Here is a 53036-nt window from a genome sequence, read left to right on the forward strand (position 1 = left end):
TGTTTATCACCTCCGCTAACATTATAAATCGTATTCACGCTTTATAAACATGACGCACAAATAAATTTGTCCTGCTCGCTTATATCCCCCACTTAAAAGACGTATGAAGCACAAAACTTATTGGTTTTGTGCTTCATACTTGGGGGCTTTACGCTTCACGACTCGTAAGCTGAGAATATCCGGGTCACGTAAGGTAACTATCATATTGGTTCTCCTATAACAATTCGTTGCATTTTTGGTCAAGTACGGTAAACCGTATTTACACTTATATTCACATATATTAATTTAATTGTTAAGTTTAGTTACATAGATGAGACAAAGCTGCCATCTTGGCAACCAAAAGCATGAGAAACAGAAAAATCATTGACATCAAGACAAATTTCCCAAACTAAGAGTGAAGACTGAAGACCTTGACTAGTTATTGGTCATAAAAAAATAAAATTTTTGTAATCTTATTTAACATTCCTATGAAAGCTACCAAGCAATTAATTAATTTTCTACAACAAGAGTTAGGTGTTTCTGATGGTGCAATTTCCTTCGCCTTACGACGTTGTGAACAAACCCCCAACTTCATCGCCATGACACTCTGGCAGTATGGGCTGGTAACGCTAGATCAGTTAGCTCAAATTTTTGATTGGCTAGAAGCGATATAGCACACTGCTCAGTGCTGCTTAATGAGCGAAGTTTTCTACAGTTTTAACTCCAAGGATTGGTAACACACATGACAATAAAAGAACAGCCTAAACCACCCCGTTCTCGGCTGATTGCTAACATATTGCTAGCGGTATCAGGATTATTCCTGCTCTTAAATCTGTTTTTGCCTAGCTTATTTGCTTCGGGGCCTGCTGGGGTTCCTTATAGCTTGTTTATTCATCAGGTGCAGGAAGGGGAAGTTAGCCGCGTTTCTGTTGGTCAAAACCAGATCCGTTATCAATTAAAAACCGAGAGTGGTGATCCTGGCCCAATATTTATAACTACGCCAATCTTTGATTTAGAGTTGCCTAAACTGCTGGAGTCAAAAGGAGTAGAGTTTGCTGCTACGCCTCCACCCAAAAATAGTTGGTTTACAACTGTGCTGGGTTGGATTGTCCCACCACTGATTTTTATCGCTATCTGGCAATTCTTTATCGCTCGTGGCGGTGGTCAACAAGGTGTTCTCTCGATTGGCAAGAGTAAAGCTAAAGTTTATGTTGAAGGCGAATCAGCAAAAATTACCTTTGCAGATGTGGCTGGGGTAGAAGAGGCTAAGACCGAGTTAGTAGAAATCGTAGATTTTCTTAAGACTCCATCACGCTTTACGCAAATTGGAGCGAGGATTCCTAAAGGTGTGCTATTGGTGGGCCCTCCAGGTACGGGTAAAACACTTTTGGCTAAAGCCGTAGCTGGGGAAGCTGGAGTGCCATTCTTTAGTATCTCTGGTTCTGAATTTGTAGAACTGTTTGTTGGTGTGGGTTCTTCGAGAGTGCGCGACTTGTTTGAGCAGGCGAAAAAGCAGGCTCCCTGTATTGTGTTCATCGATGAATTGGATGCGATTGGTAAATCTCGTAGTAGCAATGGCTTCTACGGTGGTAATGATGAACGCGAACAAACTCTCAATCAGTTATTGACCGAGATGGATGGTTTTGCGGCTGGAGATGCGACGGTGATTGTCTTAGCAGCCACCAACCGGCCGGAAACCCTTGACCCTGCCTTGTTGCGTCCAGGTCGCTTTGACCGTCAAGTGTTGGTAGATCGTCCCGATTTATCTGGTCGTGAAGCAATTCTCAAGATTCACTCTCAAAAGGTCAAACTAGGCGAAGATGTAAACTTAAAAGCGATCGCCACTCGTACTCCCGGTTTTGCTGGTGCAGATTTAGCCAACTTGGTGAATGAAGCTGCATTATTAGCAGCTCGTAATCAACGTCAAACCATCGCCCAAGCTGACTTTGCCGAAGCTATTGAGCGGATAGTCGCAGGTTTAGAGAAAAAGAGCAGAGTATTAAGCGATACTGAGAAAAAGATTGTTGCTTATCATGAAGTTGGTCATGCAATGGTTGGGGCATCGATGCCAGGTAGCGATCGCGTGGAAAAAATCTCCATAATTCCCCGTGGTATGGCAGCATTAGGTTATACTTTGCAGTTACCAACCGAAGACCGCTTTTTGATGAATGAGGCAGAATTGCGGGGTCAAATTGCTACCTTGTTGGGAGGACGTTCGGCTGAAGAAATCGTCTTTGGCAGTATTACTACTGGGGCCTCTAATGATTTGCAACGAGCAACCGATTTAGCTGAGAGAATGGTAACAACCTATGGGATGAGCAAAGTTTTGGGGCCATTGGCTTATCAGCAAGGTCAGCAAGCAATGTTTTTAGGCAACGGTGCGCCCAATCCCCGCCGGATGGTGAGTGAAGACACAGCCAAAGCCATTGATAGCGAAGTCAAGGAAATTGTGGAAACAGCCCACGCCCAAGCTTTAGAGATTCTCAAACAGAATCGAGAATTGCTAGAAGCGATCGCCACTCAACTTTTGGAAACAGAAGTGATTGAAGGCGAAAAACTGCACAGTTTTCTCAAGCAGATGCAATCTGTGACTGAGTAGGGATTGGGGAACTCGGGGCCCCCGCTCCCGGTGGGACTGGGGACTGGAGATTGGGAGTGATGAGTGAGTGTTTGTTATTTCTCCCCTGTTTCCTGTTCCCTTTTACTCGCACTCTTGCGGTTTCTGTCTCAGGCATGGTATCAGAGAAGGAACATAAACGCTACTTTAAAAAAGCGTGTTATTCCCATCGAAAAAATTAATAATATAATGCTCTTAACTATGAGCATCTATCAATCTCTGAAAAAATCTTACACTCAACACCGTCGGCGTGACAATGACTGGCGGTTATTTTTGCGTCTAGTACCTTACGGTCGTCGTAGTGGCAAACTGTTGGCGCTGTCAATGGTTTTATTAGTGCCAATCGCTATAGCTAATGCTTTACCACCACTGTTGATTGGACAGGTTATATCATTAATCCGTAATGAATCCAGTACCTATGAGTTTCTAAGGAATCGTCCTTTGTGGCAAGGGTTACAAATCCTAGAAATATTATTATTGATCACAATTACGGTACGTTTGATACTAGTAGGGTTTCAGGGTTATTTAGTGCAAAAGCTAGGCCAACAAGTCACCGCAGCAATTCGCCAAGATTTGTTTGGTCATGTGACATCTCTAGCAGTACGTTTTTTTGACAGAACGCCTGTAGGTAAATTAATTACCAGACTCACTAGCGATGTGGAAGTCTTAGGAGATGTGTTTTCCACTGGCGCAATTGGCATTGTATCCGATTTGTTTTACATGCTGGTGATTATCGGTTTGATGTTTTCTATCCAGTGGCAACTTGCCTGTTTATTGCTGGTGATGCTTTTACCAGTTACATGGGTAATAATTTACTTCCAACAAGAGTATCGCAAAGCAAATTACAAAGCACGGGAAGAACTTTCTGCCTTAAACTCCCAGATCCAAGAAAACATTGTTGGTATCAATGTTGTACAATTATTCCGGCGAGAAAAATTTAATGCAGAATTGTTTCGTAATACCAATAACCGCTATATCAAAGAGGTAGATAGGACAATTTTTTATGATTCAGCTGTTTCAGCAACCTTAGAATGGATTGGCTTGATTGCGATCGCAGCGGTTTTGGGAATGGGTGGATGGTTGCTGTTAGGTAAAAATCTGACTTTTGGAATTTTATCAGCATTTATTTTGTATGCTCAGCGATTATTCGACCCCTTGCGGGAGTTTGCCGAAAAATTTACCGTCATTCAAGCTGGGTTTACTGCTATTGAACGAGTTAGCGATATTTTAGATGAACCGATAGAAATACGCGATCGCGCCAATACTCGTTTTTCGATATTTGATGCTAAATTCGGCTACATAGATGAGATCCTGGCAGAGTTAGAATCTCCAGATTTAAATGCGGCCCCGGAATTAGGAGAAATCCGCTTTGATCACGTTTGGTTTGCCTACAAAGACGATGATTATGTCATTAAAGACCTAGATTTCATCATTCGTCCTGGTGAAAAAGTCGCATTAGTCGGGCCGACAGGTGCGGGTAAAAGTTCCATCATTCGTCTTTTGTGTCGCCTCTACGAACCCACCCAAGGGCGCATTCTTGTAGATGGTGTGGATATCCGCGAACTACCACAAGCAGAACTGCGACGTTATTTAGCTGTAATTTTACAAGAAGGCTTTTTGTTTGCTGGCGATGTTAAAAGTAACATTACTTTAGGGGATAGCTATACTTTTGAAGAAATTCAAGAAGCCGCAGAGAAAACTAATGTTGCTCAGTTTATTGAAGAATTACCCCAAGGTTACAACACTCAACTCAGACAACGGGGTACAAATATTTCGAGTGGTCAAAAGCAACTTTTAGCCTTTGCCCGTGCTGCTATTCGCGATCCTCAAGTTTTGGTTTTAGATGAGGCCACCGCTAGCCTAGATGTGGGAACAGAGGCATTAGTTCAACAGGCATTAGGTCAGCTTTTAGCTAGACGTACCGCTATTATTATCGCTCACCGTCTGTCTACAATTCGCAACGTAGACAGAATTTTTGTTCTCAAGCGGGGAGAATTAATCGAACAAGGAAGCCACGAAGAACTACTACAACAAGGTGGACTTTATGCTACCTTGCATAATTTGCAAATGTTAGAAACTTAGTAGAGGCAGGGGGATGAGGGGGACGCGGGGACGCGGAGAATAACCAATGAAAATTCCCCATTCCCAATTCTTCTTTCCCTACTCCCTACTCCCTACTCCCTACTCCCTACTTTCAAAGATTTGAGTAACTCAGTATTCACGCCTGATTCACGGGTTAAGGCGATTTTGCCAGTGCGGGCAATTTCCCTTAAACCAAATTTTTGCAGCACTTGCACGATCGCTACCATTTTACCTGGATCTCCTACAACTTCTAAAGTGAGAGAATCTTCCGCGACATCAACGACTCGCGCCCGAAAAATTTGAGACAATTCGATTACTTCTGAGCGATTACTACTAGTAGCATTCACCTTCAAAAGCATTAATTCTCTCTCTACACAAGGAGTCTCGGTAATATCTTGTACTTTGAGAACGTTAACTAACTTATATAATTGCTTGGTGAGTTGCTCAATAATGCGATCGTCACCAGGTACAACCATCGTAATTCGAGAAACTCCTCCCTGCTCGGCTGGCCCAACAGCGAGGCTCTCAATATTAAAACCACGACGGGCAAATAAACTAGAAATACGGGAGAGAACACCCGCTTCATCTTCTACTAGAACTGATAATGTGTGTTTCATCTTGCCAATAGAGGCGTTAAGCAGTATTCGAGGAACGCAAACTCAACTAACGGCTGCGCTAGACTTACTGCCGCACTAATTTTAAGTCAGATTTTCTATTTTAAACTCAATGGTTGCACTCGTTGCAATCCTAAAGAAAAATTGTCCAGAAATCATCCTGTAAGCATTAATCTATCAAAGTACATATCTTTTCATAGGCAGATGCTGCATTGTCACTAAGCTTTTATACTCAAAGGAATAAGCCCTTTTATTTTGGAGAAAAATTTTTATGAGTTGGTTAAAAAGACTCTTTGGGATGGAAAAACCCCAAAACGCAGAAGTAAATCCTACTCCACAGGACGTTCCACAAGCTGTTAGCACTAGTGCAGCCACCACTACTCAATCCATACCTCCAGAGCGTGTAGGATTAAACGGAGAATATGATCAAAGTGGATTGGCAAAGCGGGTAGCATTGGCATTTGATCAAGATTCCCAACTTACTGATGTTGAAACTCTGTGGGTTGCTCAAACTAGCAGCACTGTGGTATTAAAAGGCAAGGTTCCTAGCCAAGAAATTCTCGATAGAATGGTTTCTGTGGCACGTTCGGTGAACGGCACTACAGATGTTGATACTAGCCAAGCTTCGATTGGCTAGTAGTAAAGCGATTGGAAATCGCGCGCCAGTTGCTACCCTGTGGGAAGCCGCCCTCCGGGCGTCTACAAGTCGGCAAAGCCGACAACACTTGCTTCAACGCAACGGCACTTCCTTCAAGTCGGCAAAGCCGCCCAACGGAGTGCCTTGGGAACCCGCGCAACGCAGTGTTTCCCCAACGCACTGGCTTGGCTACACAGACAAAACCCACCTCCGTGGGTTTGAAAGACCTAATTTTTGGTTAGTCCGCGCAGGCGGACTTCGCTTGTGTAGTAGCGAATTCTATTCGCCCAAAACTGATAACTGATTTAATTTTCGGTGATGCGATCGCCAATCCATTTCTCAATTCGTTCTAAAATGGCTTGGTTAACTTTTTCTGGACATTCGTCATGAGGACAATGCCCCACATCATCTAAATTGAGTAGTTCTAGTTTCTCGTTGTATTGAATAAATTGACTAGCAAGCACTGGGGGAACAAACCGATCTTTTTGCCCCCAAATCAAAAGCATGGGAATTGTTAAGGTTGGTAACATTAACTTGACACTAGGGCTAAAGCTCATGCCAATTGCGGCTTTAAATAAAGCACTGAAAGCCCTAGCAGAACCCCGGTCTTGGGGAGGGCCAGCTAAAATTTCGATTAGTTCATCGGTAATAGCCTCTGGGTTGGCGTAAGCAAGACTTGCCCAACGGCGTACTACACCTGGACGGCGGACTAGATGAAACACAGGTTTCAATATCAACGGAGAGGCAACAATATTTTTAATCGCTCTAACGACTGGTCGCAGAATTGGCGGAATTGCTTCTTGCTCTAATGACGGGTCTGGTAAACTCATCATCACTATACCTTGTACCATGTCGGGATGAGCAGCAGCAGCAGCCAGAGAAATCAATGAACCATTGGAATTACCCACTAAAACTACTGGTTTACGGATAAATGTTCTCCAAAAGTCGTAAACCTGTTCTACCCAAAGTTCGATGCTGTAATTAGCTGGGGCTTTTTCAGAGGCACCAAAACCCAACATATCTAGAGCATAGACTGTGTGATACTCACCTAAAACCTCTAAGTTATGCCGCCAATGACCAATAGAAGCGCCAAAGCCATGTAGCAAAATTAGGGGTGTTGTCTTGTCGTAATTTTGAGCAGGACGGATATAGGTGTAGCGAATTTGCCAGCCACGCCAAACCCAATCTCGTTGATTACCAACTCGCTCCCGCCAGTGTATTGTAGTGGTCACAGTCCGCTTTTGATTAATCAGCCTAATACTAATATAGTAGAAATGCGATCGCCACTTTTTAGCTACGTTCGTAGTCAGCACTTCAGTCTACCAATCGAAAAGGCTTTTTCTGCACTCCCTACTCCCAACCCACGCAAGCAATTTCAAAAATCACAGCGGATTACTGAGTAATATTGAGGTTTTTGCAGATTAGTGCAGAGAATCAATTATTACTCTGCGTTATTTTGCGTTAAAAAACAGTACAAGCCCTGTACGCTGGGAATTTCGGCTTTGTGATGAGAGAGTTAGCAATAATTGCAGTTTGCTTTCAAAGGCTAGCATGACAAAGGCATCCCCAAACATAGTACAACGCTTGCAGAATGCAGTAACTTATTTGTTTAGGATGGGAAGTTTATTCATATCCCGTCTTACAGCATACCTGAAAGGCTACTTCCAGGACAATACCGTCATTGTCCGCCCTGCTTTAGGCGGGCCGGTTCTCAGCTTAGGTGGGGGTGGCCCCGATATAGATGACGCTATTCAGTGGATGATTAATCAAGTTAGAGGATGCACTGACTGTGCCACCAAAATAGATGTTGTGGTCATTCGCGCTTATGGAGATGACGAGTACAATCGGCTAATTTCCAGGATGAGAGGCGTCAATTCAGTCCAAACTCTTGTCATTAGCAATAGACAAGACGCAAACAGAGCAGCGATCATTGAAAAAGTGAAAAACGCTGAGGTAATTTTCTTTGCTGGCGGCGACCAATGTCAATATATCCGTAATTGGAAAAACACTGCTCTAGAGGCTGCTGTCAAATCAGTTTACGCCAGAGGTGGTGGTGTTGGTGGCACTAGTGCAGGTGCAATGATTCAAAGTGAGTTCATTTATGATTCTTGCGCTTGTGAAGAGAGTATTGAGACAAAAGACGCGCTTGAAGATCCTTATCAGAATATTACCTTTACCTACAACTTTTTTCACTGGAGCTATTTGAAAGGAACCATAGTTGATACACACTTCGACAGACGCAAAAGAATGGGTCGAATTATGGCTTTTATTGCTCGTCAAATTCAGGATGGTGTATCGCGCAGTGCTTTAGGAATAGCCGTTAGTGAGGAGACATCTGTTGTTATCGATAAAAATGGTCTGGCAAAAGTCATCGGCAGAGGTGCAGCATATTTTGTACTAGGAGATCATCCACCAGAAGAATGCAAACCCCGAACACCTTTGAGCTTTTATGACTACAAAATTTGGAGAGTTCCCAGAGGCGATACATTTAACCTCAGAAACATCCCAACATCAGGATATTACCTCAGAAGCGTGAAAAGGGGACGATTTAGCTCAGATCCTTATTGAGGGATGAGGGGGATGAGGGGGACGCAAACAAGCAAACAGAGATATACACCAGTCCCCAATTCCCATTACCCCTAATCCCCGCTCCCGGAGGGAGTGGGGCCCTGAGTTCTCGATTCCCTACACCAAAGTCGCTTGTTTACGTAGACTTTGAATAGTTGCGATCGCATGTTGTGCTACAGTATCGATCTCTGCTTGGGTGTTAAACCGTCCTATGCCAAATCGCACTGAGGCGTAGGCTAGTTGTTCGGTGTGTCCCAATGCTGTGAGAACATGAGAGGGTGCAGTAGTTGTTGACGAACAGGCAGACCCAGAAGATACTGCCATTACTGGTTGCAATCCTAGCAACAGTGCAGCCCCATCTACCGCCTCAACACTAATATTTAAGTTTCCTGCTAGGCGTTGGGTGGGATGTCCGTTGAGATGTATCCCCGGTAGTTGTGAAAGCTTTTGCCACAAACTATGCCGTAATTCGGTGAGGCGTTGGGTTTCTGTGGCTTGTTCTGCTAGAGCGATTTCTGTGGCTTTGCCAAAGCCGACAATTTGCGGTGTATACAATGTACCAGAACGCATCCCCCGCTCGTGTCCACCACCATGTTGCTGAGGTGCGAGTTGTACTCTGGGGTTGCGCCGGCGGACGTATAGCGCACCGATGCCTTTCGGGCCATATAATTTGTGTGCAGTTAATGACATCAAATCAATTTTCATTGCTTGGACATCAAGGGGGATTTTACCAAGCGCTTGAGCTGCATCTGTATGAAAAATGATATTGCGATCGCGGCACATTTGGCCAATTTCTGTCAACGGCTGTAACACACCAATTTCATTATTTGCCGCCATTACCGACACCAAAATCGTTTCGGGACGAAAGGCTGTTGCTAATTTTGCTAAATCAATTAGTCCATCTTGATTGACTGGGAGAAAAGTAACTTCAAAACCGAGTGTTTGGAGATATTTACAAGGGTCAATAACTGCGCTATGTTCAGTAGCCACAGTCATAATATGCTGACCTTTTTGAAAGTAAGCCTCTGCGACACCTTTAATAGCTAAATTATTAGCTTCAGTTGCACCGCTGGTAAATACAATCTCTTCAGGAGTAGCATTAATTGCTGCTGCTAATATTTCTCGCGTCTGTTTAACAGCAGCTTCTGCCTCCCAACCATAAATATGATTAATGCTAGATGGATTGCCAAAGTATTCTGTAAAATAAGGCATCATAGCGGCCATTACCCGTTCATCCACAGGTGTAGTGGCGTGACAATCGAGATAAATAGGACGAGTAGACATAATTATTTCGGCGTTGCATAATTGCGGGATGATTTATTTCACGCAGAGGCGCAGAGGCGCAGAGAGAATAAAGAGTTTGAGATTTCTGGTTACTTTAATCATAGCGTTGGCAATTTTGCATCTCATAGACTGCTAAACCATCCAGGCAGCTTGAAAAAAATCTTGCTCACACAGCATTGCATAACGGTAAGTAGAGTAAATCAAAGCGTTGGCAGCAGCATAATTATCAACCAAATTTTCTAATTGTTGTGCTAATGGTTGAAAATCTGCGCTACTGTAAGTACGAATCCAATCGGTATACTGATGATTGGGAATTCCCCCATCAGCCAACTGTTTTCCTAAAAAAGCATAAAGACGCATACAAGGAGACATGGCCGCAGCAGTTATACCAACATCGCCACTCCAAGCAGTAGCCAACAAAAAGTCAGTATAGCGACGGGTAGCTGCACCAGGTTCTACAGAGTGTAAGTTAACTCCCCATTGGGCAGCATAGCTTTCATGTAGTCGCAGTTCTTCTACAACACCACCAACTAGATTGTGAAATATAGTAAATCCTATCCAGTCTGGTGCTTTTGCCGCAGCAAGACTATAAGCACGAGCAAAAGCTTGCAAGAAAAAAGCATCTTGCCCTACATAGTAAGCAAATTTCCACCGCTCAAGGCTACCATTAGCAATTCCTTGCACAAAAGGATGCTCTAAGCAAGCTTGTGCTAAATCTTGATTTGCTGTCCATAATTGGTTTGAGAGGTCATTGGTCATTGGTCATTAGTCATTGGGAATGAGCAGTGGGTTTCGACTTCTCCTGTCGGAGACGCTGCGCGAACGCTCAACCCACAGGGAATGGGGAATGGGGTGGTATATCTCTGTTTGCTTCTTTGCGTCCCCGCGTCCCCAGCAGGATTGCTTTTTTAGCAAAAAAATAGTCCTGTACTAGACAGAACTACTGAAGTTTTTGTAAAAACTATAACCCTCTAGCGAGCTGTGCCTTGTGCAACAGCAGCATCTATCGGTTTCATCAAGTACAGGCGCAAGCACTGCCAACCGTTAGAGATGTAAAGTGGCAACTTCTGGAAGAATTGCAGGAATTTGGGAGTGTTAGAGTTAGCGATCGCTGTTAGCTTTTCGTTGTTTTTTATACAAAGGTCTAACCGCTCATAAAACTCTGGATTCTCTACATCCAGCATCACAGGGAAGACTCTACCTGCGGTTTCGTTAGTCTTCTTAATTACATAGATGTCATATTCTCGCGCATCCAACCCAATTGATGCATAAAAGTCTTTGCGTTGGATGTCATTGAGATACATTGTGACAAACACCGACAACAGGAAAAACCGACTCCACAGTCTAGCTTTCCAGTCGTTCAGGATTTGTGGTTGAGATTTCATCACTGCATCAAAGAAGTCGCCATGACGGTTTTCGTCTTGACACCAGTTTTCAAAGAATCGGAAAATTGGATAAATCCGGTCTTCGGGATGTGCTTCTAAATGGCGATAAATGGTGATGTAGCGCCAATACCCGATTTTTTCCGAAAGGTAAGTAGCGTAAAAGATGAATTTCGGTTTAAAGAAGGTATACTGACGGCTCTTAGTGAGAAACCCTAAGTCTAGAGAAAGGTTAAAGTCCGACATGGCTTTATTCAAAAAGCCTGCGTGACGGGCTTCATCTCGTGACATCAGGTTAAAGCACTCAGCCAAGACTGGGCTTTTGTCTTTCAAACGACGGCCCAATTCTTTATACAGCAAAAAGCCCGAAAACTCTGCTGTACATGAACGTTCTAGAAATTCCACGAATAACCGCCGAGTTTCCCCGTCAATATGATCCCAGGATTGTTCAAACTCGGTGTCCCGAACAAAGTGATGACGATTGTAGTCGGCGCGAAACTCCTCTAGAATGGCTTTTAACTCGTCTTCGTTGACGGAAATATCCATCCGCGCCATCTCATCAAAATCGGTAGTGTAAAACCGAGGTGTTAACAAGGTTTCTTTTGCCGGGATTTTAATCCCTGGCCGCATTTCTTCAAAGCCTGGTTTTTTTAGGGAATCTACCATGTCTTGATTGCAATGAGTATCTTTTATGATCATGAGTACACCCGAAAGCCAAAGGTAATGCTTTGACAAGGCGTAACAGCCGACAATAATCAATTTGTATAGAAATTAGTCTACCAAGGTACGGGTGAGAAACTCGTCAGAAAAACGTTAAGAGTTGCAACAATAGCCAAATCGTTGCGGAATCGTAAATCATAAATTGGTAGTCGCTAAACTAGGGGTGTAAGGGATGTGATTTGTGGGGTTTCCACCACTCGTTAAAGATTTAGCTAGTGTGGAAAAACCATCTTAGATAACAAGAGCGAATCCAAAGGGCTAAAAGCAAGATGAATCTTGAAAACAATCAGAATAAAGACCGTCTTCTTGTCTCTTATATCTTCTGTGCAGTCGGTTTTTTTGGTGTGGGAGGGCTGCACCGTTTATATAATGGCAAGGTATTTACAGGTTTGTTGTGGCTATGTACTTTGGGTTTTTTATATGTAGGGCAGTTGGTGGATATATTTTTGATCCCTAGTATGGTTGATGAATATGAACTGAAACTAAGGTTAAAAGCTGGTTTATCTCCTTTGGGTGTACCTCTCAATCAATCTGCTGTTGCTTCTCAAGTTCATCACCCAACTGGTAACCAACTCATGGTTAAACTGCTCGAAGCAGCAGAAAGTAAGGGTGGTTTTTTGACTGTGACTCAAGGTGTGAAGGCAACGGGTGCTAGCTTTGCGGAAGTAGAGGCTGTTCTTAAGGAGATACTGAAATCAGGTTATGTGAAAATAGACAACGACCCCATTTCTGGAGCCGTCACCTATCATTTCCACGAACTTAGTTAATTTCTACCTAGCCACTTTTGACCATTCAAGCGTTGTACCAAGCCAAACACCAATAGGTCTAATGTGATTTTGCGCTCATCAATGAGGAATGACTCAAGGGTGCTAGGTTTTTTACCTTCATTACAGGAAAATCCCTTTTTCCCTTGGATGTCTTCTTCAGGGAAATACAAGTTAAACTGGCGTAACCCGTTTTGCCAACTGCCAATGACTTGCCAATACTCTTCGGTTGAATTAAAGCCTGTAATCGGAACTTTTTGCTTAGCAAAAGACACCTGTAAATCTTGTACTCCTTGCTGAGCGATCGCCTTTTGTAACGCAGGCAAGTAATCTTGTTGTATAAACTCTACAAATGGCTTGTCTTCAACAGCTGGAGCTTTTTCTTTTTTCGCTGCTTTAGCGGCGGCGGGTTTTTCTCGCTTGGGTGGTGCAGCTTCTTTGGCAGCGTTGGGGTTAGTTTCTGGGTTCGCGGCTTTGGGATCTGGCGCGTTGGCAGTAGGTATATCCGTCGCTACTGGTTCGTTGGTGCTAGGAGCATTGTCTTCAGCGACACTGGGAGCTACTTCGCCAGCTTCATTATGATTTGTTGGGTCTGCCATTGCTCAGGTCAATCCTTTGTCTAGCTTTAGGAGCGATCGCTCACCTTGAGGTTTCGGTCATCTTCATTTTGACATACTAGAGTCTGGCGAAAGCCAGCATAACTATAATTTCTCATTTTCTTGTCCCAACTCCAAAAACTAAAATCGCATCATGCAGCTTTCTATCTACGCGTAGCATCTTTGACATGAGAACGTACCCCTTCGCTTAAGCAAGCTACACATAGCGTCTCGCACAGAAGTCCATTCCCCGTTTCAAAAACAGAAACGACAACAAGTTTCACTCAAAAGACTCGTAATATAACAATAAATCCCTAGTAATGTCTCCTTTGACAACTTGTAACTTACTCAGAAAAGGATGTTGTCAGCATGATGATTGTTATAAATTATGATTTGCAGAGGCTAAAGAATGAATATAGGAAAATCATCTTTTATTTACTGCTCTCCACTAAACTTTATTTGTCAAAATTTAACTTGCTGATTCAGCAAAGCTAATATTCAAAAGTACAAACTAACAGACATACAAAAATAATTTACAACGTCATAAATAAAACTGTGTAGATGTTTAATCATCAAACATAGAAGAGTTATTATATTTATTTTTTGAGTAGCTTGACCTTTTCAATTAATATTTAAAAATCCCAATATACGGCTGAAGTTTTAGCAATCAGCATCAGATATTCTGGTGCTGATTTTTCTTTTTTATCTCAATTTTTAATATTAGGGACATTATTGTTTTATTTTTATTCTTAATATCTAACCTCTTAAAACTTATCAAACTGGCGAATAAGTTAAAAACTGCTTTTCGTTAGAGTTTTGAGTTGTTTTACCTATCTTGTTTTGAAAAAACTGTAACTGTTTTGTCCTTTTTACATGTCGATTTTCATGGACATTATTCTTTTTTTTGAATTAGAGTTTAAACATGAAACAAACACAAGTTTCTTACTCAAATAAAAACAGTTAGTCCTGTAATGATATCTTGCTTTTATGCATGAATTATGCAGTAAATAAAAAAAATAAAACTGACTAACTACCCAAATCTAAAACTCAACATTAATCAAATTTAATCGAGGTAAAAATCATGTCTGACTTCAACAAAACATCTGAATTATTAGTTGATTTATCTGCTGCTCAAGAAGAAACGATCGCTGGTGGTTTAAGCATCGGTTCAGTTGGCGGCGGTATCGACCTCAAAAACATTGTTGGTACTGGTTTCTCTCAGCAACAACTAGCTTCTGTTTCTAGCGTTAAGTCTGGTAAAGATGGTAGTGAAGTAACCCGTGTGATCGGTGCTTCTAACACCCATACCTTTGCTAACGAATTTTTCAGCATCAATCTGTAATTTCAATCCATCTGTTTCATTAATTCAGTCACATCAACTAGAGGTAAAAATCATGTCTGACTTCAACAAATCTGATTTATTAGTCGATTTATCTGCTGCTCAAGAAGAAATGATCGCTGGTGGTTTAAGTCTAGGTTCAGTTGGTGGTATCGACCTCAACAACGTTGTTGGTACTGGTTTCTCTCAGCAACAACTAGCTTCTGTTTCTAGCGTGAAATCTAATGGCAATGGTAGTGAAGTAACCCGCGTAATCGGTGCTGCTAACACCAACACCTTTGCTCATGAATTGTTCAGCATTAAGCTGTAATTTTAATCCATCTGTTTCATTAGTTCAGTCACATCACAATAAAGGTAAAAATCATGTCTGATTTCAATAAATCTGAATTACTAGTTGATTTATCTGTTGATCAAGAAGAAGCGATCGCTGGTGGTTTAAGTCTAGGTTCAGTTGGTGGTATCGACCTCAACAACGTTGTTGGTACTGGTTTCTCTCAGCAACAACTAGCTTCTGTTTCTAGCGTGAAATCTAATGGCAATGGTAGTGAAGTAACCCGCGTAATCGGTGCTGCTAACACCAACACCTTTGCTCATGAATTGTTCAGCATTAAGCTGTAATTTTAATCCATCTGTTTCATTAGTTCAGTCACATCACAATAAAGGTAAAAATCATGTCTGATTTCAATAAATCTGAATTACTAGTTGATTTATCTGTTGATCAAGAAGAAGCGATCGCTGGTGGTTTAAGTCTAGGTTCAGTTGGTGGTATCGACCTCAACAACGTTGTTGGTACTGGTTTCTCTCAGCAACAACTAGCTTCTGTTTCTAGCGTGAAATCTAATGGCAATGGTAGTGAAGTAACCCGCGTAATCGGTGCTGCTAACACCAACACCTTTGCTCATGAATTGTTCAGCATTAAGCTGTAATTTTAATCCATCTGTTTCATTAGTTCAGTCACATCACAATAAAGGTAAAAATCATGTCTGATTTCAATAAATCTGAATTACTAGTTGATTTATCTGTTGATCAAGAAGAAGCGATCGCTGGTGGTTTAAGCATCGGTTCTCTTGAAGGTATCGACCTCAAGAACATTGTTGGTACTGGTTTCTCTCAACAAAAGCTAGCATCTGTTTCTAGCGTGAAATCTGGTAAAGATGGTAGTGAAGTAACCCGCGTAATCGGTGCTTCTAACACCAATACCTTTGCTAAAGAATTGTTCAGCATCAATCTGTAGTTTCTATTAACCTATCCCATTAGTTCAATCACATCACAATAGAGGTAAAAATCATGTCTGACTTCAACAAATCTGATTTACTAGTTGATTTATCTGCTGCTCAAGAAGAAACGATCGCTGGTGGTTTGAGTATTGGTTCTGTTGGCGGTATCGACCTCAATAACGTTGTTGGTACTGGTTTCTCTCAGCAACAACTAGCTTCCATTTCTAGCGTGAAATCTAATGGCAATGGTGGCGAAGTAACCCGTGTGATCGGTGCTGCTAACACCAATACCTTTGCTCATGAATTATTCAGCATCAATCTGTAAATGAATGAATTAGTGCGATTAGTTCTCGTGAATTAATCGCATCTTCAAAGGTAGATATCTAGGGTAAATTATCAAGTTTATATTTTACCCTTTCTCTTTTTTAACATTTATAAAATTATCTTTATTTACTGATATGACTATGCTAGAAACTCCGACTCCTGAACAATTACCAGCAATTCAAGGAAATGAGTTTCTCCCCAGGATTAGTCCTTGGGTAATTATTGGGAGTGCTTTTATATTGACTATTTTTGGTGGGGCAGTTGCTTTATCTACAGTTCTTAAATACAGTACTGCTGTGAAGGTTGCAGCTACAGTTCGCCCAGCCGGAGATTTACGATTAGTTCAAGCAGCGGTAGAAGGCACAGTTACCAAAATTTTGGTGAGTGAAAATCAAAAAGTCAAACAAGGAGATGCGATCGCCCAGATAGATGACTCGCGTCTGCAAACTCAGAAAAGCCAACTGCAAAGCAGCATTCAACAAAGCGAATTGCAAATCCAGCAAATTAACGCCCAAATCAAAAATCTCGAATCGCAAATAGCCGCAGAAACCAGCTTAGTTAATCGCAACGTCGCCGCCGCTGAAGCTGAGTTGACAGGAACGGAACGCAACTATCAAGACGAACAAGTTAAAGCCCAGGCGGATAAAAATCAAGCAGAAGCTGCTGTACAATTAGCAAAAGCTCAACTGGAAAGATTACAGAAAGAACAAGTAATATCTGTAACTGTCAAAGAAGCCGAAGAAGAACTGAAACTAGCAAAAACCCAACGCGACAGGTTGCGAAAAGTTTCTGCTTCTGGGGCGATTCCTCGCACCTTGATAGAAGAGAAAGAACAAGCCGTCAATACTGCCCAAGCCAAGCTAGAACAAGCGAAACTTTCAACCAAAAATCTTATAGATGAGAAGCAACAAGCCTTGACAGTTGCTCAACTTAACTTAAAACGTGCTGAAACCGCCCTCAACCCCAGCAACTCAACTGTTACTGTAGCGATGCAACGCATTCGCCAAGAAACAGCCAAAGGTAAAGCTACCCTAGCAGCGTTGAGTAAAGAAAACCAGACATTGCTGCAACAAAAATTAGAACAGCAAAAACAACGCGATCGCAATCAAAAAGAACTACAACAATTAAATAACGATCTTCAGCAAACCATTATCCGTGCTTCTACTACTGGTACTCTCCTCCAACTCCAACTGCGTAACGCCCAACAAATCGTCCGCCCAGGAGAAGCCATTGCCTATATTGCCCCTCAAGATGCGCCTTTAATCCTCAAAACTCAAGTCTCTCCTAGTGATATTGACAAAGTTAAAGCAGGGCAAGACGTACAAGTGCAAGTTTCTGCGTGTCCTTTCCCGGATTACGGTACTCTGAAGGGCAAAGTTAAAACTGTACCTAGAGATATTGTCCAAAATTCCGAAAAACAGGTTTCTGCTTATGAAGTAATTATAGAACCCAAGCAAATGTACGTAGGTGACAGTAAACATCAATGTCAACTTCTACCAGGTATGGAGGGCAAAGCAGATATCATCTCTCGTCAAGAGACAGTTATGACGTTTGTCTTACGCAAAATGCGTTTGATATCGAATATTTAGTTATTTGATATTTTTGCGTTTGGTGTAATTGGTTTTTTAATCTCACGCAGAGACGCTCCAGACGCAGAGATACAGAGAGAGGATATTTATCTTCTCTATTTTTCCATAGTGTTTGTTTCTCTGTATCTTAATTACGAATTACGAATTACGAATTATTCCTATGCGCCGCAATAATTATCAATGTGTTCTCCAACTTAGTGAGGAGGATTGTGGTGCTGCTTGTCTTGCTTCCATTTGTAAGTATTATGGACGCATGATTAGTATTACCCGCAGTCGTGAAGCTGTCGGAACTGGGCAGTTGGGAACAACTTTATTGGGTTTAAAGAGAGGATTTGAAAATCTCGGATTTAAAACTCGTTCTGTTAAGGCTTCTCCAGAAATTTTAAATAGTCTGCAAGAAGTTCCTTTACCAGGGGTTATTCATTGGAAAGGCTATCATTGGGTAGTTTTATATGGTAAGCGTGGTAATAAATATGTTGTAGCTGACCCGGCTTTGGGTATTCGTCATCTTAGTCATGCGGAGTTGGCAGGATCATGGAATGGCATTATGTTGCTGTTGGAGTTAGATCCAGAATCTCCTTCTGTGCAATTGCCATCGGAAGTTACAACTGGTTTTGGACGATTTGTTAAACGCATCTTACCGTATCGCGGTTTAATTTTTGGGGTTTTACTCATCAATATTGTTTTGGGTCTTTTGTCTTTAGCTAGTCCATTTCTTCTGCAAGTTCTTACAGATGATGTTTTAGTTAGACAAGATACGCAATTACTCACGGTGGTGATTGTTGCTGTGGTGGTGATGAGTTTATTTAATGGCGTACTGCAATTATTACAATCAACTTTAATAGCTCATTTTAGCCAAAGATTACAGTTAGGATTTGTCCTCGAATTTGGACGTAAAATTTTACATTTACCTCTGAGTTATTACGAAACTAGGCGTAGTGGTGAAATTGTTAGCCGTCTTCGAGATATTAATGAGATTAATCAATTAGTTTCGCAAGTCGTGGCTTTACTGCCTAGCCAGTTTTTCGTAGCTACGATTTCTTTTAGCTTCATGGTATTCTATAGCTGGAAGTTAACGCTTGCTGTGACGATGATTGGTGTGTTGATGACTGGTTTAACACTACCTTTCATGCCAGTTTTACAACAAGCAACCCGCAACTTATTAGTCTTATCCTCAGAAAATCAAGGGGTATTAGTAGAAACTTTTAAAGGTGCGTTGGTGATTAAAGCAACTAATGCTGCACCGCAATTTTGGGAAGAATTTCAAACCCGGTTTGGACGTTTAGCAAATATTACTTTTAACACTGTTCAAATTGGTATTATCAATAGTGTTTTTTCTCAAATGGTCAGTAGTATTGGGGGTATTGCGTTACTAGGTTTTGGTAGTTTATTGGTAATTAATAAAGAGTTGAGTATTGGACAACTCTTAGCTTTTAACAGTCTGCAAGGAAATGTCCTGGCTTTAATGGGTTCTTTAATTGGCTTAGTCGATGAATATTACCGCACACAAACGGCAGTGAGTCGATTGGGTGAAGTTATAGATGCAACGCCAGAAACAACGGGAAACACGCAGAAACCATATGCTCAAATTCCAGGTGGTGCAGATATTATCTGTAACCGTCTCAACTTCCACCACGCCGGAAGACTAGAGTTAATGGAGAATTTCTCCCTCACATTACCGGGAGGACGGGCGATCGCACTCATCGGTAAATCAGGTTGTGGAAAAAGCACCCTCGCCAAAATGATTGCTGGATTATACCAACCAAATTCCGGTAATATCCGTGTAGATTGCTTCAACCTACAAGACTTATCCCTAGAATGTCTACGTCAACAAGTCATCTACGTGCCGCAAGACGCGCATTTTTGGAGTCGTAGTATTGTAGAAAACTTCCGCTTAGGCACACCCTACATCTCATTTGAGCAAATAGTTAGAGCCTGTCAAATTGCTGATGCTGACGATTTTATCAGTCAATTGCCTAACAAATACCAAACAGTTTTAGGCGAATTCGGTGCCAATTTATCAGGAGGACAAAGACAAAGATTAGCAATAGCAAGAGGCATCCTGACAGATCCACCTATCCTCATTTTAGATGAATCTACAGCCGGATTAGATCCAGTCAGCGAGGCCAACGTTTTAGATAGATTACTAAAACATCGTCAGGGTAAAACCACCATCATGATTACTCATCGCCCCAGCGTAATTGAACGTTCCGATTGGGTTGTTTTACTAGATAAAGGTGAAGTTCAAATCCAAGGAGAATTGCAACAATTACGTTCCATACCTGGAGACCACCTCAAATTTTTATCCTACTAGACCCACTCAAAACTATGACTAACTCCAACTCAGACAAAATCAAAAAATCAGATTACTTAACCGACCTTTCAACCGCAGAAGAAGAGAAAATCAACGGTGGATTTGAAGGATTTTTCCTGCAACAAACCGCGATAGATTCCTTTGCAGAAGACCAGACTCGCCTCTCCAACGGCAACGGCTTAAATTTATCATCCAACTCCAGAACAGGCTATAGCTTCCGCCAATTCACCCTAGCCTTTACCTCCTCCTCTTCCCGTCGTCGCGGTCGTCGTGGTGGCAGTAACCCCATGGCCTTCCTCTTCCAATTCCTCCGTGGATTTGGCTTCTAATAATCACACCCCAAAAATCCTTTAAACCCTCTTACCTTGGCGGTTATTTTCCCCCCTCCTAAATAAACACCTCTATGACAAAAAATCCTAAAACCTTTAGCCTATTAAGCATCGGTCAACGCGGCGTTGGCAAAACAGTTTTTTTAGCAGGAAGCTACGCCGAATTAAACGCCGATAAACCCCATGATTTTTGGTTTGATTGCCAAGACACCGAAGTGCAAACAAACATGGAAAAAATTCTCAGCCATGTTGCCCGCACAAACTTATATCCACCCGCGACAATTAAAATTACCAGCTTTAACTTCAGCTTAAAACGCGATAACCTCTTCGGTAAAAAAACCCTGTGTGACTTTCGTTGGTGGGATATACCAGGTGAATCATGCGATATTCGTAACCCAGACTTTCAAGAAATGATCCTCGCATCTCATGGATGCTGCGTATTTATTAACGCCCATTCTTTATTGCACGATGCTGAGTATAATAAATCCTTGGATGAAGTCTTTCATCAAGTAGTTGCGATCGCATCCCTCGTATCTCAACATCGCATCAAATACGCCTTTGCCATTATTCTCACAAAATGTGACCTTTTAGAACAGAGTACCGTCACTCAATTAAAAATTGAACAGAGTCTCCAACCCCTAATTTCTCGCCTTGATGCAGTCAAAGCTAACTATCAAAAATTCTACTCAGCCATTCCCATCGTCTCTATGGAAGGCGTCGCCGCTCTCAGGGCTAGAGGCGCTGCTGAACCATTACTTTGGTTATTAGCAGAATTAAATAAACATCACCATTTTCTTGCCCAACAAAACCTAGCAAACGGACTTTCCCAAAGTTTATTTATCGGACAAGTGCTATCACCACAAATCCGAAGATACATTTTAGTATTATCTCTAGTAAGTGTTAGCTTATTAGGAATCTTCAGTTCTCTATTATTCGCATTTGGATTTTTCAATCTCTCACCAGAACAACTCCCTCTCAAAGAACAATCACAAAGTCAAATTCACAAAAGCGGAATTGCACATTAACAAGTAATAACTCTAGTTTTTCAGCTATTATATATGTATAAAAAATGAATAACCCCTTTTAATGTCGTCATTGTTAATTTGTATTTACAAATGACATTCCTAACCAAATAATGTGCCACCAGCACATTAGCGTATTACTTAGTTCCCCGATTCGCCATGTCTCAGCTTTTTGGTCAAATTATTTATACTAGCTTTGCTGGCGTGGGCTTTAAAATCTTCAAAAGTGAAGAAATCCCCCCAGAAGTCCAGCAATTTTTTTTACAACAATTAGTTTACAAAAATTGGGACGCTTATGACCCACCAAGCGCAGAATATAAAGCTGTATACTTATATCAAATCTCAGCTGAACAAACTTTATTTGGCTGGCTTTATAACGATGGATTTGACGATTTTGGTCGCGCTCACATCCCATACTTTATTTGTTATTACTTTGCTGGCAAACTCCAACCTCTGTTATTAGAAAATATTTTTACTTGCTTGCAAACCGGAATTGTCTCACAGGTAGACAGAGAGATTACGCCAGATTTTATCGAAGGCGTTTTCATCCAAGATTTTAATAAATACATCCCTGCGCGTCAAGGCATAGCAATCTCTACAAAAATGCGTGAGGAAAGTCACATTGCCTTACAACAAGGAATGTTACTGAATTTATTTATCTCTAATAATGCAGAAGTCAGATTTTCCCAAATTTCAGCAGCACAGAAAAAACTGGTATATCAGCAAGAAGCAGTCAGTATCGCCAGTGGAAATATTCTATTAAATCAGCAAGAAAACAAACAATATCAAGTAGAAGATTATCGTCAAATACTAATTAATAAAACACTTGTTGAAACAACAGGAAAAGGAACTTTAGAACTTCCTTTTCCTTGGAACAAGAGTTTAAAAATGGGTTATGCAATGGGGATTGCTTCACTAGCCATTCTCATTTTCTGGCTTTTTTCTGTGTTTAATTTCATGACTTTTTCTATGGTGAAAAAGCCTATCCAAACAACAGAAACCCCGACTCCAACAGAAACCTTAACTAAAAAAGTAGCAGATATTAAACTACCTCAAACAATAACTGCTCATACTGACGCTATTTGGTCTGCTGCCATCAGCAAAGATGGTAAAACTTTAGCCAGTGGCAGTAAAGATAGAACTATAAAAATTTTGAATTTAGAGACAAGCAAAGTTAAAGCTACTTTAAGAGGACATACTGGTACTATCAAATCTCTAGCACTAACTAATAACGATCAGATCCTTGTGAGTTCTAGTAGTGATGGAACTATCAAAATCTGGAACTTACAAACAAATCAATTAATGAGAACTGTATCTGAATGTTTTACTCCGATTGATTCTGTTGCTGTTAGTCCAGATGGAAATACTATTATCAGTGGTGATCAAGAAGGTAAATTGAGATTTTGGAATTTACACACTGGTAAATTAACGCATACTGTTATGGGACACAGAGGACAAATTTTTTCTGTGGCTATCAATCCCAATGGTAAGGTATTTGCTAGTGGGGGAATCGATAAAAAAATCAAAATCTGGAATTTACAAACAGGTAAATTAATTAGTACGATTCCAGCTCATACTGATACAGTACGTTCTCTTGCTTTTAATCCCGATGGTACAAGTCTAGCTAGTGGTAGTTGGGATAAAACTGTTAAAGTATGGAATTGGCAAACAGGAGAACTATTACAAAGTTTTGATAAAAATACAGCAAAAATTACATCTGTAAATTTTAGTAATAATGGCAGATATTTAGTTACTGGAGGTATGGATAATAATGTGAAGATATGGAATTTGCAAAATGGTAAATTATTACAAACTTTGGCTGGTCATACTGATTGGGTATTAGGAGTGGTGACAAACTCTGATAAGATAGTGAGCGTTAGTAAAGATAAGACTGTCAGAACTTGGGATTTTTACCATTAAGAGGTATAGCAATAAAAGATAAAAGTAGCGATCGCCTATTGAATTATCACTATTTTTGATGTTCAGCACTAACTAATCCTTGCTGCAAAACCTCTAAAACCTTTGCTAAATTCCCTGCTATTAGAGCAGATTTATCCAACCATAATCCCGGAAATATTTGAGAGCATATAATACCGTTAGCATCACATTCAAGCTGAATATACTCTCCATCTTTTAATTTTAACCAATCAAATTCACCCTCATAAACTCGCCACACTAAATACTCTTGTACTTGATTGCGGCGGTACACTTTTAGCTTGTCATGCAAATCAATAGAAACACTACTTGCGGCAATTTCTACAATTAACTCTGGCGCACCTGCGATATAATCATCTTCAGTTATCCGCGACTGTCCACCATTGGCAATTCTTAAACATGCATCTGGTTGAGGTTCGTTATCTGCATCAAGGCGTACAGTTGTATTATCACCTAATTCCACCCCAGCGGTATTAGCTTCGTAAAAACCCAACCAAGTTATCACATAGGCATGTGGTTTTCCATGGCTTCTAAATCTTAAAGGTGATGCCATATATACAGTTCCTTCTATTAATTCAGCTTTCTTGACTTGAGGCATCGCATCATAACGCCGTTCAAATTCAATGCGAGTCAGCTTGTCTCCATTTTCCAAAGGTGGAATAGTTGAAATAGGAGTAATCATCGCACTAATAGGTGTCATTGTTTATTACCAAACTATTCAACTGAATATACTTTTAATTTTCTACTGGATGTTGACCGTAATATGGTAAAGCTTCCGACCAATTAGGACGCCTACCCAACTGCCATTCTAAATAAGCTAGTTCTAATATACTTGTTACTGTTGCTGCTAAACCTGATTGCGCTTGTATTAATTGATAATCACTATTCCAATTAGTTAACTTAGCTTGCCATGCTTCTGGTGTAAATACAGCATCAGCCGATAAAGTTATGAGTTGAGAATTATCCGGTGTAGATTGATAAATAGCACCAAAAACTTGACCTCGTTGTGCTGGCATTTCTACAGCAACAGTCATGACATTTTGACTTGTTTTGACTTTTGACCAAGCTACCGCCGCCAAAGTAGAAATAGCAAATACCGGAATATCTAATTGTTGTCCTAAAGTTCGGGCGGCGACAACTCCAATGCGAGTGCCCGTAAAGCCACCAGGCCCTTTGGTAACAGCAATAAACGCCAAATCTATCCAAGTTTGAGGTTGTATGAATTCAATTAAATATTGATGGATATGACTGGATAAATCACGTCCCAAATTCCATACTTGAGAACGAGTTTCACCCAAAAAACTACTCACCGCTAAACCTAATTCGGGAGTCGTCGTATGCAGTGCTAAAGCGTATTTTGTGATTTTAAAAGATTGGGATTCTCTAGTCAACATTATTCGTAATCGTTAATTCGTAATTATTACCCCATAGATGAATACAGGTATTTGAAATCAAGATACTCAAATTTGACTTTTTCCATTACTAAACCTAAAGGTTTGAAACTTCAATCAATTACGAATTACGAATTACGTTAGCGCAGCGTAAAGCCTGCGGCATAGCTTCGCTTAGAGCGAGTCCTCGATAGCGTCAGCGTAAAGCCTGCGGCATAGCTTCGCTTAGAGCGACACAGGAGCGTCGCGTCATTACGAATTATTAGTCATGTTGGGACTAATTCACCTGGACGCAACTTCGACCATTTGCCCATTTCTCGCTTAAAGCTGAGACAACCGACAACATCCCACTCCATTTCAATCACATCTTCTTTGGTACGAATGTTGACGTTGATAGAAGGTTCGTTAGGATCAAAAGTTGGGTGTTCGGTTAAGTGGGGCTGTTGGTGCTGCGTTTCTACAGCGTGGTAGGTAGCACAGCTGTCTACATAGTGGCAGTTGACGCAAATACACATAATAGAACCTACTCTAGAGCCTTTATTGTTAATCTAGCTTAAGCCAGACTGTTATTCATTAGTTGCAGGGTTGATTTTTATTACATGCTTCCTTTAGTTGCTTCTACTCTAGATTCTAAAAATTGGCCTTTCAGCTTAGAATTGTTGCCACAACCAGCATATATGGTGGGTGGCGCGGTGCGAGATGCCATGCTTGGCAGAACTCGTGAATACCTGGATTTAGATTTTATCATCCCATCTGATGCAGTCAAGGTGGCGAGAATGATCGCGCGTCATTATCAAGCGGGTTTTGTCTTACTCGACTCTGAACGCAAAATTGCCCGTGTAGTGTTTCCCCAAGCGACGGCTGACTTTGCCCAACAAGAAGGAGATAGTCTAGTTACTGATTTGCATCGCCGGGATTTTCGAGTGAATGCGATCGCCTATAATCCTCATACACAAGAAATCATCGATCCTCTGCAAGGTTATGCCGATTTACAGCAGGGTATTTTGCGAATGGTATCACCTGCAAATCTAGCAGATGATCCTTTACGGTTAATGCGGGCTTATCGTCAAGCCGCTCAACTTGGTTTTACTATTGAATCAAATACCCAAGCGACAATTCGGGCTTTGGCATCACATATCTGCACAGTTGCAGCCGAACGAGTTAGGGTAGAAATTGGCTATCTGCTAGCAAACTCTCAGGGTACTCCTTGGATAACTAGCGCTTGGGAAGATGGTTTACTAACTCATTTGTTCAAAAACTCTACCCATGAAAGTTTGAGTAAACTAGCGGCAGTGGACAAAGCAACTGCCTTACTGACAGCAAACTGGCCACAATTGGGTGTGGAACTGCAACAAAATGTTCGCGATACCGTTAAAACTACTTGGTTGGGTATTGCCAAACTCGCTTGTCTTGTCAATTCAAATCCAGAACTAGCCGAAATCGAACTTCAGGAATTAACTTATAGCCGTGCGGAAATTCGGGGTATAACTACCGTCCTAAGATTGTTCCCACAAGCCAAAGTGGCGGATATGTCCTTGCGAGAACAGTATTGCTTTTTTCAGGACGCTGGTGTTGCGTTCCCTGCCACAGCAGTGCTAGCTGTAGCCCTTGATAACTTGGTAGAGGCGATGGTTGGTGACAGTTCGCTAAGCGCTTACGCACCCTTGATCAACCGCTACCTTAACCCTGATGATCTGGTCGCTCATCCCACGCCATTAGTTAGTGGGAAGGAGCTTATTATAGCATTAAATATTCCCGCTTCACCAGTGATAGGCAAACTTTTAACAGAGATTAATATTGCCACAGCAGAAGGGAAAGTGACAACGGCACAGGAGGCGATCGCATTTGCACGGCAATTACAAAAATTAGGGGTGTAGGGGAGAGGATATCAAATGCGATCGCTAGCCATTACAAAGTAAGTTATGAAAAAATTTCTTTCAGGATTGTAATAGCGTTACAGATTTTCATACACTTGATCATCATTGCGCTTGCCGACTCGAAAAACTTCGATTGCATCGTCTGAAATTGTGTAGAGAATGCGATACTCGCCTTGATCAACTCGATAAACACCTGAATATCCCTTGAGTTGCTTACAATCTTGAGGTCTAGGATCTTCCGGTAGCAACAAAATTTTAGTCATCACCTGCTTAAAAAACTTTGGCTGTAAATTGACTAAATCCTTCCGGGCTGATTTTGTAATACGTAAAGCAAGCACCTCTGATTCAGCCATTCAAAATATTTTCAACTGTGAAATTAGTCTCATGAAGTTCGTTATAGTCAGTAATCACTTCTTCTAGTGAATAAGATTCACCGTTACTCTCGGTTATTGCACGTTGAAAATCTGCAACATCTATTGCATCTTCTAATGCTTCCAATCGCTTTAAGTCGGCATAGCTAATTACTGCTGCAACCACCTGCCCTTTTGATTCAATCACAACACGTTCTTCTGTTGATTCTACAAGGGCAAGGAGTTCAGAAAATTTTTCTTGTGCTTGAGTTGCTTCTACTTTTGTCATGTTGATCCAAGGGGTGATATCAGCACGATTATGGTTTCAGGATAGCATAACGTTTTGGGGCGATCGCTTAATTCTCGAATAAACTAGCATCAACGTGAAAAAACTTCCCTAAAGCCTGAGTCTGTTCGTGAGTAATTTCTTGTTTTCCACTGATGATTTGAAAAACGACCTCTCTTGAGCCAATAATTTCTACTAAGTCAGTTGGCTCTAAACCCTGAGCATCCATTAAATGAATTAGCATTGAGTGTGGTGTTGATTCTCCAATTGGATAGTATTCATCTTCATACTTTTCTATTAGAGTAATCAACAAATCTAATAATGCTGTCTCTTCTAAAGTTCGGTTAGTTTTATGTGATAGTTCTTCAGCAAGCGCGATGGCTTGTTTGTTATCTTCATCTGTTTTAATTACTTTGGGTTGATATTTAGCCAGCAATTCGGCATAAATTTTACCATTAAAAGTAAGGGTCATTTTTCCATTCATCCTTATCGTATTCTGCGTGCGTCAAAATATATTTAATATAAATTATTTGATCGCTGTAAACTAAATCTACAATTAGGCGATATTTGTTACCTTTGATGTTAAAAACAGTCAAATTCCCAACAGCTTCTGTTTGAGGATAAACTGCCTGTACCTCAGTAAGATTATTCCATTTAGCTTTATTAGCAGTTTTATACCAATTATATTGATGTTTAAGATGAGTTTTTGCATCGCGTACAAGTTGATTTAGAGGGAGTAGGGAGTAGGGAGTGGGGAAGAAGTAATAAAGGTGTACCCAACTTCGCAAAAATAAAATAGGATTTCTATATCTTAATTACGAATTACGTTAGCGAGTCCTCGAGCGTCATTACGAATTACGAATTACCCCACTGTTATTCCTTCAAGTTCTTCGTCCGCTAAATCGTACAACTGGCGCAACTTTTCCAACTTATCTTGATCAGCTTGCCAAAAACCTCGCCCATGGGCCTCGATCATTCTCCCCACAATATTACGGAAAGCTTCAGGGTTTGCCTTACGTAACTTCTCTGCCATCTCTGCATCCAGCGCATAAGTATCAGCTGCTTGGTCATATACCCAATCATCAGTAAAATTTGCAGTGCCACCCCAACCAATCAACGCCGTCATTCGTTGAGAAATTTCAAACGCACCGCCAGAACCTTGAGTTGCCATTGCTTGGGCCCATTTGGGATTGACTAACTTCGTGCGATACTCCATCCGCAGCAAATCATCTAAATTACGGGGTGTAGTATCCTTGCTGAAACTTTCCACAAAGCTAGTTGTCACCTGCTTGCCGCGTTGCTTTTGTGCCGCCTGCTTCAAACCGCCAGTATTGGCATAATATTCTTGAATATCAGTTAAACCATATTCTACCGAATCGATTTCTTGGATAATGCGATCGCTCGTCCTCAATAACTGATTCAAAACTTCTGGTCTAGCTTGGCCCTTATCTTGTCTACCGTAACTGAACACATTGCGACCTTGCCAAGTATTCCCCAACTCCTCACCAGAATCCCAATTACCATCAACCACCCGGTCATTCACCAGAGAACCAAAATCACCAGCCGGATTAGAAAACAACCTCGCTGAAACATTTTCCACCCCTTGCGCCTGCAAAGCCAAAGCATGTTTGCGAATAAAATTTTGCTCCTGTGGTTCCTCAACATCAACAGCCCGTTGAAACAAATCATCCAACAACTCAATCACATTCACAAAACTATCTCGAAAAATCCCCGACAAATTGCCCAACACATCAATTCGCGGATGTCCAACCTCAGCCAAAGGTTTCAACTCATAACGAACAATTCTCCCTGTTCCCTCCTTAACAGGTTCAGCCCCCACCAACTCCAACAAAATTCCCAAAGACTCACCCTTAGTCTTAATCGCATCCAACCCCCACAACATCACCGCCACAGTCTCAGGATAATTCCCATATTCCTGCAAATGCTGAGCAATAATTTTCTTCCCAATTTCCCGTCCCCGTTCATACGCCGCAGCCGAAGGCATTCGATAGGGATCTAACGCGTGAATATTCCTCCCCGTAGGCAACACACCAGGCCCATCGCGCAACAAATCACCACCAGGCGCAGGTGGCACATACTCCCCATTCAACCCCCGCAGCAAATTCATCAACTCATCCGTACTTTTCGCCAGCAAATCCTTTATTTCCCTCTCCTCCTCTTGGCGTTCTTGGCGTCTGTGCGGTTCGTCTCCAAAATAAGCCTCCAAATACCCCGCCAACTCCGCCTCATTTGGCGCTTCTCCCAACACATGCAACCCTGAAGAAAACAACCGACCCTCTAAAACTTGCAAATACTCATACAACTTCACCAAATAATGGTCAAAAGCATGACCACTAAACAACCGTACATTCTCCGGACTAAAAGCAATACCCAATCGTTTCGCATCCTCAAACGTACAATCTGCGTCCAACCCCGTATCTACAACCTTTTTACAAATCGCTTCCTTCAGGGCATAATTCTTCTGTGGATCTTCTCGATACTCTGCAATCAAATCCCGCAACGTCACCAACTCCTTATACAAACCCGCACGTCCATAAGGCGGGACATTATGAGAAATCAACACACCATAACCGCGACGCTTAGCCAAAATTGACTCAGAAGGATTATTCGCCGCATATATATATAGATTAGGCAAATCTCCTAACAAAATATCCGACCACGAATAACCTGTATTACCCAAAGGAGAACCAGGCAGCCATTCTACAGTGCCATGCATCCCAAAATGAACCACAGCATCAGCAGCTAATTCATTTTGCAACCATTTATAGAAAGCAGCATATTGGGGATGGGGAGTTAAATCTCGTTCAAACATCAAGCGCATCGGGTCGCCTTGTATCCCCAAAGGTGGTTGTACACCTATCCAAACATTACCTAACTGCACACCACCAACATGAAACTCATCACCATAAGTTTTAATTCCAGTCCCCGTTAGAGACTTCCATTGTTTTTCAATGCGGGATATCCGCAGATATCCTAACCATTTTTCTAGGGTACGGGCGTTAACGGATGCGGGGAAGTTATCTGTATGAATGAAGGTTTCATCGGCTTGTTTTACCCAGCGAATTAATTCTTCGCCATCATCAGGTAAATCTCCGATGGTGTAACCTTGGTCTTTGAGTGCATGAAGCAATTTTAGGAGACTGCGTGGCACATTTAATAATGCAGCCGTACCAACAGCACCGTAACCAGGCGGAAACCCATATAAAATAATGGCAATTTTTTTTTCTGATGTTGGTTTTTGCCGCAAAGCAATCCAGCTTTTCACCCTGCCAATTAACCGCTGTACCCGTTCTGGAATCAAATAAATATTTTCGCCCACCAAACCACCAAGGGGGACAGTATCAATTGCCCCATCCAGTTCTGGTAATGCATATAAAACAACACTTTGCAATCCACCAATACCTTGACGAGTCCACGAATAGATATCTTGAATTAATAACGGTGCAGCAACTATATAAGGTAAATTTTTAGCTGTCAGAATACGTTTTGCTACTTCTATTTGCCGCCCCGCTTCCATGGAACCAGCCGGGCCACCTACCAAAGGAAAACCAATTGTTGAGACGATCGCATCTACCTTAACGGCTTCAGCAGAAAGCGAAGGGGTTTCAATATTACCATGTTGTCGCTGCTGAATTTCATAATCGGTCGTCATCCAATCTCTAACTGCTACATGTCCCTCCACACCGTTAATAAAAATAGGTAAAGGGATTAACCCAGCCTCCTCAAAACGCCGAATCAATTGGGGAATATATGGCTGTTTGGTAATGACATGTTTGCGGTAGAGTAAGATACCCACTACTGCTTTTGTGGGGGAGCCACTGCGTTGAGCGTCTTGCCCGCCCTGCGGCAATGGCAGGCGAGAGGCCCGCCCCACAAGATACCATTCTAAATAAGCTTTTGGCGATTCAAAAAACCCTTGATAGTCGGGATGAAGTAATCCCATGTTTGGGGTTTCGATGGGTGGGGGAATATCACCGACTTTTAAATCTAGATATTTTTCTGCTAATGTCCAGAATAGTGCGGCGACATTTTCCGGGCCGCCGGCATTCCAGTAACCATAGATAATCAACCAGTTGCGTAAGTCTTGAACTTTTTGCACTGGTACGAATTTCAGCAACTTGGGGCCAACTTTCAGAAAGCTGATGTAACCGGCGAGTTTGTCTTCTTCTTTGCCGTTGCTGAATTTGTCGAGAATGAATTTAACTGGTTTGGGCATTCCTTTGGGTTTATCGCCGATGGCAAAAGCACCCAATTTGGTTAAACTCATCAATTCCAACGCCGACTCGAACACCAAGCGGATGGGAATTTGGGCAATGCGATCGCGCAACCACACAACTTGGTCATAATCAAATAGTAAACTACCGAAAAATACATCAGCATTTTTTAGCGCGGCTTCCACCTGGCTGCGTTGGCTGGTAATATTGCGATCGCTAAACACCAAAATTTCCAACTCTCGGCAGCGAGAATTAGCCAATAAAGCTGCTTTCCTATATAATTCCGCGTTGAAAGATTCAAACCCAGCAATCAAGACGATGCGTTTCATGCCCGTAAGCTACGAAATATTTCTTTACTTTAGATCTTAGACGTGCTTCTGGGCTGAGGGCTAAATATCTACCCGTAGGTTCAGATCAACAAAGTAGTCAATCACAGGAAAATCCCGCAACCAAACATAAAAACGTCTTCCCCCACACCCATTGTCAAGACAATCTCCAGGCTAAATAGCCCACAACGAAGGTACGAAAATACATCTTTTCGCACTCCCTACTCCCTACTCCCCATGATTCAAGGCAGTCGGTAATCAAGATCAATCCACAAGGATGCTGAGTATTAAATCACTTCCTTCATTTGCCATTTCTGCATCTTAGTGCATAAAACGATTAGCCTGTACCCAATCAATAATATATTTACTCAGCACTCTTTTTGTCATGGTTACTGGTTATTCAGGTGGTTGGAAAACAAAGTGCTTTTTTAAATATGATAAAATCTTCTAATTTTACTTTTTTGTTACAATATTTATTTTTATAATCTAATTTTATTATAAAAATCTAAGAATTAGGTTCGCTTATCGATTGATTCATTCTACTATAATAATGATTAGCCATCTAATATCCTAATTATCGACTCTCAATTACTAACTAAAAAGCACTTATATAAAATGATATGCATAAATTAATATCTAGAAGTCAAACATGTTTGAATTATTCTGAACAAAAGTTAAGGAGCAGCAAATGAAATTTGGAATTGATATCGGGCACAATTGTCCACCTGATACAGGAGCTAGAGGCATCAAATTTGAAGATAATTTGACTTTAGATGTAGGTAATAGAGTTATCTCTAAACTCAGAGCATTAGGAAATGAAGTAATAACATGTAAACCAGATGGGGCTGGTTCTGTACGTGACTCACTTTCAAAAAGATGTTCTAGAGCTAATGCCAGCGGAGTAGATGTATTCGTCTCAATTCATTTTAATGCTTTTAACGGACAAGCTAATGGCACAGAAGTATTTGCAACTAGCGACCGAGGTAGAAAAATCGCTAAACCTGTATTAGACGAAATCATCAAATTAGGCTTTTTTAATCGTGGCGTTAAAAGTGGTTCTCACTTATATGTCCTCAAAAATACAGACATGCCTGCTATTCTCATAGAATGTTGCTTCATCGATTCAAAAAAAGATATGAATCTTTTTAACGCTGAGGCCATGGCTAATGCAATCATTAAAGGTCTAACTGGTAAAGTTGCAAGTACCCCTGTTAAGCCTGTACCAGATGAAGAAGATAACATAGATACATCTGCTCTGCGCCTACAAAAAGCCTTAAACCGACTCAAAATAACTGATCAAAATAACAAACCTTTAGCCGAAGATAACGATGCAGGGCCTAGTACAAAATCCGCTGTAGAAAAGTTTCAGAGTATTGTAGGAATTCAACCAACAGGAACTGCTACAGAAGCCACATGGAATGCTATAAATTTGATTTTAGCTAAACGAATCATCAGACCAAATCATGCCGGTGGTTCTGTTGTCAGGTACTTACAATACCGTTTAAATGTAGAAGCGGACGGTATATTTGGCGCACAAACAGAAGCAGCAATTAAGCAATTTCAACGTCAAAATGGTTTAACTGCTGATGGAATTGTCGGGCCAGCTACCTGGCAGAAATTGATTGGTTAAGTTAAAGAAAAGGGGTGTCACTGGGTAAGGGTATAGCGTGTAGGGTGTGTTATTGCGCCAGCGTCATGCACCCCATTTTTACGAAAAAAATAACTGTTCCCTATTCCCTATTCCCTTTATTGATTGGGATGTTATAATTCACATGATTTGGATACAAACTCATACTACAAGTTGTAGACAAACAACTGGAGAGGTGGCAGAGCGGTTGAATGCGGCGCACTCGAAATGCGCTTTGGGGCAACTCAACGGGGGTTCGAATCCCCCCCTCTCCGTTTACTCGCTCGTAGTAACTCACCTCGAACCTCGCAGTCTGCAATCTCTGGAATAAGCTAATCTGCCTTTAACTTGCATAATCCTTTGCCTCAGAAAGACGCAAAGAGAAGTTGCGTGCGGGGGTTCCCCCCGTTGAGCAAACTTCGGAGGACGCGCTTAAGGGGAGACGCGGGGATGCAATTTGAATGATTATTAGCTTAATAGCGCGGTTTCCTGATGTCATGTGAGTTTCGCTCAGTACAAGTTTCCCATACTTCAACTCTGCTCAGTACAAGTTCCCAATTCCCCAATTTACACCAACTTTTGGGATAAACTAATGCCATTGTGTGAGGAGTGAGCGATGGCTAACCAAAGGTTAATTAATTTAGTGTCATTAGGATTTATTAGTAGCTGTTTTTGTTTAGGCATTGGTTTGGGAATCGTCATTAGATTTGGACAATTGCAACCATCGGACGCCGCTACTTCGTCCCCAAAACCAGAGGAATTTCCGTTTGCTATACCAGAACCCACGTCACCAGGGGAAGGACAATCTTTTACAGACACTATTACCATCAAAGCTGTTGGAGATATTATTCCTGGTACAAATTTTCCTGACTACAGACTGCCTCGCTCTCGTAATCAACTACTGCCAAAGTCAGTGAGAAAAGGTCTACAAGGAGCTGATATTTTATTTGGCAATTTTGAAAGTAGCTTAACCAATCATCCTTATACAGCTAAAGATATTAGTAAAGGACAAGTTTTTGCTTTTCGTTCCCCACCTGCATATGCTCAGTTGTTTGCTGAAGTTGGGTTTAATGTTTTTAATATGGCTAATAACCATGCAATGGACTTTGGTAAATTAGGGTTCAAAGATACAGTCAAATATCTTGAGGCTGTGGGTATCACTACATTAGGTCATAAAAATCAAATTCTTTATTTAAAAATTAATCAAGCTACTGTGGCGATGATTGGGTTTGCTCCCTATAAAATGTACAATTCGATTCACGATTTAAAAACAGCCAAAGCACTCGTAGCCAAAGCAAAAAATAAAGCCAATATTGTAGTTGTATCAATGCACGCAGGAGCAGAAGGGACAGATGCATTATATGTTAAAAACCAAACAGAGTTTTTCTATGGAGAAAACCGAGGTAATTCGATCAAGTTTGCCCGCACAATGATTGATGCTGGAGCAGATTTAGTGATAGGACACGGCCCTCATGTTCCAAGAGCGATCGAAATTTATAAAAGAAAAATTATCGCTTATTCTTTAGGAAATTTTTTAGGATACCGAACTTTATCTACAAGCGCTCAAACGGGTGACTCAATGATTTTGGAGGTTAAACTCAACTCAGCGGGAAAGTTGATATCGAGTAAAATTATCCCTGTGCGGATGGACAGACAGGGAATACCTCACATCGATCGCAATTTCCGAACTGTGAGACTTATACGTGCTTTAAATTATCGAGCCTTTCCCAATAATCCGGTGAAAATTAATCAAAAAGGGGAAATTATCGTGATGAATCGTTAAGAAAAGGGAACAGGGAACAGCTTAAGCAAGCTACGCGTTAGCGTCTCGTGGAGAAGTTTTCCCGGAGGATACCTTTGCTTTTTTCGTAAAAGTAAATTTTAAGAATAATTTTGACTATAGTAAGCTTGATATTCTGGCGATAACAGAGGTTTCCACCAATCAGGGTGAGTGAGATACCATTCAACGGTTAAACGTAAACCCTCAGTAATTGTGACTAAAGGCGTCCAACCAAGCTGAGTTTTCATTTTGTTTGCATTAATTGCATATCTTTGGTCATGTCCTGGTCTATCTTTGACAAAGGTAATCAAATGCTTTGCTGAACTAACTGGTAAATCAGATGCTAATTCATCCATCAACTGACACAAAATTTGCACCAGATTGATATTTTCTACTTCATTGTTGCCACCAATATTGTAAGTTTCTCCCAATTTACCGTGATGAATAACCACATCCAAAGCACGACAATGGTCGCCCACATAAAGCCAGTCTCGCACATTTTTACCGTCACCATAAACGGGTAATGGCTTACCTAACAAAGTGTTAATACACATGAGAGGAATTAATTTTTCGGGAAACTGATATGGGCCGTAATTATTAGAGCAATTTGTAATAATCGTCGGTAGCTTATAAGTATGATAGTATGCACGAACTAGATGGTCACTACCCGCCTTGGAAGCCGAGTAAGGACTATTAGGAGCATAGGGTGTAGTTTCACAAAAAGCTGGATCATCTGGGCCCAAACTGCCATAGACTTCATCAGTAGAAACGTGTAAAAAACGATAATTAGATGGCTTTTTCTGCGCTTCCCAATATTGACGGAAAGCTTCTAATAAAGTGAAAGTTCCTACCACATTAGTTTGCACAAAAGCAGCTGGGCCAAGAATCGAGCGGTCTACATGAGATTCAGCGGCAAAATGTGCAACAGTATCAATATTTTCTGTTACTAATAACTCATCTACCACAGAGCGATCGCAAATATCCCCTTGCACAAACCGAAAATTTTCTCGCCTCTCCACCAATGCCAAATTCTCAATATTGCCTGCATAAGTAAGCGCATCCAAAACCACCACCCGTTCATCAGGATAAGCCTGACACCAGTGATGCACAAAATTTGCACCAATAAACCCTGCACCCCCCGTCACCAACAGCCTCATGTAACTCCCTCTCTTCCTCTTTCCTCTGCGGTTGATTCACTCAAAAAAACTTCTTTCTCAGTTTACCGTACATATTCTGTACAATTAATTTCATCACCCGCGTTCTCGTCAAGCTCTTGATATTAGATGGATGATGCATTTTATGATCAAAAAAATCATTTAATTCATCAAAAATAACATGAAAACGCCGAATAATATTTTCCGTTCGATATTCTGCTAAAAAATATTCAGACACAGCAAAAGGTGCTGAAGATTCAATTACTTTCATTATTCGTTTAATATCATATTCTTGAGAATAACCTGCAATTTTATGACAATTAAATCCCGGATCTAAGTAATCTGATAACCCACCATTTATACTAGAAAAGACATAACAACCACAAGCGATCGCTTCCATTGGTTGTAAACCAAATCCCTCACTAACACGCTGTTGTGCCCAATAATCAGCCGAATCATAAAGATAAACTTTAGCTCGATTAAATAGCCCTGCTAAATCTTCTACATAGGAATCAACAATACAAACATTACACTGTTTTTGCAATGCTGGAATTAATTCTTTGATTAAATACTCAGAAGATTTACGAGCTTGAACCAAAACATCTATATCTCGTTCTATATATAAATTTTTAAATTCATTGCCAATTTGATTAGGCAAATAATAAATCAGAGAATTGGGTGATTTTTGTCCCCAATAACCCATAGTATTGCGGCTGACAGTAATAATCGGAATACTGGCAGGGAGACTAAATGGATAACCTGCACTATGGGCATGATAAACAACATGATATCGTTTCAGCTTCGTTACCAGTTGAGCTATGTCAAATCCCCAACTAATCACAAATATGACATTATCTAAATTTTTCTCATGCAGCAAATCATCTATAAATAACTTATCTGTTTCTCGTTGACGATAAGTAACCACATCAGCACTACAAACCTGCTGAGCAAGATTAACTGTTTTCAACTCTGCCCAAAGACCACCACAAGCAAATTTTCCATCTGTACCGGGAAGTAAAAAATACAGCTTTCTCATAACATTATTCAATTTTAAGGCTCCTCAGACTTTGCAAAAATTATAAATTAATCTCGCCAGTTTACCTTGATAAAATGCGCTGGTTTTCCCCAAGCATCGCGAGTGAAAGTAATATTCTCAATTGCTAAGTTAAAAGGAATAGCAGTTGTCAAGTAACGTTGTGCCATAGAACCTAAATCAGGTGCAATCTCAGCAACTGTAGTAGCAGCTAACCCTAAACCTATAAGTTGCTCAATTGGTCGAAATGGTAACAATAAATATATACTCACAGCCATTCCTGCTGTTAAAAGCATTGCTACTGATAAATTTGTGCCACAACGGGGATGCACAGCTAAATCCCATTCTCCGCTAGTAAGGCGATGTCGAGCAAGTGCTACCGCCCGCCGTAAATCGCTAATATTCACCTCACCATATAGATAGAAGCCCTCTTCAGTAGACAAACCACTCAATAGTTCATTATCAACTTGAGTATTGGTGGGTTGTGCTTTCAAAGGATGAGCGCTATTTGATTCACCCAAAACCCAAACTGTAGCGTGTTCTAAAGCGTGAACCTGCCGCAACATCAAAATTTCTTTCAATCCAGGAACAAACGGTAGCTGCCTGAGTAAGTCAGTGTCTTGTGTGGGTTGTGGAAAATCAGATGGAACTTTCCAAGATAGAGGTGTCGCAAAATCAAAGCTAAAGAAGTCAAAGGGAGACGAACTACCTTTGTCAAAAGTAGAAGTATTCATAAAAATACTGCTCCTCAAGCCTATGGAGCAACATAGATTTCTTTTAAATGTAACGCTTGAGTCAATGGATTGTTGCTAATTTTTGTTAGGGTTTGGGGAGAGGCAGAGGGGCAGGGTGCGGGGGGCAAGGGGGATTTTGTGTAACCTTCCCCTACTCCCTGCTCTCTTCTCCCTTACACCCTGCTGAGAACGGAAATTTTATTGACGTCAGTTTTGCGTGGTAGAGGTGTTCACACTGATACAAATGTATGAGGAGGAAAACAATCAGTCAACCTCAAAATTTGCTTGCCGACAAACCAGAACAAATTCGTTGCTGCGCTACTAGCAAATTGTTTACTCGCTCTGGTTAGGCAAAGAGCAGCAATTTACATCATTCAAACAGACTTTGCCCCACTGTAAAGCCCAGCGGACAAGAGCTACTCGATTTTCGGTCTCGGTTTTGGTGAGAATGTTACTGATATGGTTATCAACTGTACGCTTGCTAATTTCCAGTTTTGCTGCAATCTCTTGGTTAGTTAAGCCAGCGGCCACTAAGTCGATAATTTGCAGTTCTCTGTCTGAAAGACTCACAGGGGTCTTAGACTCGCCACCAGCCATGACTTATTTCTATCCTCCCTTGGTATATGTACTTAATTGCTCTCTCTAATTCTAGAAGATCCTTTTATAGGTAGGGGTTTCAAGTGTTCATATCAATAGTAATGTCCATATTTTCTTTCGATTTCTAGTTGGCAATATCTAAAATAGTACAAACTTTTAGGTATTAAAGACGACTATTTTAGCAATTATCTACCGTTTTATCACTGATATAAGAAAGCGGCAAACAATAGCGTGTATACGCTATTTGAGTAGTAAAAGTGCTATTTCATTCTATGAAGGACTAGCCACAGAGAGCAAAGTTTATTGTAGATTTTATACTGGAAAATCCTAATCCCAAATCTAAAATCTGAAATGAAATGAGCAATCCCCGTGTTTTGTGTCTTGGTGAAGTTTTGTTTGATTGTCTAGCTGATCAGTTAGGGTTAAAGCTAGAAGAAGTTAAATCTTGGACTCCTTATCCAGGGGGCGCACCAGCTAACGTAGCCTGTGCTTTGGTGAAGCTAGGAACACCATCAGGATTTATTGGGACTGTGGGTGAAGATGAACCAGGTGAGGAACTGGTCAAGCTATTACAAGAGATAGGTGTAGATATAATGGGGGTGCAACGCCATTCTACTGCACCAACACGGCAAGTGTATGTGACACGAGATTTAGCGGGCGATCGCACTTTCGCCGGATTTGGCAGTTATGACACCTCAGAATTTGCCGATACCCGCCTGCAAGCTAAGCAATTACCTCATTCGTTATTTCAAGAGGCAGATTTTTTGGTTTTGGGTACTTTGGAATTAGCCTATCCCCAAAGCGAGAAGGCAATACATCACGCCCTAAGTTTAGCAGAACAATATGACCTCAAAATTGTGCTGGATGTTAACTGGCGTCCTGTATTTTGGCATGACCAAAACATCGCCCGTCAAAAAATTCAAGATGCATTTAAGCGAGTCGATTTTCTCAAACTCTCTAAAGAAGAGGCTGAATGGCTATTTGATACCGCAGATCCAGGTGCAATTACTTATCGTTTGAATTCAGTTGAAGGTGTGCTAGTGACAGATGGGGAAAACGGTTGTAGCTATTGTTTGGGTGAAAACGAAGGCAAATTACCCTCTTTTGCCGTGACTGTGGTTGATACAACTGGTGCAGGGGATAGCTTTCTCGCTGGGTTTATCCATCAGTTGATTCAGCATGGCATCCAAAGTTTGGGTAATGCCGAAACAGTCAAACGCATTATCACTTACGCCAGTGCTGTTGGGGCACTAACTACCACCAAAGCAGGTGCGATTGCCTCTCAACCCACTGCCTCTGAAGTCGAAACTTTTTTAGCTTGCCATCAAGTTTAAGGATTACTATACTCAGCTGGAGTATTCAGTTGCGATCGGCTGATACTCCCAGCAATTATGTAATATTTTGAAACGCAATGCAGTATATTTCTCAAATGCGCCGCTTATTAGTTAGTGTTATCTGTGGCTTATTAATCTCAGTTCCACTTTCTGGCAAGGTAAGTGGACAAAAATCTCAAGTTTGCCAAAGCACTAAATCATCACCTAATTTCTTAGTTGTGGGGGGTGGTGGTGCGCCTTCTTTCAATGAAATTGCTTTAGAGAAAAATGTGCTTTATTTTCAGCGCACTCTACAATTCATGGGGTATGATCCCAAAATTGCCTCTATATTCTTTGCTAATGGTAATGATGGTCAAGCTTCTGTTCGCTATATTGATCTGCTAAGAAGGCAGCGATTTAAAAAGCCAAATATTCCTAACCTTAAAGGTGCTATTACTTTAAATAATTTGCAGCGTTATTTCCAAGAGATAGCACAGCAAAAAGTTCCTCAACGCTCATTTTTCTACTTTACAGGACACGGAGGAAGAAATGAGTCAGACTTGAATAATAATTCCTTTTATTTGTGGAACAAGCAACAGCTAAGTGTGAGAGATTTTTCTCAAATGCTGGACAAAATGCCGCCAAAAACTTCTGTTGTGGCAATGATGGCTCAATGCTTTTCTGGTTCTTTTGCTAATTTTATTTATGAGGGGGGAAATCCTCAACGTCCTGTAGCGCTTCAGACTCGTTGTGGTTTTTTTGCCACAATTAAAAGCTTACCCTCTGTGGGATGTACACCGGAGGTAAATGAAGCTGATTATCGGGATTATAGTTCTAGTTTTTTTGCTGGTTTGAGTGGACGCGATCGCACAGGTAAAACTGTTAGTTCTGCTGATTATAACAAAGATGAGCGAGTCGCTTATGCTGAAGCTCATGCTTTTGCTAAGGTGGATGAGCAATCTATAGATTTACCGATATCTACTTCTGAGGCTTGGTTACAAAACAAATTTTCGGCACAACAAAAAAAGGCAATTCTCAATCAACCAATTAGCAAAATTTTACAAACAGCTCGTCCTGAACAGCTTTATGTGGTTGATTCTCTAACTCAGAAGTTTAAGTTAGATAAGCAGAAATCTGTTTTGGAGAATTTAAATCGTAAAAAAATTAAAACTGATGAACAGCAAGCTTACATCAGACGCTTACAAATGGAACTAATTAATATCGCCACAGAAAAGCAAATTCGCGCATCGGGCAATCAAAATGATATTGCCATAATTGAGCGTTTGGTAAAGTGTGAAAGTGGTTCTTGGAAATAGGGAATGGGGAACTTGTACTGAGCGAAGTCGTACCTTTACGCTTAAGCAAGCGACACGTAGCGTCTTTGACAAAACAAGTGTGGAGAATTGGGAATTGTTTTAGTTGAAATATTGCCTTAAATAAAAATATCTTCTTCTCGATGCAATTCGGTACCATGACAAAATTCATCTACCCATGATGCAAGACTACGGGCATTGGTGGGGTGTTGGATAATTTTGGGATGATTCTGTGGGACGAGTGTCTCACCCATCCTGGGAATTTTTAAAGTAGGTTGAGAATTTTCGTTGGTGCTACTTAACAGATGCAGTTTGTGAGAAATATCTTTTAGTTGTACGTTTGCGTGTTTACCGTTGCGGGAAATTTCGTTAGTTAATGCTGGGGATGGTAGTGTTTGAACTTTAGCAGGAATCTCGGTGGTAATTACTAGCGATCGCATTTTTTTACCATTATCTTCTACTTTGCTGGGTAACTCGGTGGTGATCAGGAGCGATCGCACTTGTTGCTGTTCTCGCAGTAAACTAGAGTGTGGTATTTTCACAGGAGCATTGCTAGTAATCTTAGATGGTGCGTGTGATAAACCGTTAGACGGCTTTGGTGAGTGCAACACCTTGACAGGAAACTGGGGAGTCACCTTTACAGGAGGTGCAACCGATGCATAAGGTTTTTCTGGAACAGACTCCTTTTCTACCTGGTTTGTCTGTGTAGAATGTTCTGATTTGATTAAACCTAGCTCTTTAGCCGGATCGAAATTCAGTCCTAAAGCTACGACTATCTTATCTGGATTATTATTTAAATCCATGATGAAAGAAAGTATCTGATCAAATTGCGGTTCTAAAACAGACAATGTTGCCAAAATAAAACCAGACGAAGGGCGTCGCAGACCATCGTAAGTGCCCCAAATTTGCATTTTGACTAACCAAGGGCAATTTTGCTCGTAGTAACTCAGCCACTTCTGTTTTAGAGATTGACGCAGCTGCTGAATGTTCATCGGATGCCTCGCAATAGTGCAGACCTGTGTATGATTACTTGCCTTTATCCGTTACATAAAACCTGCTCAAAACTATTCAACAATACTCTTTTCTATACAAGATAACTAGAACTATTTTGATTGCTTTGAGTTTCGTTTATTTCCTGCTTCATTCTGGTAGTGTCGGCACTATCCAGTCCACAGGCTAACACTGTCTAACTGACAGCTTTGCTCACGCCACTTCCTTCAACGGAGGGAACCTCCGCAACGCAGTGGCTCACGCCACTTGCTACAACCGGGGGAACCCCGGCAACGCAGTGGCTCAAATTGATTGCAGCGTTCAAATCGCGGTCAATCACAAAACCGCACTCGGAACATTCAAACACTCGCTCGCTTAAAGTGAGTGTTTCTTTTTTGGTTCCACAATTTGAACAAGTCTTGCTAGAGGGAAACCATCTGTCAACTACAACTAGCTTGGAACCATACAGTTCACACTTGTAGGTCAGTTGTCTACGGAACTCAAAGAAACTCATGTCAGCTATTGCTTTAGCCAGCTGATGATTTGCCAACATTCCTGATACATTGAGGTCTTCTATCACTATTGTGCCGTGGTTCTTGGCTAGTAGTGTGGTGAGCTTATGCAATGAATATGCGCGGATGTTGGCAATCTTTGTATGCAGTCTGGCTATCTGCATCTGTGCTTTTTTCCAGTTAGCTGAACCAGTAATTTTATGCCGATTCAACCATTGCATTCTAGACAATTTTGCTTCATATTTTTTGTACGACTTAGCTCCTATAATTATTTCATCTGTTGATAAAGTTGCTAGGTTTTTCACACCTAGATCAACGCCGATAATGTCTGTATGTTCAGAATCTTCAGTTTCTACATCAAACCTGAAACTAATAAACCATCTGTCAGCTTGGCGGCTAATTGTTGCAGATTTAGTTAATCCCTGTAGTAGTCGTTCATAGGTTTTGAGAACACCAATAACAGGTACTTGAATCTTGTTACTACCTTTGATTTTGACTGAGTCTTCCAGTGTGAAAGAATCTCGCTTACCTTTTTTCTTTAAACGAGGAACACCAGCAGTCTTGTGAAAGCAACGTTTCCAAGATTCACGCAACGCCATTAATGCTTGCTGTGGTGTACTTTTAGAACATTCGTAATACCATTCATTCTCAGACTTCACCAATGCCACCAACCATTTATGTAGGTCAATTGCAGTTGGAAATTTCATCTTGGAATTGGGATTATCTTTGTTATGGTCGAGTATTTGCTTTGTTAATGCGAGTCCCCAATTCCAAGCATGACGAGCTACACCACAATGCTTCATTAATGCTATGCGTTGCTGATTATTCAGTTTCAATTCAGTCTTGAAACCTAGCAACATTTAAACTACCTCCTTAACTACTTGAGTCATGCCATCAATTAATTTCTTGTTTTTCTTGCTTCTACTTGCACTTGGCGTACTAAATCTTCTTTTTGGTCGTGACTGCTAACACGAGCGTAATTAAATGACAACATGTGATCAGGAATTAAGTTACAGTTTCAAACCCTGAGCATGAAACCGATGATAGAGCATTTGGTTGACTTTTTTACCATTCAACAGATGCTGTTCTACCATCAGAGATACTTCATTAGGTTGAACACCGCTATACCAGACCATATCGGGTAATACCAGTACCATTGGCCCGTTACCACATTGCCCCAAACAACCACTAGCTGTCACCGTTACATCAGGAATTGGCAAAGCCGCAAAAGCTTTTAATACCTTTGCTGCACCTTGCTTTTTGCAAGTGCGATTTTGGCACACACGCACGCATTTAGGAACAGAAGATTGGTCTATTGTTGGGGTATGTGATGATTGAGTAACGTTTGACATTAGTTTTTTGCTATTTTTGAGTTGTTGGTATCTATAGCAGGGAACAGGCTTGAAAGTCTGTTGATATCAGGGTTTTATCTTCAGTTTATGTTCTAATCACTTTGGCGGTTGCTATAACTAATGACCAATAACTAATCCTTTTGAAGCTAGCCATTCGCGGTTAAATATTCGCGATTGGTAGCGAGAACCACTATCACATAAGATAGTGACGATGGTGTGTCCTGGCCCCAACTGCTTGGCTAGGGCAACAGCTGCGCCGACGTTGATACCCGTTGAACCGCCCATTAATAAACCATCTTTGTTGAGTAATTGGTAAACGACTCGCAAGGCTTCTGTATCATCTATCTGGATAGCATCGTCAGCGGGTGCGCCTTCCATATTTGCTGTTATCCGACTGTTACCAATACCCTCGGTGATGGAATTTCCTTCTATTTTGATTTCGCCAGTTTTGATATAGCTATAAAGCCCGCTACCCAAAGGATCTGCAACCATGCATTTTATCGCTGGGTTTTGTTCTTTTAGATACAACGCCACACCAGCAAAGGTACCACCAGTACCAGTTGCAGCCGTCCATGCATCAATTTTACCATCTGTCTGTGCCCAAATTTCTGCTCCTGTGGTTTCGTAGTGAGCGCGGCGGTTAGCTAAATTATCAAACTGGTTCGCCCAAATGGCGTTTTCCATCTCAGATGCGATTCTGCCAGATAGCTTGACGTAGTTGTTGGGATCTTTGTAGGGTACAGCCGGAACGGGACGAACTTCTGCCCCTAGTGTTGTCAATGCATCTATTTTTTCTTGTGATTGGGTATCGGGGATAATAATTAGGCATTTGTAACCTTTGGCGTTGCAAATATGTGCTAGTCCAATGCCAGTATTACCAGCGGTTCCTTCCACAACTGTACCACCAGGTTTGAGTAAACCTTTTTCTTCTGCGTCTTGGATGATGTAAAGTGCAGCGCGGTCTTTCACGGAACCGCCAGGGTTGAGAAATTCGGCTTTACCGAGAATTTCACATCCTGTTTCTTCACTAAAGCTGTTGAGGCGAATTAATGGTGTGTTCCCAACGGTACCTATGAAGCCATTTTTAATATCCATATTTGAGTTGATTTAATGAGTGCCTATAAAAATTTTGGCGTATAATTTGCCTTTGATATACGCTATAGCAAATTTTATTTATGTCGGAAGTTTAAACGCAGAGGTACGCGGAGTGTAGACAGACGCGGGGAGGTTTTGATGATCAGTGATTAGCCAACTATGATGTGAGACACTACTACCAAACTTTACTCATGTGCAAGATAAATCCTGGTAGGATGCGATCGCCACTGACTGTGGTAGGATTCTCCAGGCATTCTGTTGGCATACCGGGACGATAAATATAGACTTGGCGATGTTTGCGGTCAATTAGCCAACCTAGCTGTATTCCTGGCTCTCTCATGTATTCTGCCATTTTTTCCTGCAAGGTTTGGAGATGATCAGAAGGCGACCTCAACTCAAGGACAAAATCTGGACAGATGGGAGCGAATCTTTGCTGTTGTTCTGAAGAGAGAGTGTTCCATCTTTCTAACTTAATCCAAGATGCGTCTGGCGAGCGTTCTGCACCTGTTGATAATTTAAATCCTGTGCTGGAGTCAAAACAAATACCCGTACTATCCTGTTCTGACCAAACATACAACTGTCCAGCTAAATTAAAGTTGCGATTGCCTGTTTCGGAACCAGTGGGGGGCATAATTGATATTTCTTGAAATTGATTGCGCTCAATGCGTAAGTCGTGATTTACTTGACAGAACTCGAAAAACTGCTCATCTGTCATTTGCATTGAAGGGGGAATTCGCACAATCAAAGGGGATGAAAACATGATAATTTCCTACTGTTCTTGCTGTCTACTAAGTTGACTGTTATTTTTTATTTTTACGCAAGCCTTGATTTTAGTGAGAGAGCATTTCCTTTTTTTATATCAGTTTAGTATGCATTGAAAGAGTATTTTAAATCTGTTTATTTGCTTAAATTTTGCGATCGCTCTAAAAATAAATAACAATTGTAAATTTCCGAAACGCAAGTGGATGTCATGGAATCTAACCTCTAGCTTCGTTTTTACAGGCAATCAAGAGCAAAATCGCAATCTTAGTGTAGTCAAACCATATTTATGTAAGTTAATATACACAAAAATCCCTAAATAAGTGTTGATATCAATTCATAGTCCTAAGTTGGGTGGACACCGATGACATCTCAAAACGATCGCCACGAGGAACTCGAACAACGAGAACGCCTACTAAGACAACGAGAAATGGAACTGCGACTCCGGGAAATGGAAGCTAAGATCCATGATCCTGATGCGCCTTTTTATCAAACTGTGAAGCATCAACAGCCAAACTCTCAAAAGCCATGGATGAAAAAATTTATTCTGGGTGCGAAGCTTATCGCTATTGGTGTTACTGTGTTGATTGCTGTCAGAATAGCAGCAATATTGGCTGGGATTATTATTGTAGCAGCTCTGACTTTTGTATCTTATAAACTATTCTTTGATTCTCAAATAAATACTCGTTAATTAAGGTGCGATGATGGTAGAACAAGTAGCAGCTGATAAATTTATCCAAGATTTAGAGCGTGTTGCTCAGGTGCGATCGGATATTTCTGAATGTTTGCATAAAATTGCCCAAACAATTAATCAGGCTGAGTTAGCCGGAGAAGCGTCTTCAGGTAAACTCAGTTTAGAACGAAACATTGAAGATATTGCGATCGCCAGCAAAAACCTCAAAGAAGGTGTATTTCGTCTTTTAGTTTTAGGCGATATGAAACGGGGTAAAAGTACGTTTCTCAATGCTTTAATTGGTGAAAATTTATTACCAAGCGATGTTAACCCCTGTACAGCGGTGTTAACGATTTTACGCTACGGTTCGCAAAAGAAAGTTACGATTCATTTTAACGATGGTAAAAGTCCACAACAGTTAGATTTTCAAACTTTTAAACATAAATATACAATTGACCCAGCAGAGGCTAAAAAATTAGAGCAAGAGAAAAAACAAGCATTTCCTGACGTTGATTATGCAGTAGTTGAGTATCCTTTAACGCTACTAGAAAAAGGAATTGAAATTGTTGATAGTCCGGGATTAAATGACACAGAAGCGCGTAACGAATTATCTTTAAGCTATGTAAACAATTGTCATGCAATTCTGTTTGTGATGAGGGCGTCGCAACCTTGTACTTTAGGTGAACGACGCTATTTAGAAAATTATATAAAAGGTAGAGGATTGACGGTTTTCTTCCTAATTAATGCTTGGGATCAGGTGCGAGAATCATTGATTGATCCCGATGATATAGAAGAATTAACAGCAGCAGAAGACAGGCTGCGACAAGTTTTCACAGCCAATTTATCAGAATATTGTCATGTAGATGGACAGAACATTTATGATGAACGTGTATTTGAGTTGTCATCGATTCAAGCATTAAGACGACGTTTGAAGAATCCTGAAGCTGAATTAGATGGTACAGGCTTTGTAGAGTTCATGGGAGCGTTGAATACTTTTCTTACAAGAGAACGTGCGATCGCAGAATTACGTCAAGTGAGAACATTAGCTAGACAAACCGTAAATCATACCCGTGAAGCCATAGCCAGACGTATTCCCTTACTTGATCAAGATGTTGATGAATTGAAAAAACGTATTGAATCAGTAGAACCAGAATTCAACAAACTCACAGGTATCCGCGATCAATTTCAAAAAGAAATTCTTAACACCAGAGATTCTCAAGCAAGGGAAATATCCGAATCTTTTCGCAGCTACGTTTTAAACTTAGGTAACACCTTTGAAACCGATTTTTTGCGTTATCAACCAGAACTAAATCTACTTGATTTTCTCAGTAGCGGTAAACGAGAAGCATTTAACAACGCCTTACAAAAAGCCTTTGAACAATACATTGCCGATAAATCTGCTGCTTGGACTTTAACCGCCGAAAAAGATATCGATGCAGCTTTTAGAAAACTTTCTCGCAGTGCTGCCAAATATGGTGCTTCTTACAGTCAAGTTACAGATCAGATTACAGAAAAATTAACTGGTCAAACAGTTAAAATCAACGCTAACAATAGCACAGAACACGATAACTCCCCTACATGGGCAAAATGGGCAATGGGATTGTTATCGTTATCCGAGGGCAACTTAGCTGGAGTAGCACTAGCTGGCGCTGGGTTTGACTGGAAAAATATCTTATTAAACTATTTCACCGTGATTGGCATTGGCGGCATTCTAACAGCAGTCACAGGAGTTTTCTTAGGCCCAATTGGGTTCGCATTACTAGGTTTAGGAGTAGGCTTTCTACAAGCAGATCAAGCGCGTAAAGAGTTAGTTAAAACCGCCAAAAAAGAACTAGTAAAATACCTACCCGAAGTCGCCAATGAACAATCAAAAACCGTATACAATGCAGTAAAAGAATGCTTCAACTCCTACGAAAGAGAAGTAAGCAAACGCATCAACGACGATATTAACTCTCGCAAATCTGAATTAGAAAACTTAGTCAAACAGAAACAAACACGTGAAATTAATCGAGAAAGCGAATTAAAAAGATTAAAAGCCTTGCAGGAAGAAATAATCGCTCAATTACAAAAAATTGAAGCTGCATATAGTAACTTATTAGCTTACTACAGCGACTAATTCACATAGTAACCGTCGTTAGTCATTTGTCTTTGGTAACACAAATGACTAAATGTATAGTTTAAACCTCTTACAAAGCCTGATTTTTCATTTTCCTCTCTGCGCCTCTGCGCCTCTGCGTGAACTTTTTACACTATCATGCAACAACAGGATAAAACTTATCAAGACTTAATAAACTCTCTCCAAGCCGCATCTGCATTACTGAACTTAGAAAGTAAATCGCAAATATATCAAGACATACTTGCTATTAATAATTATTTAACTAATCCTAACTTTCAGATTGCGGTTTTTGGCCCATTTAATCATGGCAAATCCACCTTATTAAATGCCATGCTAGGCAATCGGACATTACCAATTGATTTAATCCCCACAACAGGTGCAGCAATTACCGTCAAGTATGGCTCAGAGGTACGAACTCGCATCATGTTAGTAGATAGTACAGAAATTGATCGCAGCGGCACAGAAATTTTACAAAAATTCGCAGTTCTTGATGGTAATCGCCAGATGCGACAAGATGTAACCTCCGTAGAGGTTTTTTGTCCCCATCCTTTTTTAGAAACGGGTGTAGAATTTGTAGATTTACCTGGTACAAATGACAGAGAAGAACAAGATAATTTAGTGCGCGATCGCCTTTTAAGTGCAGATTTAGTAATACAGTTATTAGATGCACGTAAATTAATGACCTTGGGTGAGCGTGAAAACCTGCGAGATTGGTTATTAGATCGCGGCATTAAAACAGTAATTTTTGTCGCCAATTTTCTTAACTTACTCGAACCTGAAGAACAAAAACAAGTTCAAAATCGGTTATTATTTGTTGCTGAAAGCTTTCGAGCAGAATTACCATCAGGTTTTAGTAATTTATATCGTGTTGATGCTTTACCTGCTTTGAGGGCTAGATTAAAAGGAGATGTAGCCGAAGCTAATAGTAGCGGCTTAGCAGCTTTTGAAGCAGCTTTACAAAATATTGTGGGTATTTTGCACCCAAATCGTGGTAGTGTGCGTTTGCCAAGAGTGCAGGCGATCGCATCTCAAATTCAACTATTATTTAAAGCTAAAATTGACCCTCTAATTAGTGAAATTGAGTCGTTTAATGATAAACAAAAAGCTAAAATTGAAATCAAACAAAAAGCAGCCAACTTAATTACTAAAGGCTTCGTTGCTAGTGTAGAAGAGTTACGTAATTGGCTAACTTTAACTAACTTACTGACTAAATATCAAACTGATGCTGCCGTCGCGCTAGCAGAAAATAATTTTAGGTCTTGGCAAGTAAATACTCTGAAAAAAGACCTAATAGACTTACAACAAGCTATAGTAAAATGGCTTTATCAAGCTTACGAATTTTTCCAGGAAGAACAACCAGAAGATTTATTAATCCCCTTTCCTAGCGAACCACAAATAACGCTACCTCCGCAGCCAAGTAATACTGATAGCTTGAGTGAAACTGGTTCAATTGCAGTGGGTAGTGGGATTGGTTGGTTATTGGGTGGGCCTGTAGGTGCTGCTGTTGTTGGGAGTATTTCTTATTTGTTAAACAAAAATATTCAAGAACAAGATGAGAAATCAGCAAAAGCATCTTATCATCAGCAGGTTGCTGCACTTTGTATAGCCGCAACCGAAAATTATTTAGATCGCTTTAGTAGTCAAGGTTTATCAATTTTGGCTGAATATGAGCAAAAAGCCAAAAATGTAATTCGCTTTCAAGCCACCAAAGAACCACTAGAAATCGCCAACAAGTATGAAGATTTGCAACGGTTACAAAATGGTTTTAATCAATTGTTGCAGAAGTTAAAAGAAGCAGGAATAAATTCCCAATATCAGCCTTATCAAGAAATAGCAAAACATCAAAATACTACCTGGCAATATTCGCCACAACCAGAAAAAACTACTGTCAATAATACTAAAAAAACTGTAGAATCTCCATCACCAAAGCCAGAAGAGGTAGAGGCCAAATTTCGAGCTTGGGAACTTGATGAAGAAATCGCTAGAATGAAAGCGCAAATGCATAATTCTGGCAAAAAACAGCAGACAAATCAAGCACCTAAACAACCTAAAACTCAAGCAGAAAAAGATCAGCTAACTCGCGCCTATAGTATTTTAGGATTGCAGCCGAATGCTTCTTTAGCTGAGGTGAAACAAGCTTATCGAACTTTAGTTAAAAAATGGCATCCTGATTTATTTGTAAATCAACCACAGATGCAAAAACAAGCTCAAGAGAAGATGCATCAATTTAACGAAGCTTACACAATATTATCTACTCAAAATTAAACTGCCTTAGACGCGCAGCGGCTTCCCGCAGGGCATAATATCATATCCGTTTAAAGACTTATGATTTGGCTGACGCGGAGATAGGGAGACGCGGTGAGACAGCGAGTAAAGGAGGGTTTCCCTCCGCAGGCGACTGCGTTAGCGCAGCGTAAAGCCTGCGGCATAGCTTCGCTTAGAGCGAGCTTGCGAGCGTCACCCGAAGGGGGACAAGGGAGAAATTTTAATGAGACGGGAAGCCTACACTTACCCGAAGGGAAGTGTAGGTACTTCACTACGAACGCTTGCTATGGAATTATCTCAACGCCAGTCTGCTAAATCGTTGATTCTGGCGACGATTCTGCTTTTTCTGGCTTGAGTAGGGGGAAGGCGATCGCATCCCGAATACTGGCACAATCGGTTAATAACATGATCAATCTATCAATTCCAATACCCAAACCACCTGTAGGCGGCATTCCGTATTCCAAGGCTGTCAGAAAATCTTCGTCTACGCCATGTGCTTCTAAGTCCCCAGCAGCTTTACGGGCAGCTTGTTGTTCTAAGCGTTCTCTTTGTTCAATGGGATCGGTAAGTTCTGAGAAGCTATTCGCAGTTTCCCGTCCGACTATAAATAATTCAAATCGTTCTACCAAACCAGGTTTAGAACGGTGCAGTTTTGCCAAGGGTGAAATTTCTACAGGATAGTCAATGACAAAAGTAGGCTGAATTAAGTTAGTTTCTACCTTTTGCTCAAAAGCTTCGTTTAAGAGTTTACCAATCGATGGTACATCTTCTATACCTTCCAGCCCAGTACTTTTACTCGCTGCTTTTGCGGCTTCTAGAGTTGAGAACGAGTTAAAATCTAAACCTGTATATTCTTTAACTAAATCATGCATTGTCACCCGTCGCCAAGGTGGTGTCATATTTACAGGTTCTCCTTGGTAGTTAATTTGCAACGTACCAAGTACCTCTTGAGCAACAGTAGTAATAATGCCCTCCGTCAACGCCATCATATCGTTATAGTCGGCATAGGCTTGGTAAATTTCAATCGTGGTAAATTCGGGATTATGGCGAGTTGAAATTCCCTCATTACGAAAAACTCGCCCCAACTCAAACACCTTTTCAAAACCACCCACAATCAACCGCTTGAGATGGAGTTCGGTGGCAATTCGTAAATACAACTCCATTTCTAAAGTGTTGTGGTAAGTGATGAACGGGCGTGCATCTGCACCTCCAACTTCACTTTGCAAAACTGGTGTTTCAATTTCTAAGAAATCCCGATGTTCCAGATAGCGACGAATACCAGCAGTAATTTGGGCGCGACGGCGGAAGGTTTGCCGGACTTCGGGGTTTACAATTAAGTCAACATAGCGCTGACGGTAGCGCTTAGCAACATCCGTTAACCCATGCCATTTATCAGGCAAGGGCAAAAGAGATTTGGTTAGGATGGTGTATTGTTTGACGTAAACTGATAATTCGCCCTTTTCAGTCCGTTTAATAGTACCTTTAACTCCTAAGATGTCACCCGCATCTGTGAGTTGCTTGAGATGATTGAAGGCATCAGAATCAATATTTGCCATGCCTTCGTCGATGCGATTTTTCTCTAAGTAAAGCTGAATTGCGCCAGTTTCATCTTGCAAGGTGAAAAAAGCCAGTTTACCGAAAACACGACGTGCCATAATGCGTCCAGCAATGGCAACTTCTAAATTCACTTCCTCACCATTAGGTAAATCGGCAAAGTTTTCTTGCAAATTCGCTGCATGATCAGTAGACTCCCAACCATAGGCATAGGGATTAGCCCCTAGTTGCTTGATCTGGTCTACTTTTTCCAGCCTTGCGGCACGGATATCTTCTTCCGACATAGTAACGAGACTAAATAGGGCAAGATTAATTATAGATGCCTGGAAAAGTAAAAGGGACTGGGGACTGGGGATTGGGGACTGGGGACTGGGGACTGGGGACTGGGGACT

At 41.0% G+C, this 53036-nt stretch carries 50 protein-coding genes, 1 tRNA gene and 1 pseudogene; 27 read left to right on the forward strand and 25 right to left on the reverse strand.

All coding sequences use genetic code 11. The features are described 5' to 3' along the window. Nucleotides 1-467 precede the first annotated feature (467 nt). From AC5JMF_RS05275 to AC5JMF_RS05285, 3 genes are all read left to right on the forward strand, one after another. Complete coding sequence (locus AC5JMF_RS05275) at nucleotides 468-653, forward strand: DUF2949 domain-containing protein (RefSeq protein ID WP_495794677.1); 186 nt, start codon at nucleotides 468-470, stop codon at nucleotides 651-653. 68 nt (nucleotides 654-721) lie between these two features. Next, entirely contained in the window at nucleotides 722-2578 is a 1857-nt protein-coding gene (ftsH4, locus tag AC5JMF_RS05280; protein WP_495794678.1) for an ATP-dependent zinc metalloprotease FtsH4, read from the forward strand. Nucleotides 2579-2797: 219 nt separating this feature from the next. Continuing rightward, nucleotides 2798-4678, forward strand: a complete 1881-nt coding sequence (locus AC5JMF_RS05285; protein WP_495794679.1) for an ABC transporter ATP-binding protein — start codon at nucleotides 2798-2800, stop codon at nucleotides 4676-4678. Nucleotides 4679-4770: 92 nt separating this feature from the next. Here the strand turns inward: AC5JMF_RS05285 and ilvN are convergent, their stop codons facing one another. Further along, complete coding sequence (gene ilvN / locus AC5JMF_RS05290; RefSeq protein ID WP_495794680.1) at nucleotides 4771-5295, reverse strand: acetolactate synthase small subunit; 525 nt, start codon at nucleotides 5293-5295, stop codon at nucleotides 4771-4773. A 268-nt stretch (nucleotides 5296-5563) separates the two neighbouring features. Between ilvN and AC5JMF_RS05295 the strand changes: the two genes are divergently transcribed. Both AC5JMF_RS05295 and AC5JMF_RS05300 read left to right on the forward strand, forming a co-directional pair. After that, the gene (locus tag AC5JMF_RS05295) at nucleotides 5564-5929 is read left to right on the forward strand and encodes a BON domain-containing protein (RefSeq protein WP_495794681.1); all 366 of its coding nucleotides are present in this window, start codon (nucleotides 5564-5566) and stop codon (nucleotides 5927-5929) included. Beyond that, nucleotides 5922-6233, forward strand: coding sequence for a hypothetical protein (locus AC5JMF_RS05300; protein WP_495794682.1), 312 nt, complete (start codon nucleotides 5922-5924; stop codon nucleotides 6231-6233). Before AC5JMF_RS05295 ends, AC5JMF_RS05300 begins: the two co-directional genes overlap by 8 nt. Before the next feature lies 1 nt (nucleotide 6234). On the opposite strand, the gene AC5JMF_RS05305 is transcribed toward AC5JMF_RS05300, so the two are convergent. Next, a complete protein-coding gene (locus tag AC5JMF_RS05305) occupies nucleotides 6235-7161 on the reverse strand; it encodes an alpha/beta fold hydrolase (RefSeq protein ID WP_495794723.1) in 927 nt (308 codons plus the stop codon). Between the two features lie 319 nt (nucleotides 7162-7480). Between AC5JMF_RS05305 and AC5JMF_RS05310 the strand changes: the two genes are divergently transcribed. Beyond that, nucleotides 7481-8497: a cyanophycinase gene (locus AC5JMF_RS05310; protein WP_495794683.1), complete on the forward strand. Its 1017-nt coding sequence runs from the start codon at nucleotides 7481-7483 to the stop codon at nucleotides 8495-8497. A gap of 117 nt (nucleotides 8498-8614) precedes the next feature. Here the strand turns inward: AC5JMF_RS05310 and AC5JMF_RS05315 are convergent, their stop codons facing one another. The 3 genes from AC5JMF_RS05315 to acsF all read right to left on the reverse strand — a co-directional run bounded on the left by AC5JMF_RS05315 (nucleotide 8615) and on the right by acsF (nucleotide 11829). Next, nucleotides 8615-9781 (reverse strand): cysteine desulfurase family protein, encoded by a 1167-nt coding sequence (locus AC5JMF_RS05315; protein ID WP_495794684.1) that lies wholly within the window; start codon nucleotides 9779-9781, stop codon nucleotides 8615-8617. Nucleotides 9782-9913: 132 nt separating this feature from the next. Continuing rightward, nucleotides 9914-10540, reverse strand: coding sequence for a TenA family protein (locus AC5JMF_RS05320; protein ID WP_495794685.1), 627 nt, complete (start codon nucleotides 10538-10540; stop codon nucleotides 9914-9916). A 212-nt stretch (nucleotides 10541-10752) separates the two neighbouring features. Then, nucleotides 10753-11829 carry a magnesium-protoporphyrin IX monomethyl ester (oxidative) cyclase gene (gene acsF, locus AC5JMF_RS05325; RefSeq protein WP_495794686.1) on the reverse strand — a complete coding sequence of 359 codons (1077 nt, stop codon included), beginning with the start codon at nucleotides 11827-11829 and terminating at the stop codon, nucleotides 10753-10755. Between the two features lie 323 nt (nucleotides 11830-12152). On the opposite strand from acsF, the gene AC5JMF_RS05330 reads away from it, so the two are divergent. Next, nucleotides 12153-12650, forward strand: a complete 498-nt coding sequence (locus tag AC5JMF_RS05330; protein WP_495794687.1) for a TM2 domain-containing protein — start codon at nucleotides 12153-12155, stop codon at nucleotides 12648-12650. Here AC5JMF_RS05330 and AC5JMF_RS05335 read toward each other — a convergent pair. Next, nucleotides 12647-13246 (reverse strand): DUF2996 domain-containing protein, encoded by a 600-nt coding sequence (locus AC5JMF_RS05335; RefSeq protein ID WP_495794688.1) that lies wholly within the window; start codon nucleotides 13244-13246, stop codon nucleotides 12647-12649. The genes AC5JMF_RS05330 and AC5JMF_RS05335 overlap by 4 nt on opposite strands. Nucleotides 13247-14324: 1078 nt before the next feature. Between AC5JMF_RS05335 and AC5JMF_RS05340 the strand changes: the two genes are divergently transcribed. The 11 genes from AC5JMF_RS05340 (at nucleotide 14325) to AC5JMF_RS05390 (ending at nucleotide 23297) form a co-directional block, all read left to right on the forward strand. After that, nucleotides 14325-14585 (forward strand): CTB family bacteriocin, encoded by a 261-nt coding sequence (locus AC5JMF_RS05340; protein WP_495794689.1) that lies wholly within the window; start codon nucleotides 14325-14327, stop codon nucleotides 14583-14585. A gap of 52 nt (nucleotides 14586-14637) precedes the next feature. After that, complete coding sequence (locus tag AC5JMF_RS05345; protein ID WP_495794690.1) at nucleotides 14638-14892, forward strand: CTB family bacteriocin; 255 nt, start codon at nucleotides 14638-14640, stop codon at nucleotides 14890-14892. Nucleotides 14893-14945: 53 nt separating this feature from the next. Beyond that, on the forward strand, nucleotides 14946-15200 hold the full coding sequence (locus AC5JMF_RS05350; protein ID WP_495794691.1) for a CTB family bacteriocin: 255 nt from the start codon (nucleotides 14946-14948) through the stop codon (nucleotides 15198-15200). A 53-nt stretch (nucleotides 15201-15253) separates the two neighbouring features. Then, a complete protein-coding gene (locus AC5JMF_RS05355; protein ID WP_495794691.1) occupies nucleotides 15254-15508 on the forward strand; it encodes a CTB family bacteriocin in 255 nt (84 codons plus the stop codon). A gap of 53 nt (nucleotides 15509-15561) precedes the next feature. Next, entirely contained in the window at nucleotides 15562-15816 is a 255-nt protein-coding gene (locus AC5JMF_RS05360) for a CTB family bacteriocin (protein ID WP_495794692.1), read from the forward strand. A 53-nt stretch (nucleotides 15817-15869) separates the two neighbouring features. After that, the gene (locus AC5JMF_RS05365; protein WP_495794693.1) at nucleotides 15870-16124 is read left to right on the forward strand and encodes a CTB family bacteriocin; all 255 of its coding nucleotides are present in this window, start codon (nucleotides 15870-15872) and stop codon (nucleotides 16122-16124) included. Between the two features lie 133 nt (nucleotides 16125-16257). Beyond that, entirely contained in the window at nucleotides 16258-17712 is a 1455-nt protein-coding gene (locus AC5JMF_RS05370) for a beta-barrel domain-containing protein (protein WP_495794694.1), read from the forward strand. A gap of 160 nt (nucleotides 17713-17872) precedes the next feature. Continuing rightward, nucleotides 17873-20026 carry a peptidase domain-containing ABC transporter gene (locus AC5JMF_RS05375; RefSeq protein WP_495794695.1) on the forward strand — a complete coding sequence of 718 codons (2154 nt, stop codon included), beginning with the start codon at nucleotides 17873-17875 and terminating at the stop codon, nucleotides 20024-20026. 14 nt (nucleotides 20027-20040) lie between these two features. After that, complete coding sequence (locus tag AC5JMF_RS05380; protein WP_495794696.1) at nucleotides 20041-20355, forward strand: hypothetical protein; 315 nt, start codon at nucleotides 20041-20043, stop codon at nucleotides 20353-20355. 74 nt (nucleotides 20356-20429) lie between these two features. Continuing rightward, nucleotides 20430-21380 carry a hypothetical protein gene (locus AC5JMF_RS05385; protein ID WP_495794697.1) on the forward strand — a complete coding sequence of 317 codons (951 nt, stop codon included), beginning with the start codon at nucleotides 20430-20432 and terminating at the stop codon, nucleotides 21378-21380. A gap of 156 nt (nucleotides 21381-21536) precedes the next feature. Then, the gene (locus AC5JMF_RS05390) at nucleotides 21537-23297 is read left to right on the forward strand and encodes a WD40 repeat domain-containing protein (RefSeq protein WP_495794698.1); all 1761 of its coding nucleotides are present in this window, start codon (nucleotides 21537-21539) and stop codon (nucleotides 23295-23297) included. Nucleotides 23298-23346: 49 nt separating this feature from the next. On the opposite strand, the gene AC5JMF_RS05395 is transcribed toward AC5JMF_RS05390, so the two are convergent. From AC5JMF_RS05395 to AC5JMF_RS05405, 3 genes are all read right to left on the reverse strand, one after another. Next, entirely contained in the window at nucleotides 23347-24012 is a 666-nt protein-coding gene (locus AC5JMF_RS05395; RefSeq protein ID WP_495794699.1) for a Uma2 family endonuclease, read from the reverse strand. A 34-nt stretch (nucleotides 24013-24046) separates the two neighbouring features. Further along, nucleotides 24047-24706, reverse strand: a complete 660-nt coding sequence (tsaB, locus tag AC5JMF_RS05400) for a tRNA (adenosine(37)-N6)-threonylcarbamoyltransferase complex dimerization subunit type 1 TsaB (RefSeq protein ID WP_495794700.1) — start codon at nucleotides 24704-24706, stop codon at nucleotides 24047-24049. A gap of 263 nt (nucleotides 24707-24969) precedes the next feature. Beyond that, nucleotides 24970-25218, reverse strand: a complete 249-nt coding sequence (locus tag AC5JMF_RS05405) for a Ycf34 family protein (protein WP_495794701.1) — start codon at nucleotides 25216-25218, stop codon at nucleotides 24970-24972. A gap of 84 nt (nucleotides 25219-25302) precedes the next feature. Here AC5JMF_RS05405 and AC5JMF_RS05410 point away from each other — a divergent pair, with 84 nt between their 5' ends. Further along, nucleotides 25303-26580, forward strand: coding sequence for a tRNA nucleotidyltransferase/poly(A) polymerase-related protein (locus tag AC5JMF_RS05410; RefSeq protein ID WP_495794702.1), 1278 nt, complete (start codon nucleotides 25303-25305; stop codon nucleotides 26578-26580). 77 nt (nucleotides 26581-26657) lie between these two features. Here AC5JMF_RS05410 and AC5JMF_RS05415 read toward each other — a convergent pair whose 3' ends face one another. The 5 genes from AC5JMF_RS05415 to bchH all read right to left on the reverse strand — a co-directional run bounded on the left by AC5JMF_RS05415 (nucleotide 26658) and on the right by bchH (nucleotide 31780). Continuing rightward, entirely contained in the window at nucleotides 26658-26933 is a 276-nt protein-coding gene (locus AC5JMF_RS05415) for a type II toxin-antitoxin system RelE family toxin (RefSeq protein ID WP_495794703.1), read from the reverse strand. After that, a complete protein-coding gene (locus AC5JMF_RS05420) occupies nucleotides 26926-27219 on the reverse strand; it encodes a type II toxin-antitoxin system Phd/YefM family antitoxin (RefSeq protein ID WP_495794704.1) in 294 nt (97 codons plus the stop codon). Before AC5JMF_RS05420 ends, AC5JMF_RS05415 begins: the two co-directional genes overlap by 8 nt. 67 nt (nucleotides 27220-27286) lie before the next feature. Next, a complete protein-coding gene (locus tag AC5JMF_RS05425) occupies nucleotides 27287-27688 on the reverse strand; it encodes a helix-turn-helix domain-containing protein (RefSeq protein ID WP_495794705.1) in 402 nt (133 codons plus the stop codon). Beyond that, entirely contained in the window at nucleotides 27672-28004 is a 333-nt protein-coding gene (locus AC5JMF_RS05430) for a type II toxin-antitoxin system HigB family toxin (protein ID WP_495794706.1), read from the reverse strand. The genes AC5JMF_RS05425 and AC5JMF_RS05430 overlap by 17 nt, the downstream gene beginning before the upstream one ends. Nucleotides 28005-28078: 74 nt before the next feature. Next, the gene (bchH, locus tag AC5JMF_RS05435; protein ID WP_495794707.1) at nucleotides 28079-31780 is read right to left on the reverse strand and encodes a magnesium chelatase subunit H; all 3702 of its coding nucleotides are present in this window, start codon (nucleotides 31778-31780) and stop codon (nucleotides 28079-28081) included. Between the two features lie 685 nt (nucleotides 31781-32465). On the opposite strand from bchH, the gene AC5JMF_RS05440 reads away from it, so the two are divergent. The 3 genes from AC5JMF_RS05440 to AC5JMF_RS05450 all read left to right on the forward strand — a co-directional run bounded on the left by AC5JMF_RS05440 (nucleotide 32466) and on the right by AC5JMF_RS05450 (nucleotide 35187). After that, the gene (locus AC5JMF_RS05440; protein WP_495794708.1) at nucleotides 32466-33407 is read left to right on the forward strand and encodes an N-acetylmuramoyl-L-alanine amidase; all 942 of its coding nucleotides are present in this window, start codon (nucleotides 32466-32468) and stop codon (nucleotides 33405-33407) included. Between the two features lie 187 nt (nucleotides 33408-33594). Then, nucleotides 33595-33679, forward strand: a tRNA-Ser gene (locus AC5JMF_RS05445). Nucleotides 33680-34020: 341 nt separating this feature from the next. Then, a complete protein-coding gene (locus AC5JMF_RS05450) occupies nucleotides 34021-35187 on the forward strand; it encodes a CapA family protein (protein WP_495794709.1) in 1167 nt (388 codons plus the stop codon). A 98-nt stretch (nucleotides 35188-35285) separates the two neighbouring features. On the opposite strand, the gene rfbB is transcribed toward AC5JMF_RS05450, so the two are convergent. The 4 genes from rfbB to pedR form a co-directional block, all read right to left on the reverse strand. Next, nucleotides 35286-36341 (reverse strand): dTDP-glucose 4,6-dehydratase, encoded by a 1056-nt coding sequence (gene rfbB, locus AC5JMF_RS05455; protein WP_495794710.1) that lies wholly within the window; start codon nucleotides 36339-36341, stop codon nucleotides 35286-35288. A gap of 40 nt (nucleotides 36342-36381) precedes the next feature. Beyond that, nucleotides 36382-37374 carry a glycosyltransferase gene (locus tag AC5JMF_RS05460; RefSeq protein WP_495794711.1) on the reverse strand — a complete coding sequence of 331 codons (993 nt, stop codon included), beginning with the start codon at nucleotides 37372-37374 and terminating at the stop codon, nucleotides 36382-36384. Nucleotides 37375-37421: 47 nt separating this feature from the next. Then, complete coding sequence (locus tag AC5JMF_RS05465; RefSeq protein WP_495794712.1) at nucleotides 37422-38105, reverse strand: DUF6391 domain-containing protein; 684 nt, start codon at nucleotides 38103-38105, stop codon at nucleotides 37422-37424. A 333-nt stretch (nucleotides 38106-38438) separates the two neighbouring features. Further along, nucleotides 38439-38702, reverse strand: coding sequence for a photosynthetic electron transport-dependent transcriptional regulator PedR (pedR, locus tag AC5JMF_RS05470; RefSeq protein ID WP_495794713.1), 264 nt, complete (start codon nucleotides 38700-38702; stop codon nucleotides 38439-38441). Between the two features lie 356 nt (nucleotides 38703-39058). On the opposite strand from pedR, the gene AC5JMF_RS05475 reads away from it, so the two are divergent. Next, a complete protein-coding gene (locus AC5JMF_RS05475; protein WP_495794714.1) occupies nucleotides 39059-40036 on the forward strand; it encodes a carbohydrate kinase family protein in 978 nt (325 codons plus the stop codon). A 77-nt stretch (nucleotides 40037-40113) separates the two neighbouring features. Next, nucleotides 40114-41331, forward strand: a complete 1218-nt coding sequence (locus AC5JMF_RS05480; protein ID WP_495794715.1) for a Caspase domain-containing protein — start codon at nucleotides 40114-40116, stop codon at nucleotides 41329-41331. A 116-nt stretch (nucleotides 41332-41447) separates the two neighbouring features. On the opposite strand, the gene AC5JMF_RS05485 is transcribed toward AC5JMF_RS05480, so the two are convergent. The 6 genes and pseudogenes from AC5JMF_RS05485 to AC5JMF_RS05510 all read right to left on the reverse strand — a co-directional run bounded on the left by AC5JMF_RS05485 (nucleotide 41448) and on the right by AC5JMF_RS05510 (nucleotide 46037). Further along, nucleotides 41448-42320 carry a DUF5331 domain-containing protein gene (locus tag AC5JMF_RS05485; RefSeq protein WP_495794716.1) on the reverse strand — a complete coding sequence of 291 codons (873 nt, stop codon included), beginning with the start codon at nucleotides 42318-42320 and terminating at the stop codon, nucleotides 41448-41450. A gap of 194 nt (nucleotides 42321-42514) precedes the next feature. Continuing rightward, entirely contained in the window at nucleotides 42515-43690 is a 1176-nt protein-coding gene (locus tag AC5JMF_RS05490) for an RNA-guided endonuclease InsQ/TnpB family protein (RefSeq protein WP_495794717.1), read from the reverse strand. Between the two features lie 62 nt (nucleotides 43691-43752). Beyond that, a pseudogene (locus tag AC5JMF_RS05495) lies at nucleotides 43753-43848 on the reverse strand (IS607 family transposase); the annotation flags it as partial. Beyond that, nucleotides 43841-44182 carry a (2Fe-2S) ferredoxin domain-containing protein gene (locus AC5JMF_RS05500; RefSeq protein ID WP_495794718.1) on the reverse strand — a complete coding sequence of 114 codons (342 nt, stop codon included), beginning with the start codon at nucleotides 44180-44182 and terminating at the stop codon, nucleotides 43841-43843. The gene AC5JMF_RS05500 and the pseudogene AC5JMF_RS05495, both read right to left, overlap by 8 nt. 117 nt (nucleotides 44183-44299) lie before the next feature. After that, the gene (locus AC5JMF_RS05505) at nucleotides 44300-45277 is read right to left on the reverse strand and encodes a cysteine synthase A (RefSeq protein ID WP_495794719.1); all 978 of its coding nucleotides are present in this window, start codon (nucleotides 45275-45277) and stop codon (nucleotides 44300-44302) included. Between the two features lie 175 nt (nucleotides 45278-45452). Then, entirely contained in the window at nucleotides 45453-46037 is a 585-nt protein-coding gene (locus AC5JMF_RS05510; RefSeq protein WP_495794720.1) for a Uma2 family endonuclease, read from the reverse strand. A 363-nt stretch (nucleotides 46038-46400) separates the two neighbouring features. Here AC5JMF_RS05510 and AC5JMF_RS05515 point away from each other — a divergent pair, with 363 nt between their 5' ends. From AC5JMF_RS05515 to AC5JMF_RS05525, 3 genes are all read left to right on the forward strand, one after another. Further along, nucleotides 46401-46727: a hypothetical protein gene (locus AC5JMF_RS05515; RefSeq protein ID WP_495794721.1), complete on the forward strand. Its 327-nt coding sequence runs from the start codon at nucleotides 46401-46403 to the stop codon at nucleotides 46725-46727. Between the two features lie 13 nt (nucleotides 46728-46740). Next, nucleotides 46741-48825 carry a dynamin family protein gene (locus AC5JMF_RS05520; RefSeq protein ID WP_495794724.1) on the forward strand — a complete coding sequence of 695 codons (2085 nt, stop codon included), beginning with the start codon at nucleotides 46741-46743 and terminating at the stop codon, nucleotides 48823-48825. A gap of 138 nt (nucleotides 48826-48963) precedes the next feature. Next, nucleotides 48964-51090 (forward strand): dynamin family protein, encoded by a 2127-nt coding sequence (locus AC5JMF_RS05525; protein ID WP_495794722.1) that lies wholly within the window; start codon nucleotides 48964-48966, stop codon nucleotides 51088-51090. 311 nt (nucleotides 51091-51401) lie between these two features. On the opposite strand, the gene lysS is transcribed toward AC5JMF_RS05525, so the two are convergent. Continuing rightward, the gene (gene lysS, locus AC5JMF_RS05530; RefSeq protein WP_495794725.1) at nucleotides 51402-52928 is read right to left on the reverse strand and encodes a lysine--tRNA ligase; all 1527 of its coding nucleotides are present in this window, start codon (nucleotides 52926-52928) and stop codon (nucleotides 51402-51404) included. Between the last annotated feature and the right edge of the window lie 108 nt (nucleotides 52929-53036).

Source organism: Desmonostoc vinosum, assembly GCF_059505385.1.

Bases quoted from the DNA above. Each gene is read 5' to 3' on its own strand.
- AC5JMF_RS05275 (WP_495794677.1), top strand. From the start codon at position 468: ATGAAAGCTACCAAGCAATTAATTAATTTTCTACAACAAGAGTTAGGT.
- ftsH4 (WP_495794678.1), top strand. From the start codon at position 722: ATGACAATAAAAGAACAGCCTAAACCACCCCGTTCTCGGCTGATTGCT.
- AC5JMF_RS05285 (WP_495794679.1), top strand. From the start codon at position 2,798: ATGAGCATCTATCAATCTCTGAAAAAATCTTACACTCAACACCGTCGG.
- ilvN (WP_495794680.1), bottom strand. From the start codon at position 5,295: ATGAAACACACATTATCAGTTCTAGTAGAAGATGAAGCGGGTGTTCTC.
- AC5JMF_RS05295 (WP_495794681.1), top strand. From the start codon at position 5,564: ATGAGTTGGTTAAAAAGACTCTTTGGGATGGAAAAACCCCAAAACGCA.
- AC5JMF_RS05310 (WP_495794683.1), top strand. From the start codon at position 7,481: ATGACAAAGGCATCCCCAAACATAGTACAACGCTTGCAGAATGCAGTA.
- AC5JMF_RS05315 (WP_495794684.1), bottom strand. From the start codon at position 9,781: ATGTCTACTCGTCCTATTTATCTCGATTGTCACGCCACTACACCTGTG.
- AC5JMF_RS05320 (WP_495794685.1), bottom strand. From the start codon at position 10,540: ATGACCAATGACCTCTCAAACCAATTATGGACAGCAAATCAAGATTTA.
- acsF (WP_495794686.1), bottom strand. From the start codon at position 11,829: ATGGTAGATTCCCTAAAAAAACCAGGCTTTGAAGAAATGCGGCCAGGG.
- AC5JMF_RS05330 (WP_495794687.1), top strand. From the start codon at position 12,153: ATGAATCTTGAAAACAATCAGAATAAAGACCGTCTTCTTGTCTCTTAT.
- AC5JMF_RS05335 (WP_495794688.1), bottom strand. From the start codon at position 13,246: ATGGCAGACCCAACAAATCATAATGAAGCTGGCGAAGTAGCTCCCAGT.
- AC5JMF_RS05340 (WP_495794689.1), top strand. From the start codon at position 14,325: ATGTCTGACTTCAACAAAACATCTGAATTATTAGTTGATTTATCTGCT.
- AC5JMF_RS05345 (WP_495794690.1), top strand. From the start codon at position 14,638: ATGTCTGACTTCAACAAATCTGATTTATTAGTCGATTTATCTGCTGCT.
- AC5JMF_RS05350 (WP_495794691.1), top strand. From the start codon at position 14,946: ATGTCTGATTTCAATAAATCTGAATTACTAGTTGATTTATCTGTTGAT.
- AC5JMF_RS05355 (WP_495794691.1), top strand. From the start codon at position 15,254: ATGTCTGATTTCAATAAATCTGAATTACTAGTTGATTTATCTGTTGAT.
- AC5JMF_RS05360 (WP_495794692.1), top strand. From the start codon at position 15,562: ATGTCTGATTTCAATAAATCTGAATTACTAGTTGATTTATCTGTTGAT.
- AC5JMF_RS05365 (WP_495794693.1), top strand. From the start codon at position 15,870: ATGTCTGACTTCAACAAATCTGATTTACTAGTTGATTTATCTGCTGCT.
- AC5JMF_RS05370 (WP_495794694.1), top strand. From the start codon at position 16,258: ATGACTATGCTAGAAACTCCGACTCCTGAACAATTACCAGCAATTCAA.
- AC5JMF_RS05375 (WP_495794695.1), top strand. From the start codon at position 17,873: ATGCGCCGCAATAATTATCAATGTGTTCTCCAACTTAGTGAGGAGGAT.
- AC5JMF_RS05380 (WP_495794696.1), top strand. From the start codon at position 20,041: ATGACTAACTCCAACTCAGACAAAATCAAAAAATCAGATTACTTAACC.
- AC5JMF_RS05385 (WP_495794697.1), top strand. From the start codon at position 20,430: ATGACAAAAAATCCTAAAACCTTTAGCCTATTAAGCATCGGTCAACGC.
- AC5JMF_RS05390 (WP_495794698.1), top strand. From the start codon at position 21,537: ATGTCTCAGCTTTTTGGTCAAATTATTTATACTAGCTTTGCTGGCGTG.
- AC5JMF_RS05395 (WP_495794699.1), bottom strand. From the start codon at position 24,012: ATGACACCTATTAGTGCGATGATTACTCCTATTTCAACTATTCCACCT.
- tsaB (WP_495794700.1), bottom strand. From the start codon at position 24,706: ATGTTGACTAGAGAATCCCAATCTTTTAAAATCACAAAATACGCTTTA.
- AC5JMF_RS05405 (WP_495794701.1), bottom strand. From the start codon at position 25,218: ATGTGTATTTGCGTCAACTGCCACTATGTAGACAGCTGTGCTACCTAC.
- AC5JMF_RS05410 (WP_495794702.1), top strand. From the start codon at position 25,303: ATGCTTCCTTTAGTTGCTTCTACTCTAGATTCTAAAAATTGGCCTTTC.
- AC5JMF_RS05415 (WP_495794703.1), bottom strand. From the start codon at position 26,933: ATGGCTGAATCAGAGGTGCTTGCTTTACGTATTACAAAATCAGCCCGG.
- AC5JMF_RS05420 (WP_495794704.1), bottom strand. From the start codon at position 27,219: ATGACAAAAGTAGAAGCAACTCAAGCACAAGAAAAATTTTCTGAACTC.
- AC5JMF_RS05425 (WP_495794705.1), bottom strand. From the start codon at position 27,688: ATGACCCTTACTTTTAATGGTAAAATTTATGCCGAATTGCTGGCTAAA.
- bchH (WP_495794707.1), bottom strand. From the start codon at position 31,780: ATGAAACGCATCGTCTTGATTGCTGGGTTTGAATCTTTCAACGCGGAA.
- AC5JMF_RS05440 (WP_495794708.1), top strand. From the start codon at position 32,466: ATGAAATTTGGAATTGATATCGGGCACAATTGTCCACCTGATACAGGA.
- AC5JMF_RS05450 (WP_495794709.1), top strand. From the start codon at position 34,021: ATGGCTAACCAAAGGTTAATTAATTTAGTGTCATTAGGATTTATTAGT.
- rfbB (WP_495794710.1), bottom strand. From the start codon at position 36,341: ATGAGGCTGTTGGTGACGGGGGGTGCAGGGTTTATTGGTGCAAATTTT.
- AC5JMF_RS05460 (WP_495794711.1), bottom strand. From the start codon at position 37,374: ATGAGAAAGCTGTATTTTTTACTTCCCGGTACAGATGGAAAATTTGCT.
- AC5JMF_RS05465 (WP_495794712.1), bottom strand. From the start codon at position 38,105: ATGAATACTTCTACTTTTGACAAAGGTAGTTCGTCTCCCTTTGACTTC.
- pedR (WP_495794713.1), bottom strand. From the start codon at position 38,702: ATGGCTGGTGGCGAGTCTAAGACCCCTGTGAGTCTTTCAGACAGAGAA.
- AC5JMF_RS05475 (WP_495794714.1), top strand. From the start codon at position 39,059: ATGAGCAATCCCCGTGTTTTGTGTCTTGGTGAAGTTTTGTTTGATTGT.
- AC5JMF_RS05480 (WP_495794715.1), top strand. From the start codon at position 40,114: ATGCAGTATATTTCTCAAATGCGCCGCTTATTAGTTAGTGTTATCTGT.
- AC5JMF_RS05485 (WP_495794716.1), bottom strand. From the start codon at position 42,320: ATGAACATTCAGCAGCTGCGTCAATCTCTAAAACAGAAGTGGCTGAGT.
- AC5JMF_RS05490 (WP_495794717.1), bottom strand. From the start codon at position 43,690: ATGTTGCTAGGTTTCAAGACTGAATTGAAACTGAATAATCAGCAACGC.
- AC5JMF_RS05500 (WP_495794718.1), bottom strand. From the start codon at position 44,182: ATGTCAAACGTTACTCAATCATCACATACCCCAACAATAGACCAATCT.
- AC5JMF_RS05505 (WP_495794719.1), bottom strand. From the start codon at position 45,277: ATGGATATTAAAAATGGCTTCATAGGTACCGTTGGGAACACACCATTA.
- AC5JMF_RS05510 (WP_495794720.1), bottom strand. From the start codon at position 46,037: ATGTTTTCATCCCCTTTGATTGTGCGAATTCCCCCTTCAATGCAAATG.
- AC5JMF_RS05515 (WP_495794721.1), top strand. From the start codon at position 46,401: ATGACATCTCAAAACGATCGCCACGAGGAACTCGAACAACGAGAACGC.
- AC5JMF_RS05520 (WP_495794724.1), top strand. From the start codon at position 46,741: ATGGTAGAACAAGTAGCAGCTGATAAATTTATCCAAGATTTAGAGCGT.
- AC5JMF_RS05525 (WP_495794722.1), top strand. From the start codon at position 48,964: ATGCAACAACAGGATAAAACTTATCAAGACTTAATAAACTCTCTCCAA.
- lysS (WP_495794725.1), bottom strand. From the start codon at position 52,928: ATGTCGGAAGAAGATATCCGTGCCGCAAGGCTGGAAAAAGTAGACCAG.